This window comes from Pseudomonas sp. Wu6 (genome assembly GCF_019891515.1).
Taxonomy (GTDB): Bacteria; Pseudomonadota; Gammaproteobacteria; order Pseudomonadales; family Pseudomonadaceae; genus Aquipseudomonas; species Aquipseudomonas orientalis_A.
Genome location: NZ_JAFLXH010000023.1, coordinates 55661 through 102234, shown reverse-complemented (window position 1 = coordinate 102234; position 46574 = coordinate 55661). Strand labels below are relative to the sequence as shown.

Annotated in this window: 39 protein-coding genes and 1 pseudogene (1 of these 40 cut by a window edge); 17 read left to right on the top strand and 23 right to left on the bottom strand. The window is 61.2% G+C overall.

Annotated elements, in window-relative coordinates; all coding sequences use genetic code 11:
* The first annotated feature begins 159 nt into the window (after positions 1-159).
* Positions 160-1470 (top strand): MFS transporter, encoded by a 1311-nt coding sequence (locus tag J1G34_RS17240; protein WP_065896365.1) that lies wholly within the window; start codon positions 160-162, stop codon positions 1468-1470.
* A gap of 144 nt (positions 1471-1614) precedes the next feature.
* Here J1G34_RS17240 and purT read toward each other — a convergent pair whose 3' ends face one another.
* The 5 genes from purT to J1G34_RS17215 form a co-directional block, all read right to left on the bottom strand.
* On the bottom strand, positions 1615-2796 hold the full coding sequence (gene purT / locus J1G34_RS17235; RefSeq protein WP_054918313.1) for a formate-dependent phosphoribosylglycinamide formyltransferase: 1182 nt from the start codon (positions 2794-2796) through the stop codon (positions 1615-1617).
* A gap of 70 nt (positions 2797-2866) precedes the next feature.
* The gene (locus J1G34_RS17230) at positions 2867-3334 is read right to left on the bottom strand and encodes a VUT family protein (RefSeq protein ID WP_065887519.1); all 468 of its coding nucleotides are present in this window, start codon (positions 3332-3334) and stop codon (positions 2867-2869) included.
* Between the two features lie 125 nt (positions 3335-3459).
* Entirely contained in the window at positions 3460-3675 is a 216-nt protein-coding gene (locus J1G34_RS17225; RefSeq protein WP_083208130.1) for a DUF1289 domain-containing protein, read from the bottom strand.
* Positions 3672-4196: a gamma carbonic anhydrase family protein gene (locus J1G34_RS17220; RefSeq protein ID WP_065891539.1), complete on the bottom strand. Its 525-nt coding sequence runs from the start codon at positions 4194-4196 to the stop codon at positions 3672-3674. The genes J1G34_RS17225 and J1G34_RS17220 overlap by 4 nt, the downstream gene beginning before the upstream one ends.
* A gap of 35 nt (positions 4197-4231) precedes the next feature.
* A complete protein-coding gene (locus tag J1G34_RS17215) occupies positions 4232-4834 on the bottom strand; it encodes a CoA pyrophosphatase (protein ID WP_065887517.1) in 603 nt (200 codons plus the stop codon).
* 147 nt (positions 4835-4981) lie between these two features.
* Here J1G34_RS17215 and J1G34_RS17210 point away from each other — a divergent pair, with 147 nt between their 5' ends.
* The 7 genes from J1G34_RS17210 to nagE all read left to right on the top strand — a co-directional run bounded on the left by J1G34_RS17210 (position 4982) and on the right by nagE (position 13476).
* Positions 4982-5530, top strand: coding sequence for an NUDIX hydrolase (locus tag J1G34_RS17210; protein ID WP_065891537.1), 549 nt, complete (start codon positions 4982-4984; stop codon positions 5528-5530).
* Between the two features lie 37 nt (positions 5531-5567).
* Positions 5568-6071 carry a L,D-transpeptidase family protein gene (locus J1G34_RS17205; RefSeq protein ID WP_065887515.1) on the top strand — a complete coding sequence of 168 codons (504 nt, stop codon included), beginning with the start codon at positions 5568-5570 and terminating at the stop codon, positions 6069-6071.
* Between the two features lie 261 nt (positions 6072-6332).
* A complete protein-coding gene (locus tag J1G34_RS17200) occupies positions 6333-7091 on the top strand; it encodes a GntR family transcriptional regulator (RefSeq protein WP_065891536.1) in 759 nt (252 codons plus the stop codon).
* A 10-nt stretch (positions 7092-7101) separates the two neighbouring features.
* On the top strand, positions 7102-8208 hold the full coding sequence (gene nagA / locus J1G34_RS17195) for an N-acetylglucosamine-6-phosphate deacetylase (RefSeq protein WP_122461269.1): 1107 nt from the start codon (positions 7102-7104) through the stop codon (positions 8206-8208).
* Positions 8201-9211 (top strand): SIS domain-containing protein, encoded by a 1011-nt coding sequence (locus J1G34_RS17190; protein WP_459077115.1) that lies wholly within the window; start codon positions 8201-8203, stop codon positions 9209-9211. Before nagA ends, J1G34_RS17190 begins: the two co-directional genes overlap by 8 nt.
* Positions 9212-9241: 30 nt before the next feature.
* On the top strand, positions 9242-11752 hold the full coding sequence (gene ptsP / locus J1G34_RS17185) for a phosphoenolpyruvate--protein phosphotransferase (RefSeq protein WP_222994390.1): 2511 nt from the start codon (positions 9242-9244) through the stop codon (positions 11750-11752).
* 26 nt (positions 11753-11778) lie between these two features.
* Positions 11779-13476 carry an N-acetylglucosamine-specific PTS transporter subunit IIBC gene (gene nagE / locus J1G34_RS17180; protein WP_222994389.1) on the top strand — a complete coding sequence of 566 codons (1698 nt, stop codon included), beginning with the start codon at positions 11779-11781 and terminating at the stop codon, positions 13474-13476.
* Between the two features lie 103 nt (positions 13477-13579).
* Here the strand turns inward: nagE and J1G34_RS17175 are convergent, their stop codons facing one another.
* The 3 genes from J1G34_RS17175 to purL all read right to left on the bottom strand — a co-directional run bounded on the left by J1G34_RS17175 (position 13580) and on the right by purL (position 18529).
* Complete coding sequence (locus tag J1G34_RS17175) at positions 13580-13849, bottom strand: DUF6124 family protein (RefSeq protein WP_222994388.1); 270 nt, start codon at positions 13847-13849, stop codon at positions 13580-13582.
* Between the two features lie 467 nt (positions 13850-14316).
* Positions 14317-14628 (bottom strand): YqfO family protein, encoded by a 312-nt coding sequence (locus tag J1G34_RS17170; RefSeq protein ID WP_222994387.1) that lies wholly within the window; start codon positions 14626-14628, stop codon positions 14317-14319.
* 4 nt (positions 14629-14632) lie between these two features.
* A complete protein-coding gene (gene purL / locus J1G34_RS17165; RefSeq protein ID WP_222994394.1) occupies positions 14633-18529 on the bottom strand; it encodes a phosphoribosylformylglycinamidine synthase in 3897 nt (1298 codons plus the stop codon).
* A gap of 287 nt (positions 18530-18816) precedes the next feature.
* Between purL and mltF the strand changes: the two genes are divergently transcribed.
* The gene (mltF, locus tag J1G34_RS17160; protein WP_065891527.1) at positions 18817-20277 is read left to right on the top strand and encodes a membrane-bound lytic murein transglycosylase MltF; all 1461 of its coding nucleotides are present in this window, start codon (positions 18817-18819) and stop codon (positions 20275-20277) included.
* Between the two features lie 127 nt (positions 20278-20404).
* Here the strand turns inward: mltF and J1G34_RS17155 are convergent, their stop codons facing one another.
* From J1G34_RS17155 to treP, 5 genes are all read right to left on the bottom strand, one after another.
* The gene (locus tag J1G34_RS17155; RefSeq protein WP_065891526.1) at positions 20405-20695 is read right to left on the bottom strand and encodes a PTS transporter subunit EIIB; all 291 of its coding nucleotides are present in this window, start codon (positions 20693-20695) and stop codon (positions 20405-20407) included.
* A gap of 2 nt (positions 20696-20697) precedes the next feature.
* Entirely contained in the window at positions 20698-23229 is a 2532-nt protein-coding gene (ptsP, locus tag J1G34_RS17150) for a phosphoenolpyruvate--protein phosphotransferase (protein WP_222994386.1), read from the bottom strand.
* A gap of 171 nt (positions 23230-23400) precedes the next feature.
* Positions 23401-24621, bottom strand: coding sequence for a maltoporin (locus tag J1G34_RS17145; RefSeq protein WP_065887501.1), 1221 nt, complete (start codon positions 24619-24621; stop codon positions 23401-23403).
* Between the two features lie 164 nt (positions 24622-24785).
* On the bottom strand, positions 24786-26432 hold the full coding sequence (gene treC / locus J1G34_RS17140) for an alpha,alpha-phosphotrehalase (protein ID WP_065891523.1): 1647 nt from the start codon (positions 26430-26432) through the stop codon (positions 24786-24788).
* Between the two features lie 118 nt (positions 26433-26550).
* Positions 26551-27993, bottom strand: a complete 1443-nt coding sequence (treP, locus tag J1G34_RS17135) for a PTS system trehalose-specific EIIBC component (RefSeq protein WP_065891522.1) — start codon at positions 27991-27993, stop codon at positions 26551-26553.
* Positions 27994-28248: 255 nt separating this feature from the next.
* Between treP and treR the strand changes: the two genes are divergently transcribed.
* The 3 genes from treR to J1G34_RS17120 all read left to right on the top strand — a co-directional run bounded on the left by treR (position 28249) and on the right by J1G34_RS17120 (position 30434).
* Positions 28249-28953 (top strand): trehalose operon repressor, encoded by a 705-nt coding sequence (gene treR, locus J1G34_RS17130; protein WP_065887498.1) that lies wholly within the window; start codon positions 28249-28251, stop codon positions 28951-28953.
* Positions 28954-29129: 176 nt separating this feature from the next.
* Positions 29130-29681 carry a helix-turn-helix domain-containing protein gene (locus J1G34_RS17125; RefSeq protein ID WP_122560894.1) on the top strand — a complete coding sequence of 184 codons (552 nt, stop codon included), beginning with the start codon at positions 29130-29132 and terminating at the stop codon, positions 29679-29681.
* Positions 29682-29708: 27 nt separating this feature from the next.
* Positions 29709-30434 carry a hypothetical protein gene (locus tag J1G34_RS17120; RefSeq protein ID WP_122560895.1) on the top strand — a complete coding sequence of 242 codons (726 nt, stop codon included), beginning with the start codon at positions 29709-29711 and terminating at the stop codon, positions 30432-30434.
* Positions 30435-30574: 140 nt separating this feature from the next.
* Here J1G34_RS17120 and J1G34_RS17115 read toward each other — a convergent pair whose 3' ends face one another.
* From J1G34_RS17115 to J1G34_RS27685, 4 genes and pseudogenes are all read right to left on the bottom strand, one after another.
* On the bottom strand, positions 30575-31207 hold the full coding sequence (locus J1G34_RS17115; RefSeq protein WP_065895827.1) for an NAD(P)H-dependent oxidoreductase: 633 nt from the start codon (positions 31205-31207) through the stop codon (positions 30575-30577).
* An 80-nt stretch (positions 31208-31287) separates the two neighbouring features.
* Complete coding sequence (locus J1G34_RS17110; protein WP_122461284.1) at positions 31288-32268, bottom strand: sterol desaturase family protein; 981 nt, start codon at positions 32266-32268, stop codon at positions 31288-31290.
* A 463-nt stretch (positions 32269-32731) separates the two neighbouring features.
* Positions 32732-33499: a methyl-accepting chemotaxis protein gene (locus J1G34_RS27690; protein ID WP_431602867.1), complete on the bottom strand. Its 768-nt coding sequence runs from the start codon at positions 33497-33499 to the stop codon at positions 32732-32734.
* Between the two features lie 87 nt (positions 33500-33586).
* Positions 33587-34474 (bottom strand): annotated as a pseudogene (locus J1G34_RS27685) (cache domain-containing protein); the annotation flags it as partial.
* Here J1G34_RS27685 and J1G34_RS27260 point away from each other — a divergent pair.
* Together J1G34_RS27260 and J1G34_RS17100 are read left to right on the top strand one after the other, a co-directional pair.
* A complete protein-coding gene (locus tag J1G34_RS27260) occupies positions 34475-34696 on the top strand; it encodes a hypothetical protein (protein ID WP_237140444.1) in 222 nt (73 codons plus the stop codon). It abuts the pseudogene before it with no gap.
* A 298-nt stretch (positions 34697-34994) separates the two neighbouring features.
* Complete coding sequence (locus J1G34_RS17100) at positions 34995-35306, top strand: hypothetical protein (RefSeq protein ID WP_065891518.1); 312 nt, start codon at positions 34995-34997, stop codon at positions 35304-35306.
* Positions 35307-35448: 142 nt separating this feature from the next.
* Here J1G34_RS17100 and guaA read toward each other — a convergent pair whose 3' ends face one another.
* From guaA to J1G34_RS17080, 4 genes are all read right to left on the bottom strand, one after another.
* The gene (gene guaA / locus J1G34_RS17095; protein ID WP_065887494.1) at positions 35449-37026 is read right to left on the bottom strand and encodes a glutamine-hydrolyzing GMP synthase; all 1578 of its coding nucleotides are present in this window, start codon (positions 37024-37026) and stop codon (positions 35449-35451) included.
* An 81-nt stretch (positions 37027-37107) separates the two neighbouring features.
* On the bottom strand, positions 37108-38577 hold the full coding sequence (gene guaB / locus J1G34_RS17090) for an IMP dehydrogenase (protein WP_015885726.1): 1470 nt from the start codon (positions 38575-38577) through the stop codon (positions 37108-37110).
* 242 nt (positions 38578-38819) lie between these two features.
* Positions 38820-39368: a sugar ABC transporter ATPase gene (locus J1G34_RS17085; protein ID WP_065891516.1), complete on the bottom strand. Its 549-nt coding sequence runs from the start codon at positions 39366-39368 to the stop codon at positions 38820-38822.
* A 143-nt stretch (positions 39369-39511) separates the two neighbouring features.
* Entirely contained in the window at positions 39512-40279 is a 768-nt protein-coding gene (locus tag J1G34_RS17080; protein ID WP_065936628.1) for a sulfite exporter TauE/SafE family protein, read from the bottom strand.
* A gap of 123 nt (positions 40280-40402) precedes the next feature.
* On the opposite strand from J1G34_RS17080, the gene xseA reads away from it, so the two are divergent.
* From xseA to leuA, 3 genes are all read left to right on the top strand, one after another.
* Positions 40403-41782: an exodeoxyribonuclease VII large subunit gene (gene xseA, locus J1G34_RS17075; protein WP_065891542.1), complete on the top strand. Its 1380-nt coding sequence runs from the start codon at positions 40403-40405 to the stop codon at positions 41780-41782.
* 3 nt (positions 41783-41785) lie between these two features.
* The gene (locus J1G34_RS17070) at positions 41786-42607 is read left to right on the top strand and encodes a M23 family metallopeptidase (protein ID WP_065895830.1); all 822 of its coding nucleotides are present in this window, start codon (positions 41786-41788) and stop codon (positions 42605-42607) included.
* Positions 42608-42927: 320 nt separating this feature from the next.
* A complete protein-coding gene (gene leuA, locus J1G34_RS17065) occupies positions 42928-44607 on the top strand; it encodes a 2-isopropylmalate synthase (protein ID WP_065891513.1) in 1680 nt (559 codons plus the stop codon).
* Between the two features lie 167 nt (positions 44608-44774).
* On the opposite strand, the gene J1G34_RS17060 is transcribed toward leuA, so the two are convergent.
* Entirely contained in the window at positions 44775-45566 is a 792-nt protein-coding gene (locus tag J1G34_RS17060; protein ID WP_065891512.1) for an amidohydrolase, read from the bottom strand.
* Positions 45554-46574: the 3' portion of a pyridoxal phosphate-dependent aminotransferase gene (locus tag J1G34_RS17055; protein WP_122461311.1), read on the bottom strand. It continues 128 nt past the right edge of the window; only the last 1021 of its 1149 coding nucleotides appear in the window; its start codon lies off the right edge, out of view — the gene reads right to left on this strand; it ends in the stop codon at positions 45554-45556. The genes J1G34_RS17060 and J1G34_RS17055 overlap by 13 nt, the downstream gene beginning before the upstream one ends.

Below are 46574 nucleotides of genomic sequence, written 5' to 3'. Positions count from 1 at the left end.
TTTCGATTTGCGGCGCGCCTGTCACTTGTTGTAACTCCAAACCCCTTCCTATAATCCCTGCGGCTTACCCAAGCCGCTGCGCGCACAACCCTGATCCATGGGTGTACGACCAATAATAATCCGCGTCCAAACGCGCAATGACCGTCAGGGATTACCGCCATGAGCACCCCCTATAACGAGGCCACCACCGCTGCCCCGACCAACTCGACGGCTCGCGTGGCGACCGCGAGCATCGTCGGCACCGCCATCGAGTTCTACGACTTCTATATCTACGCCACGGCTGCCGCGCTGGTGATCGGCCCGGTGTTCTTCCCGCAGACGTCCGGCACCGCGCAGATGCTGGCGTCGTTCCTGACCTTCGGCATCGCGTTTATCGCCCGCCCGCTGGGCTCGGCGCTGTTCGGCCATTTTGGCGACCGCATCGGTCGCAAGTCGACGCTGGTGGCCTCCCTGCTGCTGATGGGCGTGTGTACCACCCTGATCGGCTTGCTGCCCGGCTACGACAGCATTGGCGCCTGGGCACCGATCCTGTTGTGTGTCTTGCGCTTCGGCCAAGGCTTGGGCCTGGGCGGGGAATGGGGCGGCGCGGCCTTGCTGGCGACCGAGAACGCGCCCAAAGGCAAACGCGCCTGGTTCGGCATGTTCCCGCAACTGGGCCCGTCGATTGGCTTTTTGGCGGCCAATGGTTTGTTCCTGATTTTGGCCATGAGCCTGAACGATGAGCAGTTCCGCAGCTGGGGCTGGCGCATTCCGTTCATCCTCAGCGCGGCGCTGGTGATGGTGGGCCTGTACGCACGGCTCAAGCTGCACGAGACGCCCGTGTTCGCCAACGCCGTGGCCCATGAAAAACCGGTGAAGGTGCCATTGGTGGAGCTGTTCAGCCAACACTGGTTGCCGGTGCTGCTGGGCGCCGCGTCGATGGTGGTGTGCTATGCGCTGTTCTATATCACCACGGCGTTTTCCCTGAGTTACGGGGTGTCGACCCTCGGCTACAGCCGTGAAACCTTCCTCGGCCTGTTGTGCTTCGCGGTGCTGTTCATGGGCCTGGCGACGCCGTTGGCGGCGCTGGCCAGCGACCGCTACGGGCGCAAACCGGTGCTGATCGTCGGCGCGATCCTGGCGATACTGTCGGGTTTTACCATGGAGCCGCTGCTGACCCACGGTTCGACCTGGGCCGTGGCGTTGTTCCTGGCGCTGGAACTGTTCCTGATGGGCATAACCTTCGCGCCGATGGGTGCGCTGCTGCCGGAACTGTTCCCGACCCGCGTGCGTTATACCGGCGCTTCGGCGGCGTATAACCTGGGTGGGATCGTGGGCGCGTCGGCGGCACCGTTCTTCGCAACCAAGCTGGTGGCGATGGGCGGGCTGAGTTATGTGGGTGGGTATGTGTCGGCGGCAGCGTTGCTGAGCTTGATTGCGGTGCTGTGCCTGAAAGAGACGCGGGATAATGATTTGAACAAGGTCGCCTGAAGCCTGATCGCGATGATCGTTCCCACGCTCTGCGTGGGGAATGCTGCCCTGGACGCTCTGCGTCCGCTTTTAAAGTCGTGACGCGGAGCGTCACAGGATGCATTCCCACGCGGAGCGTGGGAACGATCGGCGTCAGGGGCGGTTTTAGAGTTCTACAACCACAGCCTGGGAAGCCCGGGTCGCCTTGGCCCGAGCAGCCTCAATCGACTCATCTCGCGCCAGCGCCACGCCCATGCGGCGCTGGCCATTGACCTCCGGCTTGCCAAACAGACGCAACGCCGTATCCGGCTCGCTCAACGCGGCGCCCAGGTTGGCGAATGCGGTCTGGGTCGACTGCCCTTCCACCAGGATCACCGCCGAAGCCGAAGGCCCGAACTGGCGGATCAACGGGATCGGCAGGCCGAGGATGGCGCGGGCGTGCAGGGCAAATTGCGACAGGTCCTGGGAAATCAGGGTCACAAGGCCCGTGTCATGGGGGCGCGGCGAAACTTCGCTGAACCACACCTGATCACCCTTGATAAACAGTTCCACGCCAAACAGACCCCGGCCGCCCAAGGCCTCGGTCACGGCTTTGGCGACGCGCTCGGACTCGGCCAGCGCAATCGGGCTCATGGCCTGGGGCTGCCAGGATTCCTGGTAGTCGCCCTTCTCCTGACGATGGCCGACCGGCGCGCAGAAGGTGGTGCCGCCGATATGGCGCACGGTCAGCAGGGTGATTTCGTAGTCGAAGTCGATAAAGCCTTCGATGATCACACGACCTTTACCGGCGCGGCCGCCTTCCTGGGCGTAGTCCCAGGCTTTCTGCACATCGTCCGCGCTGCGCAGCAGGCTCTGGCCCTTGCCCGACGAACTCATCACCGGCTTGACCACACACGGGAAACCCAGGTCCTGCACGGCCTTGCTGTAGTCTTCGAAGGTGTCGGCGAAGTGGTATGGGGAGGTCGGCAAGTCCAGCTCTTCGGCGGCCAGGCGACGGATGCCTTCACGGTTCATGGTCAGCGAGGTGGCGCGCGCGGTCGGGATCACGGTGAAGCCTTCGGCTTCCAGCTCGACCAGGGTAGCGGTGGCGATGGCTTCGATTTCCGGCACGATGAAGTGCGGCTTCTCCGCCTCGATGACGGCACGCAAGGCGGCGCCGTCGAGCATGTTGATCACGTGGCTGCGGTGCGCCACCTGCATGGCGGGCGCGTTGGCGTAGCGATCCACGGCAATCACTTCAACGCCCAGGCGTTGCAGCTCGATTACCACTTCCTTGCCCAGCTCACCGCAGCCACACAGCAAAACGCGGGTCGCGGTTGGCGACAATGGAGTTCCGATTCGGGTCATCTCAGGTCCTCAGGGGAGCGGATCATGGGGGAGAAAGGCCGGCATTTTACATGAACTGTAAAAATTGGCCTCAGTTAGCAACGGCGCGCCGGCGGATGCGCCAGGCCATGACCAGCCACACCACGGTTACCCCGGCGAATTTCGACACCAGCGCCGTGCCCGCCACCGCCGGTGTGAGCGCGCCGATCAGGCCGAAGAAAATAAAGGTATCCAGGGGAATGCTCAGCGCCGAACTGATCCACAGACGATCGTGCAACGGGCGCCGGGTGATGCTGAACACCAGCCAGTCGATGCATTCGGACACCGCGAACGCCGTGGCGCTGGCCAGGGCGATGGACGGGTCCGACGTGATATACGACAACACCAGCGCCGCCAGCATGGCGATGATCGCACCGTGGCCGAAGCGGGTTTGCACCATGTCGCGCAGAATGAAGACCAGGCCACCCCAGGCGGACCAGATCACGTCCAGGTGCGGGGCGGTGGAAAAGGCGAAGTTGATCAGCACGACGCTGCTGATGTAGGCGATCAGGAAGAGCATGGGGCGAAAACCTGTAGGAGCGAGCTTGCTCGCGAAAAACGTTAACGATGACGCGGGGAATCTGACTATACGCGGTGTTCTTGGGTTTTTCGCGAGCAAGCTCGCTCCTACAGGGGGGGCAGCAGTCAGGCGCCGGATTTACCAGAAACCATAAACACTAACCCACTCGCCACCGCCCGCTCATGGCACAACCCCAACACCAGCCGGCGTTCGGCATTGTCCATGCGGCTCCAACGCGTAATCTCGTCCACGGTACGCTGGCAACCAGTACAGATATCGTCATCATCCAGTGCGCAAATACTCACACAAGGCGAAGCGACAGGTCGTTCAACCGCACTCATTGTTCCTGCTCGACCAGATCACGCGCATACCGCTGCGCGTTATGCACATAGTGCGCGGCACTGGCTTCGAGCATGCGTTTCTGCGCCTCGGTCAGCTCACGCACCACCTTGCCGGGCGACCCCATCACCAGCGAGCCATCGGGAATTTCCTTGCCTTCGCCGATCAGCGAATTGGCGCCGATGATGCAGTGCTTGCCAATCTTCGCGCCATTGAGGATCACTGCGTTGATGCCGATCAGGCTGTAATCATCGACGGTGCAGCCGTGCAGCATGGCGTTGTGGCCGATGGTCACGCCGGTGCCGAGGGTCAGCGGGTAGCCCATGTCGGTGTGCATCACGCTGCCGTCCTGCACGTTGCTGTTCCTGCCGATCAGGATCAGTTCGTTGTCGCCACGCAATACCGCGTTGAACCAGACGTTGGCGCCCTCCTCCAGCTTGACCTTGCCCACCAGCGTGGCATTGGGTGCTACCCAACTGTTGGGATGCGTCTCGACGCGGGCATCGCCCAGGCGGTATTTCATGGTTGTTCCTCACGGCTCGCCATTCAAACGATGGCTCAGATATTGATGAAGCTCTTGGGTGGCTGATGCAGGCTGATCTTGGCGTCGTCGTAGAGCAGGTTGATCAGCTCGACGATCATGATTGCCGTCAGGCCCCAGATCTTGTATTCGCCGAATCTGTAGCTTGGCACATACCAACTGCGACCCTGATAGTCGATGCGGTGGGTGTGCTCGCGTGGGTCCTGGCGGAAAAAATCCAGGGGCACGCTGAAGACAGCGGCAATTTCGGCGTCGTTGGCCAGGTACTCGACGTAATCAGGGACCACGCCCACATAGGGCGTGACACGGATACCGTGCAGGGAGATCAACGGGCTCAATGGGCCAATGACCTCGACCAGACCCGGCGGCAGGCCGATTTCTTCTTCGGCTTCGCGCAGGGCGGTAAAGATCAGGTCCGGGTCTTCGGGGTCACGGCGCCCGCCGGGAAAGGCCACTTCGCCGCCATGGGTCGACAGGCCACTGGCGCGCAGGGTCAGGATCAGCTCGGGTTCGTCACTGCGGGTAATCGGCACCAGCACCGCGGCCTCGGGGAAACGCCCGTCGGTCTCCAGGGTGTGGGGGGTGTGGTTGCTTACCCGGCGAAGTAGCTCGTCCAGCATGAGTCATCTCGGTCTGTTGGCTACCTTGCATCATGCACCAAAGCGCGCAGGCGCCCAAGCCCAAAACCACCGGGGTGTCGCGAAACGACAACTTGCAGGAACGCCTGGCACCAAGCCAAGATGTGCCCACTCTCCAGGAACCCCAGCATGAATTTCTGCAGCCAGTGCGGCAAACCGGTCACCCAACGCATTCCCGAAGGCGACGCGCGCCTGCGCTATGTGTGCGATCACTGCTCGACCATTCATTACCAGAATCCCAATATCGTCGCCGGCACCGTTCCGGTATGGGGCGACAAAGTGCTGCTGTGCCGCCGCGCCATCGAGCCGCGCCTGGGTTACTGGACCCTGCCCGCAGGCTTCATGGAAAACGGCGAAACCGTGGAACAGGCCGCCATGCGCGAGACCCTGGAAGAAGCCTGCGCCCGCGTGCGCAACCTGAGCCTCTATACCTTGATCAACGTGCCGCACATCAATCAGGTGCATATTTTCTATCGCGCCGAGCTGGCCGACCTGGACTTTGCCGCAGGCATCGAAAGCCTGGAAGTGAAGCTGTTCGCCGAGGCCGACATCCCTTGGTCCGAGCTGGCTTTCCGCACGGTCGGGCGTACCTTAGAATGCTTCTTCGCTGACCGTGCGCAACAGCTGTTCCCGGTGCGCAGCGAGTCCGTGCCGCCCCAGTCCAAGCCAGCCCAATAACAAGCCGGCCACTCGTCGCCAAAGGGAAATCGTTTCAATGCGTTGGTTGCTTGCTCTGATCTGCCTGTCGTTCGCGGCCCTGTCCTCGGCCTCCACGGTGCAAACCCTCGGCGGCAAACCGGTCGAAAAGGTCCTGGTGCTCAAATCCGCCCACCAGTTGCAGCTGATCAACGACGGCAAGCCGCTCAAGACCTATCGCATATCCCTGGGTAAAAACCCGAAAGGTCACAAACTGATCGAGGGCGACCGTCGCACGCCTGAGGGCTTCTACTGGATCGACTGGCGCAAGACCAGCGAACGCTTCAACCTGGCCATGCACATCTCCTACCCCAATATCAGCGACGCCGCCCGCGCGCGCCGCGAAGGGGTGAAACCGGGCAGCATGATCATGATCCACGGCACGCCCGACACCGAAGACTACCCGGAACAGTGGTTCCACACCCTGGACTGGACCGACGGCTGCATCGGCATGCGCAATGTGGACATGCGCGAAGTCTGGAGCCTGGTCAAGGACGGCACCCTGATCGAGATTCGGCCCTGATCTGCGACCGCTCGTAAAATAATTCGAAAATATTTCCTGCCCCGGGCAGCGCCTGACGGTGAATACCAGTTCACCGCGCGCGCTGTGCGTTTGTGCGCGCAACAAAGACCTCTCTAATACCACTTGATACGATGCACCATTAGCACGCCCTGAAACCGGGGTTCGCACCGTTTTGGCAGCATTGACATGGTATTTAAGTGGTATTAATTTCCGGCCATTACCGGGCGACAACATTCCAATAACGCATCGGAAACCTGACAGATGAATCCCATCCTGGCCCTGCGCCCCGACGACAAGCAATCCACGCCGCTGTACCTGCAACTGGCCCGCAGCCTTGAAGCGGCGATCCATGCCGGCCAGTGGAAATCCGAGCAGGCCCTGCCCTCGGAGCGTGCGCTCAGCGAGCAGTTGGGCATCTCGCGGGTCACTGCCCGTAAAGCGCTGGAAGTGTTGCTTGCCCAGGGCCTGATTCGCCGCAGCCAGGGCTCCGGCACCTTTATCACGCCGCGCCTGGAACAACCGTTGTCGCGCCTGTCGGGGTTCAGTGAAATGTTGCGGCTCAAGGGCTTTGTGCCCACCTCCCAATGGCTGGAGCGCGACATCACCCCGCCAACCCACGAAGAGCTGATCCGCCTGTGCCTGTCGCCCACCGACAAAGTGGCGCGCCTCAAGCGTCTGCGCAAAGCCGATGACACGGTGATGGCGATTGAAATGACCACCCTGCCCGCCTCGGTGCTGCCCCAGCCGCAAGCCATCGGCAATTCGCTGTACGAATACCTGGAAGGCATCGGCAAGCCCATCGTGCGCGCCCTGCAGCATATCCAGGCGATCAACGCCTCGGACGAGTTCGCCAGGCTGGTGGGCATCGCCCCCGGCACCGCCATGCTGCTGATGACCCGCGTGGGCTACACCGCCGACAACACGCCGATTGAAATCACCGACACCTACTGCCGCAACGACTACTACGACTTTGTCGCAGAGCTGCGCCGTCATGACTACTCCGCCGAATTGCGAATTTAGAGAACTGCCCATGTCAGAAGACAATATCCTCACGCCCAGCGGCTGGATGCGCGGCCGCCTGGTGCACGAGCACGGCAAGGTGGTCGCCGTTGAAGGCACCCCGTGCGACCCGGCCGACAACGAGCTGCCCTACTTGCTGCCAGGCTTTATCGACCTGCATGTGCATGGCGGCGGCGGTGCGGACATCATGGAAGGGGCGCACGCCTTCCAGACCATCACCCGTACCCACGTGCGGTTCGGCACCACCTCGCTACTGGCCACCACCATGACGGCGCCGGTGGAAGAAATCACCAAAGTGCTCGGTGAGCTCGGCAAGTTCTGTGAACAACGTCCGACGGGCAGCGCCCGGGTCCTGGGCGTGCACCTGGAGGGCCCCTACATCAATCCAGGCAAACTCGGCGCCCAACCCAACTTCGCCCACACCGCCTTGATGGCCGAAGTCGAAGCCTACCTGCGCCTGGCGCCGATCCGGGTGATCACCATCGCCCCGGAAATCGCCGGCCACGACGCACTGATCCGCGCCCTCAGCGAACGCGGCGTGCGCATGCAGATCGGCCATACCCTGGGCAGCTATGAAGAAGGCGTCGCCGCCCTCGCCGCCGGCGCCACCAGCTTCACGCATTTGTACAACGCCATGAGCCCGCTGCATCACCGCGAGCCGGGCATCGTCGGCGCCGCGCTGGCCCACGCCCAATACGCCGAATTGATCCCGGATTTGCTTCACGTGCATCCCGGCGCGATGCGCGTGGCCTTGCGCTCGATCCCGTGCCTGTATTGCGTCACCGACTCCACCGCCGCCGCCGGCATGCCCGATGGCGAATACAAGCTGGGCAGCCACACCGTGACCAAATGCCTGGGCGGCGTACGCCTGGCCGACGGCACCCTGGCCGGCAGCACCCTGACCATGGACCAGGCGCTGCGCAACCTGGTGAAAATCGGCCTGCCCATCAGCGAAGCCTCACAACGCCTGTCGCAATTTCCTGCGGACTACCTGGGCCTGGAAGAACGCGGCCGCCTGCAACCCGGCAGCTTCGCCGACTGCGTGCGCCTGGACCGCTCCCTGACACTCACCGACGTAATGGTCGAAGGAGAAGCCATTGACTTCAAAAATGCTTGAAGAGGCCCTGGCCTCCTGCGACGCCGTCGCCGCACAACTGCAACGCCTGGAGCCGCTGCTGGCGGAAGTCGCCGGTCGCCTGCGTCGCCAGCCGCCGCAAGTGGCGATGACCATTGCCCGTGGCAGCTCGGACCATGCCGCCAGCTACTTCGCTTACCTGGCCATGCAGCACGTGGGCATTCCGGTGGCGTCGTTGCCGATGTCGGTGGTGACCCTGTTGCAGGCGCCAATGAAAGTCAGCGGCCAAGTGGCGTTCGGGTTCTCCCAGTCGGGGCAGAGCCCGGATTTGGTCAACAGCCTGCGCCTGTTGCGCAAACGCGGGGCCTTGAGCATTTCGCTGGTGAATGCCGAAGATTCGCCGCTGGAAGCCGCGTGTGAATTCCATGTGCCGCTGTGCGCCGGGCCGGAACTCAGCGTGGCCGCGACCAAGAGCTTTATCGCCACCCTCAGCGCCAGCGCGCAGTTGATCGGCCACTGGAATCAGGAAGCCGATCTGCTGCAAGCCTGCCAGGCGCTGCCCGAAGGCCTGCGCGACGCCGCCAGGCAGGATTGGCGCCTGGCCGTCGACGCCCTCAAAAGCAGCCAGCGCTTGATGGTAATTGGCCGTGGCGCCGGTTTCGCCATCGCCCAGGAAGCTGCGCTCAAACTCAAGGAGACCTCGGCGATCCAGGCCGAGGCCTTCAGCAGCGCCGAAGTGCGCCACGGGCCGATGGCCTTGATCGACGAACACTACCCGCTGCTGGTGTTCGCCCCACGCGGCGCTGAACAGGCCGGCCTGCTGAGCCTGGCCGCCGACATGCGTCAACGCGGTGCCCGCGTGCTGTTGGCCGCGCCCGACGATATCGCCGAACGCGACCTGACTCTGAGCCGTGCCGAACACCCGAGCCTGGACCCGATCCTGGCGATCCAGAGTTTCTATGTGATGGCCGCCAGCCTGGCTGAGGCACGGGGCATGGACCCGGACCAGCCGCGCCACCTGAGCAAAGTCACCCGCACCCACTGAAGCGGCGTTTTCCTGATGAGTACCGTGCCCATGTCCAACAACAATCATGTACTGACCCTCAGCGCCCCCTTGAGTGGGCCGGTGCTGGCCCTGAACGGCGTCCCCGACGAAGTGTTCGCCAGCGGCGCCATGGGCGACGGTATCGCTATCGACCCGTTGAACGACTGTCTGCAGGCACCCTGTGACGGCGTGATCATCCATGTCGCCCGCACTGGGCACGCCCTGACCATCCGTGCCGATAACGGTGCCGAGGTATTGATGCATGTGGGCATCGACACCGTGGAACTCAATGGCGAAGGCTTTGCCTTGCTGGTCAAGGAAGGCGCACGGGTGAGCCAGGGCCAGGCACTGGTGCGGTTTGACCTGGACCGTATTGCGCGTCAGTGCAAGAGCCTGGTGAGCCTGATCATCCTGACCAACAGTGAGCGCTTCGAGCTGCAACCGATTGCGAGCAAGACAGTGAAGGTCGGTGAAGCGCTGGTGCGCATTGCCCTGCGTACATCCGCACCGGTTCAAACCGCTGTGGATAACTCGGTCGCGCAAGTGAGCGCCACGGTGCGCATCACCCACCGTGGCGGCTTGCATGCGCGCCCTGCCGCGCTGATCCGTAAGACTGCCCAGGGCTTCAGCAGCCAATCGCAGCTGCACTTCGGTGATAAGACCGCGGCTTGCGACAGCCTGATCGGCCTGATGGGGCTGGGTATTGGCGAAGGTGACGAGGTACGGGTGACCTGCCGTGGCAAGGATGGCGAGGCGGCGTTACAGGCATTGGTCGCCGCGCTGTCCGTGGCGATCCACGAGGAGCATCACGCGCCGGTCGTTGCCACACCACGCCGGGCGAATACCGAAGCCAATGTGCTGCAAGGCGTATGCGCGGCACCCGGTCTGGTATGTGGGCCATTGTTCCGCCTCACGGGCATCGAACTGCCGCAAGACAGCGGCAATCATAGCGTCGACGAACAACTGCAACGCCTGGATGCCGCCCTTGAGCAAGTGCGCGGCGAAATCCGCAATACGCTGGACCAGGCGCGCCAACGCAAGAACGTCGAAGAAGAAGAGATCTTTGCCGCCCACCTCGCCCTGCTGGAAGACCCGGCATTACTCGACGCAGCCACCGCTGCCATCGAACAAGGGAGCGCCGCCACCCATGCCTGGCGCGATGCGATCCAGGCCCAGTGCGCCGTGCTGCTGGCGTTGGGCAAACCACTGTTTGCCGAGCGCGCCAATGACCTGCGAGACCTTCAACAACGGGTGCTGCGTGCGTTGCTGGGTGAAGCCTGGCATTTCGAATTGCCGGCGGGGGCGATTGTCAGTGCCCATGAGCTGACGCCTTCGGACTTGCTGCAACTGAGCGCGCAACAGGCCGCGGGCATCTGCATGGCCGAAGGCGGTGCGACCTCCCATGTGGCGATTTTGGCCCGGGGCAAAGGCCTGCCGTGTCTCGTCGCCCTGGGCAATGAAGTGCTCGACGTACCCCAAGGCCAACGGGTGGTGCTCGATGCCGCCAACGGCCGCCTGGAACTGGCCCCCAGCGAAGCGCGCCACGCCGAAGTTCACCAGATTCGCGAAACACAGAAATTGCGACGCCAGCAGCAACAGGCCCAAGCCCGACAACCGGCACTCACCACCGACGGCGTGACGGTTGAAGTCGCGGCGAATGTCGCCTCCAGCGCCGAAGCCCAAGTGGCGTTTGACAACGGCGCCGATGGCGTCGGCCTGCTGCGCACTGAATTCCTCTTCGTCGACCGCCGCACCGCGCCGGATGAACAGGAACAGCGCCAGGCCTATCAGGCCGTGCTGGATGCCATGGGCGACAAATCCGTGATCATTCGCACCATCGACGTGGGCGGCGACAAGCAGCTCGACTACCTGCCGCTGCCTGTCGAAGCCAACCCGGTGTTGGGCCTGCGCGGCATTCGCCTGGCCCAGGTGCGCCCGGAACTGCTCGACCAGCAACTGCGCGCCCTGTTGCAAGTCTCGCCGCTGGCGCGTTGCCGCATCCTGTTGCCGATGGTCAGCGAGGTGGACGAACTGCTGCAGATCCGCCAGCGCCTGGATGAGTTGTGCGTGGAGCTGAAACTGACGCAGCGCCCCGAACTGGGGGTGATGATCGAAGTGCCCGCCGCCGCGCTGATGGCCGAGCAATTGGCCGAACACGCAGACTTTTTGTCCATCGGCACCAATGACCTGTCCCAGTACACCCTGGCCATGGATCGCGACCACGCAGGCTTGGCCGCCCGCGTCGATGCGCTGCACCCGGCCTTGCTGCGGCTGATCGCCCAGACCTGTGCCGGTGCGGCCAAGCATGGGCGTTGGGTCGGTGTGTGCGGCGCCCTGGCCTCCGACCCGCTGGCCACGCCGGTGCTGGTCGGCCTGGGCGTCAGCGAGCTGTCGGTAAGCCCGCCGCAGATCGGAGAAATCAAGGACCGCGTCCGCCACCTGGACGCGGCGCAATGCCGGCAACTGAGCCTTGAGCTGCTCGACCTGAGCAGTGCCAAGGCCGTTCGCCACGCCTGTCAACACCACTGGCCGCTGAGCTGAAAACAACAAGAATAGGGAGACACGCCATGTACCAACACTTTATCGAAGGCCTGCAACGCCTGGGCCGCGCCCTGATGCTGCCGATTGCGATCCTGCCAATCGCCGGCCTGCTGCTGCGCCTGGGCGACACGGACTTGCTCAACATCGCGGTGATGCACGATGCCGGGCAAGCAATCTTCGCCAACCTGGCGCTGATCTTCGCCATCGGCATCGCCGTGGGCTTTGCCCGCGACAACAATGGCACCGCCGGCCTGGCCGGGGCGATTGGCTACCTGGTGATGATCTCGACCCTCAAGGTGATGGATACCACCATTAACATGGGCATGCTCGCCGGTATCGCCAGTGGCCTGATGGCGGGCGGGCTGTATAACCGCTTCAAGGACATCAAGCTGCCGGAGTACCTGGCGTTCTTTGGTGGGCGACGGTTTGTGCCGATTGTCACCGGTTTTTCGGCGGTGGGCCTGGGCGTGATCTTCGGCTTGATCTGGCCGCCGATCCAGCACGGCATCAACAGCTTCGGCGTGTTGCTGATGGAGAGCGGCAGCCTGGGCGCCTTCGTGTTTGGCGTGTTCAACCGCCTGCTGATCGTCACCGGCCTGCACCACATCCTCAACAATATGGCGTGGTTCGTGTTCGGCACCTTCACCGACCCGGCAACCGGCGCGGTAGTGACCGGCGACCTGACCCGCTACTTCGCCGGCGACCCCAAAGGCGGCCAGTTCATGACCGGCATGTTCCCGGTGATGCTGTTCGGCCTGCCCGCCGCGTGCCTGGCGATGTACCGCAACGCGCTGCCGGAGCGCCGCAAAGTGATGGGCGGGATTTTCCTGTCGATGGCGCTGACCTCGTTCCTGACCGGGGTGACCGAGCCGATTGAATTTGCCTTCATGTTCCTGGCGCCGTTCCTCTACTTGCTGCATGCACTGCTCACCGGCCTGTCGATGGCCGTGACCAACCTACTCAATATCCACCTCGGCTTTACCTTCTCCGGTGGCTTTATCGACATGGTGCTGGGCTGGGGCAAGTCCACCAACGGCTGGCTGGTGGTACCGGTAGGCCTGGCCTACTCGGTGATCTACTACACGGTGTTCAGCTACTGCATCCGCCGCTTCAACCTGAAGACGCCGGGTAGGGAAGATATACAGGTGGTGCAGGCCGAAGCGATGAGTGATAACCAGCGTGCCACGGCTTATATCCAGGCGTTGGGTGGTGCTGAGAATCTGCTGAGTGTGGGTGCTTGCACCACGCGGCTGCGGCTGGACATGGTGGATCGCAACAAGGCGGTGGATGCGCAGTTGAAAGCGCTGGGCGCCATGGCGGTTGTGCGGCCGGGGAATGGGGGCAGTTTGCAGGTGGTGGTTGGGCCGATGGCCGATAGCATTGCTGATGAAATTCGCTTGGCGATGCCGGGGTTTGTTGCCGCAGCGCCTGTAGCGGTTGCGCCTGTGGATAAGCCGGTTGCAGTGAATGTGCAAGAAGCCGAGCAATGGCTGAATGCGCTGGGTGGCCGGGGGAATGTGCGCCAGCTGGAAGCGGTAGCGATGACCCGGCTGCGGGTGGAACTGAGGGATGATTCGGGCTTGTCTGAAGCAGATCTCACTGCACTGGGTTGCCAGGGTATGAGCCAGTTGGAAAGCGGTGTCTGGCATCTGCTGATGGGTGACAAGGCCACCGGGTTGGGTGAGGCGCTGGAGCGGTTGGTTGCCCGCCCAATCAACGCCTGATCGATCGTTCCCACGCTCCGCGTGGGAATGCCGCCCCGGACGCTCCGCGCAAGGGTGACGCAGAGCTTCACAGGATGCATTCCCACGCGGAGCGTGGGAACGATCAGTTGGCGGTGGCTGCTGACACTTCGTGAAGATCCAGCACCCGATCCATCATCAGCTGGATCCCTTCCACCATACGATGAATCCCCAGCACTGCATCACGCTGGGGGCCGTCGACATCAAAAGCCAGATTACCCGCCAGTGCCTGCACGGATGCCAGGTCTTGAGAGGCGTTGGCGAGCAGGGTTTCGCTGTTCAGGTGGGTCAGGACGGTGAAGATTTGGTCGGTGGGCGGAGAATCAGATGGGGGGTTTGGGCTGTCTTTGATCATGGTAAACCTCCTGAAAAATAGGAGCTGCCAGCATCACTTGCAGATGATGGGTGGCAGCTGTGCGCGGGCCTGCAAGACCGAGTCAGAAGCACCTCGGCAGACCCAAAGGTCTCCCGCGCACAGCCACCAGAAAACGATGACCATGAAAAGCGCCACGATTATAGCGGCGCTTCCGAGCTTCTAATATTATTTCGGCGGGCTTGCAGTCCCGGTCACTGAATTGGCAGCGACTCGAGAAGGTTAGTTGTGCGAGTTCCGACAGACAACCTGAAAGGCTTGTCGGAAAGGTCTGAGGCGCCTGGGCAGACGCCATCGGGGGCAAGCCCACTCCCACAGTTGACCGAGTTTCATCGTTGGAATGCAGTTGAATGTGGGAGGGGGCTTGCCCCCGATGAGGCCTTGAAAGGCAACAAAAAACCCGCTGACCAAACTGGCCCAGCGGGTTTCTTGTTTATGCAGCGTGCGAATCAAAAATCCGCCAACTGCCACACCTCATACGCCGGTGTCTCATACGGATGGCTCAGTTTCAACGCAGCCACAACCGCCACGATCAACGCATCCGCCATCACCAGCTCAACCTTCCACTCCTCAACCACTTCAACCTGGCCCACTTGCCCGATGAACGGCTGACTGCCGTCCAACGCGCGGAATTGGCCCTGGCCCAGCACTTGCCAGGCGCAGCTGTCGTAGTCGCCGATGCGCCCGCCGCCGGCTGCGAAGACGGCGGCTTTCACCGTCTCCACGTGGCTGTCGGGTACGAAGAAGGCGAGCTTGTACACGGCCTTAGTTCACCCACACACGGGCGTTGCGGAACATGCGCATCCAGGCGCCGTCTTCGTTCCACTCTTCCGGGCGCCACGAGTTTTGCACGGCGCGGAATACGCGCTCCGGGTGCGGCATCATGATGGTGACGCGACCGTCGCGGCTGGTGAGGCCGGTGATGCCGCGCGGCGAGCCGTTCGGGTTGGCCGGGTAGCTTTCGGTGACCTTGCCGTGGTTGTCGACGAAACGCAGGGCCACGGTGCCGGACAGGTCGGCTTCGAGCAGGGCTTCTTCGCTGGCGAACTCGGCATGGCCTTCACCGTGGGCGATGGCGATCGGCATACGCGAACCGGCCATGCCCTGCAGGAAGATCGAGTTGGATTCCTGCACCTGCACCATGGCGACACGGGCTTCGAACTGCTCGGAACGGTTACGCACAAAGTGCGGCCAGAACTCGCTGCCCGGGATCAGTTCGCTGAGGTTGGACATCATCTGGCAACCGTTGCACACACCCAGGGTGAAGCTGTCGTTACGCTCGAAGAAACCCTGGAACGCATCGCGGGCGCGGCTGTTGAACAGGGCTGACTTGGCCCAGCCTTCACCGGCACCCAACACGTCGCCGTAGGAGAAACCGCCGCAGGCTACAAGACCTTTGAACTCATTGAGGTCAACGCGACCGGCGAGGATGTCGCTCATGTGCACGTCGATCGCATTGAACCCGGCACGGTCGAACGCCGCCGCCATTTCCACCTGGCCGTTGACGCCCTGCTCACGCAGCACGGCAACCTGTGGGCGAATACCCTTCTTGATGTAGGGCGCGGCGATGTCCTGGTTGACGTCGAAGCTGAGCATGGTGCTCAGGCCCGGGTTGTCTTCTTCCAGGATCGCGTCGAACTCCTGCTCGGCGCAGTCGACGTTGTCGCGCAGGCGCTGGACCTGGTAGCTGGTCTCGGCCCACTGGCGCTGCAGCAAGCGGCGCTGACCGGTAAAGACCGTGTCGCCGTTGAACGAGATAGTGACTTCGCCGTTGTTGATCGGCTGGCCAATCACCGCCACGCACTCGGCAAGACCGGCAGCGCTGAACTGTGCGAGCACGTCCGGGGTAGCGTCCTGGCGCACTTGAATCACCGCACCCAACTCTTCGTTGAACAGGATGCCGTTGATCTCGGCGGCATCCTCGGCAACGCTGTCGAGCACGATGTTCAGGCCGCAGTGACCGGCGAAGGCCATTTCTACGACGCTGGTCAGCAAGCCACCGTCGGAACGGTCGTGGTAAGCCAGCAGGTGACCGTCGGCATTCAGGCCCTGGATCACGGCGAAGAAGGCCTTGAGGTCTTCGGCGTCGTCGACATCCGGCGCGTGTTTGCCGAGCTTGCCGTGAGTCTGCGCCAGGATCGAGGCGCCCATGCGGTTCTGGCCACGGCCCAGGTCGATCAGGATCAGATCGGTGGTGCCCTTGTCCATGCGCAGTTGCGGGGTCAGGGTCTGGCGGATGTCGGTGACCGGCGCGAAACCGGTCACGATCAACGACAGTGGCGAGGTGACGCTCTTGTCGGTGCCGTCTTCGTTCCAGCGGGTGGCCATGGACATGGAGTCCTTGCCCACCGGAATGGTAATACCCAGTTCAGGGCACAGCTCCATGCCGACGGCTTTAACCGTGTCGTACAGGCGCGCATCTTCACCCGGGTGACCGGCAGCGGACATCCAGTTGGCCGACAGTTTGATGTCGGACAGCTTGCCGATACGCGAGGCCGCGATGTTGGTGAGGGTTTCACCAATGGCCATGCGGCCCGACGCCGGAGCGTCCAGCAGGGCCAGCGGCGTGCGCTCGCCCATGGCCATGGCTTCACCGGTGTACACGTCGAAGCTGGTGGCGGTGACGGCAACGTCAGCCACCGGAACCTGCCACGGGCCAACCATTTGGTCACGGGCAACCAGACCAGTGATGGTGCGGTCGCCGATGGTGATCAAAAAGCTTTTGCTCGCCACGGCGGGGTGGTGCAGCACGCGCTCGATACTGTCGGCCAGTTCCAGCGTGCTTGGGTCGAAGTCATCGCCCAGCTCGGCTTCACGCACGGCGGAGCGGTGCATACGCGGGGCTTTGCCCAGCAGTACTTCCAGCGGCATGTCCACCGGGCTGTTGCCGAAGTGGCTATCTGTAACAGTAAGCTGCGGCTCGGCCGTGGCTTCGCCGACCACGGCAAACGGGCAGCGCTCACGTTCGCAGATGGCCTGGAAGCGCGCAAAATCTTCAGGGCCGACGGCCAGCACGTAGCGTTCCTGGGATTCATTGCTCCAGATTTCGTGCGGGGCCATGCCCGGCTCGTCGTTTGGAATATTGCGCAGTTCGAAACGGCCACCACGCTCGCCATCGTTGACCAGTTCCGGGAAGGCGTTGGACAAACCGCCAGCACCGACGTCGTGGATGAAGCTGATCGGGTTCTTGTCGCCCAACTGCCAGCAACGGTCGATGACTTCCTGGCAGCGGCGTTCCATCTCGGGGTTTTCGCGCTGGACGGAAGCGAAGTCGAGGTCCGCCGAGCTGGTACCAGTGGCCATGGAGGACGCTGCGCCGCCGCCCAGGCCGATCAGCATGGCCGGGCCGCCGAGTACGATCAGCTTGGAACCGACAAGAATCTCGCCCTTCTTGACGTGTTCTTCACGGATGTTGCCCATGCCGCCGGCCAACATGATCGGCTTGTGGTAGCCGCGCACTTCATCGCCACGGGGGGTGGTGATGGATTGTTCGAAGGTACGGAAGTAACCGGTCAGCGCCGGACGCCCGAATTCGTTGTTGAACGCGGCGCCGCCCAGCGGGCCTTCGATCATGATGTCCAACGCGGTGACGATGCGCTCAGGCTTGCCGTACGGCACTTCCCACGGCTGTTCGAAGCCCGGGATCTGCAGGTTCGATACGGTGAAACCGGTGAGGCCCGCCTTGGGCTTGGCGCCACGGCCGGTGGCGCCTTCATCGCGAATTTCGCCGCCCGAACCGGTGGCCGCGCCAGGGAACGGGGCAATCGCGGTCGGGTGGTTGTGGGTTTCAACCTTCATCAGGATGTGCACCGGCTCCTGCACCGCGCCGTATTGGCGGGTTTCCGGGTCCGGGAAGAAGCGGCCGGCGACGGAGCCGACGATCACCGAGGCGTTGTCCTTATAAGCCGACAGAACACCTTCGCTGTGCATCACGTAGGTGTTCTTGATCATGCCGAACAGGCTTTTTTCCTGGCTCTGGCCGTCGATGTCCCAACTGGCGTTGAAGATCTTGTGACGGCAGTGCTCGGAGTTGGCCTGGGCGAACATCATCAGTTCGATGTCGTGGGGGTTGCGCTTCAAGCCGTTGAAGGCGTTGACCAGGTAGTCGATCTCGTCTTCGGCCAGGGCCAGGCCCAGTTCGGTGTTGGCCTTCTCGAGGGCGGCGCGGCCACCGCCAAGCACGTCAATCGCAGTGAGCGGCTTGGGCTCGGCGTGGCTGAACAGGCCGGCAGCCTGTTCCAGCTGGCTGACGATGATCTGGGTCATGCGGTCGTGCAGGCTGCTGGCGATCAGCTCGGCGTCGGCGTCGCTGAACTGGCCGGCCACGTAGAACGCGATACCACGCTCCAGGCGCTGGATTTTATCCAGGCCGCAGTTGCGGGCGATGTCGCTGGCCTTGCTCGACCACGGCGAGATGGTGCCGAACCGCGGCAGAACCAGGAACAGGCGACCGGTCGGCTCTTGAACGGGAACGCTTGGGCCGTACTTCAGAAGGCGTGCGAGCACTTGCTGTTCGTCGGCGGTCAAGACGCCGGTTACGTCGGCGAAGTGAGCAAATTCAGCATACAGGCCTGTAACAGCTGGAACCTTCTGGCTCAGTTGCTCAAGGAGTTTGCTGTGGCGAAAGGCAGAAAGGGCAGGAGCGCCGCGCAGGATCAACATCTTCGGGACAGCCTCGGGAAGGGGGTGTGCTTTGAGGCCGTGCATTCTAGCGTAAACCTTCGCCCACGGCACCCGAAACGCTACCGCTGGCCGCTGCCGAACGTCAGTTGGCACGGTTTGCGCGGCGCCGGGGGATAATCCATGGCCTCGGGCGCAGATATTTTAACCGTCACAATCACGCGCCAGGCCGCGTTTCTGCGGGATACAGCACAGTTTTGCAGCGACTAGCAGACAAGTGTGCCGCTGTCGAGATATGGCGCCGTGGGCCGTTTGCGTATACTGCGCAGATGTTCTCCCCAACTGCTTTGCGCCCGCGATGCGCCAAATGGCTCATCGCAACCGGACTCTTCCTGATGCTCAGCGCCTGTGTTGATAAACCCAGCACGCTCGAGCGAATCAAGGAGGATGGCGTATTGCGGGTGGTTACCCGGAACAGTCCTGCCACGTATTTCCAGGATCGCAACGGTGAAACCGGTTTCGAATACGAACTGGTCAAGCGCTTTGCCGATGACCTGGGCGTCAAGCTGGAAATCGAAACCGCCGATAACCTCGATGACCTGTTCGGCCAGTTGGGCAAGCCCAACGGCCCGGTGCTCGCCGCTGCCGGCCTGGTCAGCAGCGAACAGCGCCAGCAGCAGGTGCGTTTTTCCCACCCGTACCTCGAAGTGACGCCGCAGATCATCTACCGCAACGGTCAGTCACGGCCGACCAATGCGGCGGACCTGGTCGGCAAGAAGATCATGGTGCTCAAGGGCAGCACCCACGCCGAGCAGTTGGCGGCGCTTAAAAAGCAGAATCCTGCCATCGAATACGAAGAGTCCGACGCCGTTGAAGTAGTCGACTTGCTACGCATGGTGGACGAAGGACAAATCGACCTGACCCTGGTGGACTCCAATGAAGTCGCCATGAACCAGGTGTACTTCCCCAACGTGCGGGTCGCATTCGACCTCGGCAATGCCAGCAACCAGAGCTGGGCCGTGGCCGCCGGCGTTGACAACAGCCTGCTCAACGAGATCAACAGTTACCTGGACAAGGTCGAGAAGAACGGCACCCTCCAGCGTCTGAAAGATCGCTATTACGGGCACGTCGATGTACTGGGTTATGTCGGCGCTTATACCTTCGCCCAGCATTTGCAACAGCGCCTGCCCAAGTACGAAAAGCACTTTCGCGCCTACGCCAAGGAAGAAAAGGTCGACTGGCGACTGTTGGCGGCCATCGGCTATCAGGAATCGCTGTGGCAGCCGGCGGTGACGTCCAAGACCGGCGTGCGCGGCCTGATGATGCTGACCCAGAACACCGCCCAGGCGATGGGCGTGTCCAATCGCCTGGACGCCAAACAAAGCATCATGGGCGGCGCCAAGTACCTGGCCAAGATCAAGGACGAGCTGGACGACAAGATCGCCGAGCCCGACCGCACCTGGTTTGCCCTCGCCGCCTACAACGTCGGCACCGGGCACCTGGATGACGCGCGCCTTCTGGCCAAGAAGGAAGGCCTGAACCCGAATAAATGGCTGGATGTGAAGAAAATGCTGCCGCGCCTGTCGCAGAAGCAGTGGTACAGCAAGACGCGCTACGGTTATGCCCGGGGCGGCGAGCCGGTGCATTTTGTGGCGAACATCCGGCGCTACTACGACATTCTGACCTGGGTGACCCAGCCGCAGCTGGAAGGTAACCAGGTGGTGGAAGGCAACCTGCATGTGCCGGGTGTGGACAAGACCAAGCCGCCGGAAGAGACCCCGCAGTTATAAACCCGATGCTCCAGACACCATAGAGCAATGTGGGAGGGGGCTTGCCCCCGATGGCGGTGGATCAGTCACCTTATGTAGTGACTGACACTCTGCTATCGGGGGCAAGCCCCCTCCCACATTTTGATCTCTACTTGGCTTGGAGGCCGGTGAGCAGATGGACGACGCCTCCCGTCAACACCATGACGCCCGGTACGCCCGCTGCCTTCAGCGCAGCCTCATCCAACCGCCCCGCCTCTTTCAACTGCACCCGCACCCGCGTCAACGCCACGCGTTGTTGCGACGTGAGGTTGGCCTCGCCGCCCAATGCACTCAACACATCGACCGGTAACAGGTTCTCCCCCGCCGGCGCCGCGACCGTTTCCGCAATCAGATCCGGCGTCAGGGCTTTCCAGAACGCCTGCTGCAATTTCTCGAACATGCTCAATGCTCCACGACAGATGAGGTTTCAACGGTGGCGGCGTGGTACAGGCGCAAGGCCTCACGCACCTGGCCGGCTTCTTCCAGGCCCAGCACCTGACGGGCGATGATCTGGCAGTCGGCCAGGTCCAGTTCACGCACGGTGGCCTTGATGCTCGGGATCAACGGCACGCTGACCGACAGTTCATCCACACCCAGCCCGATCAGCACCGGCACCGCCAGGGTTTCGGAGGCCAGTGCACCGCAGACGCCCACCCACTTGCCATGGGCATGGGCGGCCTTGACCGTGGCCGCGATCAGGCGCAGCACCGCCGGGTGAAAACTGTCGGCCTGGCTCGCCAGGCGGGGGTGGTCGCGGTCCATGGCCAGGGTGTATTGGGTCAGGTCATTGGTACCGATGGAAAAGAAATCCACATGGGGCGCGAACACATCCGCCATCAACGCGGCGGACGGCACTTCAATCATGATGCCCAGCTTTGGCAACTCGCTGAGCCCGAGTGCCCGCGCTTCCTCCTCGAGCACCTTGCGCGCCAGGTGCAGTTCCGAGAGCAGGCTGACCATCGGCAACATGATGTGCAGCCGCGCCAGCCCGGCGCAGGCAAGGATTGCGCGAAACTGTTCGCGCAACAGTTCCGGCCGCTCCAGGCACAGGCGAATGCCGCGCAAGCCCAGGAACGGGTTGGTTTCGGCTTCCATCGGTACATAGGCCAGCGGTTTGTCGCCGCCGACATCCAGGGTGCGCACCACCAGATTGCGCTCGGTGCCCAGGGCACGGGCAATCGCACGATAGGTGCCGGCCTGCTCGGCGGGGCTGGGCGCGCGGTTGCGGTCCAGGTAGAGGAATTCCGAACGCAGCAGACCGACGCCCTCGCCGCCCAGGGCCAGGGACTGCTCCACTTCCTGCAACGAGGCGACGTTGGCCGTGACGTCGACGTGACGGCCGTCGCGGGTGACGGCAGCCTGGGCGGCCTCGGCCACTTCGCGCTGACGTCGCAACCCCTGCCGCGCACGGGCCGCCTGCAAGTGGTCAATGTCGACCTGATCCGGCGCCAGGTGCAGTTCGCCCTTGTCGGCGTCAAGCAGCACGTGCGTACCCTCGGCCAACGTCAATATGTCAGCAGGCGCACCGCAGAGGGCGGGTATGCCCAGCGCACGGGCGAGGATTGCGACGTGACTGGTAGCCCCGCCGCCCACCGTGACAAATCCCATCACCTTGCGGGTATCGAGATTCGCCGTTTGCGAGGGGGTCAGTTGCTCGGCGATCAGGATCGCCTGCTCCGGCAGCGCCCAGGCACGATCCTCGACACCCAGGATCAGTTTAAGCACGCGCCGGCCGACGTCGGACAGGTCTGCCGCTCGCTCGGCGAGCAACGTATTGCCCAGGCCCTGGAACAATTTAGCCGTGGCGGCGGTGGCGCTGTTCCAGGCGAATGCTGCGCTCTTGCCCTTGGCCAGCAACAGGTGGGCCTGCTCAAGCAGCGTCGGGTCTTCAAGCAGCTCCTGATGGGCGCGGAAGATATCCGCCTGGGCACTGCCGGCGGCGCCGGCCTGCAAGCGTTGCAACGCCTCATTGGCCGCCAGCAGGCCACGCGTCAATGCATCGCGCTCGGTGGCTTCGCCTGCGCCGACTTCATTGACTACCAACTCAGGTTCAGCCACTTGGACCACCTGGCCGAACGCCGAGCCCGGTGATGCACATACGCCGCGCAGCAGCGTGGCCGACGACACCGGCGCGACAGGCTCGACCGGCTCGGTCGTAGCCACCACCGTTTCGCCACACCCCTCGGCCAACAACGCCGTCAACGCCCGGATCGCGGCCTGCGCGTCCTCCCCCGCCGCGCTCACCTGCAAGGTGTCGCCCTGCACGGTTTGCAGCGCCATGATCGCCACCAACGACTTGGCGTTGGCGCTCTGGGTCTGCTTGTGCAGGTAGAGGCTCGAACTGAAGCCTTTGGCCGCCTGGGCCAGCACCGCCGCAGGGCGAGCGTGCAAGCCGTGGGCATTGAGCAAGGTCAGCGGTTTGGAGAACAGCGCCGAGCCCTGCTGCTCATTCGCGTCTGCCGCTGCCTCGCCGGGCGACAGTCGCAGCACCGGTCGGCCCTCTTCAACCATGTCGGCCTGCGCCGCCAGCACCACAAACGGCTCGCCACTGACCACCAGCATCAAGGTCAACAGACTGCGCGCATTGAGCGCCACATAGTCGGCGTCGAACTCGATCAACGGCTGGCCGGCCGTCACCCGCTGGCCCTCTTCGACCAGGCGGGTAAAGCCCTTGCCTGCCAGGCTCACGGTGTCCAAGCCGATATGCATCAGCACCTGTACGCCGTTGTCGTCGGTGACGCTGACCGCATGGCCGCTGTCCTGGATATTGCTGATCACTCCGGCGAGCGGTGCACAGAGGGTCTGCGAGGTGGGATCGATGCACACACCATCACCGATCATGCGGCTGGAAAATACCGGGTCCGGCACCTGATCCAGCGCCAGCAGCATTCCGGACAGGGGTGCCAGCAGTTCTACGGGTTGAGAGGGGTTCATGGCTTCACCTGTAGTGTTGTCTTTAACATTCATTGAGTGGATACGAATCCTGGGATTGCGCAGATCAAATGTGGGAGGGGGCTTGCCCCCGATGACGGCGGACCAGTCAATGCATGCGTTGACGGTGACACCGCATCACGGGCAAGCCTGCTTCCACATTAAAGTCGCGGGTCATTTCCACCAGTATTCAACTTGCACCCCCATGTTCGACCCATGCCGCGCCGTGCCGTAGGCACCGGTGTCGGACAACGCCGAACCTGCCGCCAGCTCATTCGCCGCGCGCTTGGCCGCCTGGTTCCAAGTGGCATAGGTGTAGTACAAGCGCACTTCCGGCCGTGCCCAGAATTCCGGGCCCTTGGGCGACCAGGTCGGCGCGAAGGTGAATTTGCTCAGCTTGCGCGTACCGCCCGTGGCCTCGACCTGATCGTGCCCCAGCTCGGTGACCAGTTTGAATTGCTCGCTGATGGCATACGCCGGGCGCACGCCGAGCGACAGCCAGTTCAGGTCCTGACGCCCGGGCCGCACATCCTTCTGGTACACCGCCTGCACCTGCCCGCCAAAACGCGGGGTCAGTTGCCAGTCGAAAAACTCCACGGCACGGTAGCTTTTGCTGCTGTTGTCCAACCGCGTATTGCCGGTGTAGCCCAGGCCGGTGCCAGGACCTTCGCCATACTGCAACGCGAATTTGTTCTTGCCGCCCAGGAACGCGCTTTGCACATGCTGCGCGGTCAACGCCCAGCCGCTGTTGGTGTCACGCCCGCCAGCCTTTTGGATGTAGCTCAAGCCAAGCTCCAGTTCGCCGCCAGGGTTGGTGTTGAAGCCGGCCACGTTGAAGTCATGCCGGGTGGCGTATTCCTTCTGGTAGAGGTTGTCTTTGCGTGACAGCGCGTAGCTGTATTTCAAGCCGCCGATCAACACATCCTCGATCCCGCCACCGGTGGCGCTCTGGTTCCAGTAGTAGAAGTCGGAGATATGGATGTCGTTACGCTTGTAGTAACGCCGCCCGGCCCACAGCGAACCGCCATTGAGGCTGGGCAGGTTGGACCATTGCGCATACATCTGCGGCATACGCGCAGAGCCGTTGTCCTCGCCCTGGAATTTGAGGGCGCGGTCGTACTTGTTATAGAGCGACGCCATGGCATCGACGCTGAGCACCGAGCCATCGTCGAAGGTCAGCAGGTCCTGGCGCAACTCAAGTTCGCCGTACTGCTCGCATTCGTTGCCCAGGCGGTATTTGGTTTGCGCGCCCGGCAATTGGAAGCACTGCTGCTTGCCGCTGCCGGTAGAGGTGCCGGCGCCGCTGCGCAGGTAACCGCCAAACTCCAGGGCTTGAGCACCAAAGGGCAGGCTCAGGCAGGATGCAACGAGGCCCAGCTTTATTGTTGTTTTCATAAAGCACTCCGATATTTTTATTGTTTTTCTTACTGTCTTGCGTGACGCGATCGCCTGTAGGAGCGGGCTTGCTTGCGAAGCACTTCCAGGCTCCGCGCTGCACCTGGAAGGGCGCGTTATCGTTGACGATCTTCGCGAGCAAGCTCGCTCCTACAGGCGGCATTTCAACCAGTCAGGTGCAGCACAAACGATTCGTACGGGCGCAGCGCCACCGCGCCGGTACGCACCGGGCAGTCGGGGTAATTGCTGATCAGCAAGCGTTGCTCGCTCGCTGCGTTGACGAGCTGATCGGGCAACTGGATTTCACATGGCGTGCCGTAGAAGTTGTTGACCACCAGCAAGCGTTCGCCCCGGCCTTCGCGCAGATACGCCCAGACCTGGGGATGGCCTTGCAGCAGTTCGCGGTAAATGCCTTCCTGGATCAGGGGTTCACGGCGACGCAAGGCGATCAGCGCGCGGTAGTGATGCAGCACCGAGTCAGGATCATCCCGTTGGCGCTCGACGTTGATCTGCGCCGCATTGGCCGGGATGCCGATCCACGGCTCGCCGCTGCTGAAACCGGCGCCGGGCTGACTGTTCCACTGCATCGGCGTGCGACCGTTGTCGCGAGACTTCTGCATGATCGCGGCCATGCTCGACGCCTCGGATTCACCGGCATTGCGCTTGAGGCGAAAGATATTCAGGGTCTCCACATCACGGTATTGGTCGATCCTGTCGAAGCCCGGATTGGTCATGCCCAGTTCCTCACCCTGGTAGACATAAGGCGTGCCCTGGAGCAAGTGCAGTGCGGTGGCGAGCATCTTGGCCGACACCACGCGATGCTCGCCGTCATCGCCAAACCGCGAGACCACCCGGGGCTGGTCGTGGTTACACCAGAACAGCGCGTTCCAGCCGCCACCGGCCTGCATGCCCGACTGCCAGTCGGAGAAGATCTGCTTGAGTTGCAGGAAATCGAACTCGGCCTCCACCCACTTCTGCAGGTTCGGGTAATCGACTTTCAGGTGATGAAAGTTGAAGGTCATCGACAGTTCTTTCGACGCCGGATTGGAGTAGCGAATGCAGTGCTCCAGGCTGGTGGAGGACATTTCGCCGACATTGATCAGGTCATGGCCCTCAAAGACTTCGCGGTGCATTTGCTGCAGGTAGTCATGCACGTTGGGGCCGTCGGTGTAGAAGCGCCGGCCATCGGTGTGGTCGTCGGGGAAATCCGCGGGCTTGGAGATCAGGTTGATCACATCCAGGCGAAAGCCGCCCACGCCCTTGTCACGCCAGAAGCGCATCATCTTGAAGACTTCGGCGCGCACCTTGGGGTTGTCCCAGTTGAGGTCGGCCTGGGTGTGGTCGAACAGGTGCAGGTAGTACTGGCCGGTTTGCGCCTCGTATTCCCAGGCCGAGCCGCCGAACTTGGATTCCCAGCTGTTGGGCTGGTCGCGCCAGATGTAGAAGTCGCGGTAGGGATTGTCGAGGCTGCTGCGCGCCTGCCGAAACCACTCATGCTCGACGGAGGTGTGGTTGACCACGATATCGAGCATCAACCTGATACCGCGCTTGGCCGCTTCGCTGATCAACAGGTCGCAATCGGCCATGGTCCCGTAGCTGGGATCGATGGCGTAGTAGTCGCTGATGTCGTAGCCGTTGTCGCGCTGCGGTGAGCGCAGGAACGGGGTGACCCACAGGCAATCGATGCCCAGCCATTGCAGGTAGTCGAGCTTGTCGACGATGCCCAGCAGGTCACCGGTGGCGTTACCCGCGTGGCTGTGGAAGCTTTTGGGGTAGATCTGGTAGATCACCGAGTGTTGCCAGGTTTGCATGGTGGGTTCCTTCAGTAGAATTGGGTGCTGGCCGTGCGGGCCTCATCGGGGGCAAGCCCCCTCCCACAGTGGAATGTATTTCAAATGTGGGAGGGGGCTTGCCCCCGATGGCGGTTGATCAGGCGACCCGATAACCAGGCCGAACAATCTTCATGCTCAACACACAGGTCACAACAAAGGGCACGACAATCGCCACCGCCATGCCGATCACAAACATCGCAATGGCGCTCGGCACGATCGAGATAAATCCAGGCAGGCCACCGACGCCGATGGCCGACGCCTGCACCTTGTTCAGCGACAGGAAAATGCTGCCCAGCGCCGAGCCCAGCAGCGCGGCATAGAATGGAAACTTGAAACGCAGGTTCACGCCGAACATCGCCGGCTCAGTGATACCGAAGTAGGCGGAAATCGCCGACGTCGACGCCATGCTCTTGTCCCGCGCATTGCGGCTCATGTAGAACACAGCCAGTGCGGCGCTGCCCTGGGCCAGGTTGGACATGACGATCATCGGCCAGATAAAGGTGCCGCCCTGGGTCGAGATCAACTGCAGGTCCACGGCGAGGAACATGTGGTGCATGCCGGTGATGACCAGTGGGGCATAGAGCAGGCCGAAAATCGCGCCGCCGACCATCGGTGCCAGGTCGAACAATGTCACCACACCCTCGGTAATCAGGATGCCCAGGTGCCGGGTGACCGGGCCAATAATGGCCAAGGCCAGCACGCCGGTCACAACGATGGTGGTGATAGGCACCACGAGCAGCTGGATGGCGTTGGGCACCCGTGCCCGCAGCCATTTTTCGATCACGCTCATGACGTAGGCCGCCATCAGAATTGGCAGGATCTGCCCCTGGTAGCCCACTTTCTCGATCTGGAACCAGCCAAGAATATCGAAGTACGGCAGGCTCTGGCCGTCGAGGCCGGCGACTGCCTTGCCGTAGTTCCAGGCGTTGAGCAGGTCCGGGTGAACCAGCATCAGGCCCAGCACGATGCCGAGGATTTCACTGCCGCCAAAACGCTTGGCCGCCGACCAACCCACCAGTGCCGGCAGGAACACAAACGAGGTGTTGGCCATCAGGTTGATCAGGCTCCACAGGCCATCCAGGTTCGGATACGCCTCCAGCAGCGTCTGGCCCTCGATGAACATGCCCTTGGCGCCCATCAGGTTGTTGATGCCCATGAGCAGGCCGGCAATGATCAGCGCCGGCAGGATCGGCATGAACACATCGGAGAACACCCGCACCAGGCGCTGCATCGGGTTGGTCTTGTCGGCGCCCTTGCGCTTCACATCGGCGATGGTCGATGCCGCCAGCCCCGTGACGTCGCGCAAGGCGGCGTAGACCTTTTCCACTTCGCCGGGGCCGATCACCACCTGGAACAAACCGCCGGTGAAGAACGATCCCTTGACCAGGTCGACCTGGTTCAACGCACTGCTGTTGACCAGGCTGGGGTCCTTGAGCGCCAGGCGCAGGCGCGTCACGCAGTGGGCAGCTTGCTCAAGGTTGTCGCGCCCCCCGAGGTTCTCGAGAATCTCGCGGGCAATCATCGAATAGTCGTGGCTCATGCTCGTTTTCCACTGTGATTGTTTTTATGGGTGGCAGTCATTGGCAGCACGCCGAGAGGGCAAATTACTCGTCTGTACGAGTGAAATCAACAACTCGTCTATACGAGTTACAATTTTGTTTAACTTTTGCAAATGGTCCGTCAGACATTTCCACCCCCTGCGCCAGTGGCGAATGGACAAACCCCACAGGTGCCACTAAGGTTCCTGCCTTGAAAGCGCCGTTCACCTTCATAGAGCCGGGCATCGAGCCATCCCATGAGCAAATACAACCAGATCTATACCGATCTGCTTGCCAGCATCACCACCGAACGCCTGCAGCGCGGCACGCGCCTTCCCTCCGAAACCGAACTGATGGACAGCTACCAGGCCAGCCGAGGCACGGTGCGTCGAGCGATCGAGCAGTTGCAGGAGCGCGGTTTCGCGCAGAAGATCCACGGCAAAGGCACCTTTGTGTTGTCGCCGAACCCGATCGAGTTTCAACTGGGCGGCATCGTGAGCTTCCATGAAACCCACGCCGACCTGGGCGATGACATACGCACCGAAGTGGTCGAGTTCACCCAAGTGCCGCTGGAAGGCTCATTGCAACAGCACATCGAGGCTGAACCCGGCACACTGATCACCCGGATCAAGCGGGTACGGCGCATTGGCGGCAAACGGGTGATCCTGGACATCAACCACTTCGTCGCCGACCTGATCCCCGGCCTGGACCGCTCGATTGCCGAGCAGTCGATCTACGCGTTTATCGAGCAGACGCTGCAGCTGCAGATCAGCTATGCCCAACGCACCATCGAAGCCCTGCCGCGCAGCAAGGACGACCAGGCGCACCTGGACCTTGACGGGCAAAGCCATGTGATCGTGGTGAGTAACCAGACGTTTTTGCAGGACGGGCGGCAGTTCGAGTACACCGAGTCGCGGCATACGCTGGACAAGTTCTACTTTTCGGATATTGCGCGGCGGTAAGCGCAAGCCGGGAAACCCGCTGACCCAGTGTGCGCCGACCTCTTTTTCGCAACGCCAATGGTTGTGCGCTTGGCTAAGTGCCAATTTGGGATACGGATGCGGACGACCTGCCGCCTATGCTTAGGTCGAGCTCATCGCCTTATCCTCAATGGCGACGAGCGCAGTCAGGGTGTGAAATGGACAAGTCGCAGGAAGTTGACCAGGTAGATCGGCTCACAGCGCACGCGCACAGACTCTTGAAGAGTGGTGCGCTCGGTAAATCGCAACAGATCATTCGTCTTTTCGAGTTTCTCCTCGAACGATCGCTGACGGCGACCGCAACCAAAGAAATCGAGATTGCACTCGTCGTGTTTGGTCGATCCGCCAGCGTGGATCTCGCGGCTGATGCAACGGTTCGCGTGCATATTCATCGGTTGCGAAAAAAACTCGATGCGGCGCCCGTCGATGAGCGTGGCGAGCGGCTTATCCTTCCACGTGGTGAATATCGTCTGGTCGTCGTTGTGCCCGAAGAGCAAGACAACTACGCCGACCCTGTGCGCCGACGTTTCCTTGATTGGCGGTATTTAGCCGTCGCGGCGCTTTTCCTCACGCTCAACGCGCTGTGCTGGCTCTGGTTGGTAGGCAAATCACCCAGTGATTCGCGGATCGACAGCACGCTCTGGAGTGGTATCGCGAAGAATCTGGCACCGCTACTCATCGTTTCCGGTGATTTTTATGTATTCGGTTAACAAGGCACTGACGGTTCCATTCTGCGTATGGTCGCTGATTCCACCATCGCTTCCAGCGAGGACCTCAATAAGTACAAACAGCGGATGCCTGTGCCCGGCCAAAAGTATGTCGACATGAATGCCTATCACTTGCCGAGTGGGCTCGCATCAGCGCTGGTTTCGGTGATGCCCGTCATGGTCGCAATCAGGTCGGGAAATTCGAGCCTGATCAAGCATGTGACAACCTCACGTTTCACCAATGAGATGCTGAGTGATCACGATATTGTCTATGTGGGTTTACTCGACACGCTCGGTGATCTGCAGGAGCCGTTTTTTGATCTCTCCGGATTTTCGCTGTCGGCCAGCGGCGATACCCTTGTGGATCTAGCGACCGGGGATAAATTTCAATCTGATTGGGCCGAACCCTCCACTGACAGAATCATGCGTCGTGATTATGCGTACCTTGCTCGCTTTCCGGGACCCGCAGGCAATCACATCGTCGTCGTTGCCGGCATTATGGATCCGGCACTGATTGAGGCCGCGAAAATTGCATCGGACAGTGCCGAGCTGAGTCGCTTGAAGACCGTGCTAGGCAATAGCGACGCCTTCGAAGCGATGTATGAAGTGCGCACATTTGGTCCGTCGAGTGTATCGGCAGAGCTGCTGATCGCACGCCCGCTGGACGTCGGTCAGATGTGGCGTACGAGACGGGCGTCGCCTGCCAGTGACAAGGCCATACCAAGCCCCGGCAAGGCAGACGAGGCCGTTCAATAGAAGCTGAGTGTGGGAATGCCTTGCGCAACGTGCATGGCCTGCATGGGGTCTCGGCAACGGCGCCTGAACCGGCATGCAGGCACATTTTATCTGCCCTGCTGATTACACCCTGTGTTGTTTGAAATTATCCGGAGTAGACCCTACGCAATCTCGACGAACATATGCGCCTTGTCGCGCCGGACCTTTTCGAGCTTTACCAGCCAATCGCTTTCAGTATCCCGGTAGCCCAGGGCCAAGAGAACGGAACTGTTCAACCCCTGCTCGGGAAGCTTCAGCAGCGCGTTCACTGCCTGGTTGTCGAACCCTTCCATGGGTGTTGCATCCACGCCCAGTTCGGCTGCCGCTACCAACGCGAATCCCAAGCCGATGTAGCACTGTTTGGACGCATGAACATACTGCTGCTCCTTGCTCATGCTGCCAAAAGAATCGAGCAGCGATAACCGGTAATCATCGGTGACACTGGCAGGCAAGTTACGTATCCCGTTGCTGTATTCAAAAAATGCATTGATCCGCTCAGGTGTGTACTCATCCCAGGCTGCAAAAATCAACAAGTGTGACGATGTGGAGATTTGCTGTTGATTGGCGCAAATCGGCTGCAATTGCGCCTTCAACTCAGGGTTAGTGATGATTAACACCTTGAAAGGCTGCAGGCCCGAACTGCTGGGGGCCAGGCGTATGGCCTCCAGGATCGAATCAATTTTTTCTTGCGCGACCTTGTCGTCGTTGTAGCTTTTAGTTGCATAGCGCCAATGAAGCGTGTCTTTCAATGCCATGATGATTCCCTTAACGCAATTGAGCCTGCGATTGCCTGGTGTGCTTAAACCCTGGGTGCTTCCCGAGTGCTCCGAAACCATCACGGATTCGGGCTTTGTCCGTCCTTCACGTGACGCCAGAGGGTTTTGAAAGGATCGATATAGAAGCCCTTCAGGGTATTGTGCGGATTGTTGGCACCGTACTCTTCGTCGTTACACCCCCAACGCCAGCTTTCGCCCTTCTTGGGTAAGTAGAGTGTTCCGAACATCCAGTCCCAGAGTGTCAGTACGACTGCATTGTTCTTGTCCCAGTGATGGGGTTCCATGCTGTGGTGGAGGTTGTGCATGACAGGCGCCAAAACGATCCGGTTCATCCATCCGTAGGAGATCGGCAGATGGACGTGAGAAAACACATCGATAACAAAGAAGCAGATGTAGGCCATTGTGGTAACGGCAACCACCATGCCTGGGTGGATTTGGCTGCCCGTCGCATAAAGCACCAGACCGGTGAAGGCCCCGCCGACCACCGCCGGGATGATATTGAGGCCAAAGAACTCGATGGGGTGCTGGCGAAATAACGTCCAGGGCGTCAGTGTCTCGGCGGTATGGTGAGGTTTGTGAAGATGCCACATCAGTGCGTTGGTATGGCACCAGCGATGTATCCAGTACCCGACGAAGTCGACACTGAGGAAATAGGTCAGAAACTGAACGGAGATGATCAGCCAGGTTGACGTCATCAACGGGGCTCGGACGCCGAACTCAGCGGTGATATAAGCGCCGACATTGTCAGCAATAGCGATCCCATTGACGGCGAAGACGCCTACCAGGGGAAAACCGAGCATCAACAGGATGATACCGTTCCACATATCCACGCGAGATGAGGGGTTGTCGTATTGCTCCTTGGGAAAGGCTGCATTGGCCAGAGAGCGGAGGGTCAGGGGGCTCTGCCACTTTTGCGAGATGATGAACATCACCGCAAGCACTGAGACGAACAGAGGAAGGCCCCAGGCCCACAAGCTCATTATTTCCAGAGTCGGTTCATAGAACGCGACAATTGATTCCCAAATGTCATGCATCGTCATCGTAAGTACCTCGCCATTTATTCTTTTGTTATTGTTTTGAGGCCATGGATAGCCTCGCTTTGTCTTTACTCTCCGTGCAGACCCGGTCGGATTTTCTGTTGCACCGGGCTATATGGATACTGCCCATGACTTAATGCCCAAGATAAGTTGGTTAACGGTTAATTAACGGTACGTAACAGGTTATTTTCAGCGCAGGTTTCGCTAAAAACTTAGTTGAATCAGTCAGATAGTCTTAGGGCATGCGGGTGGACTGATTTCCCCGTGGTCAGGCGTGTCAGCCGCACGGGCTACGTTCGGGCACTGATTGGAACGTCGTTTATTGAAAACAACGGCTCTTACTTCGCAGATTTCTATCCAAAAAAATGCCAGTCAGTGATAACTGACTGGCATTGGTTAAACGACTTCCGGCGCAACTGCGAATCTAGAGCTGCACGCTAGTCAGTGCCTCCCGGCCCTCACGTACTTACGACTTGAAGCGCCCTACCAGCCCGTTCAGCTCATTGGACAGATGCGAAAGCCGACCCGAGTCTTCCTGCGCAGAACTGGCGAGGCTCTCGACCAGTTGCGCCTCGTCGTAGATCTGCTGGATATGCTTGTTGATGTCTTCGGCCACACTATGTTGCTCTTCGGCGGCGGCGGATATCTGCAGGTTCTGATCCCGGATCTCATTCACCGACAGCTGGATGCCTTCAAAGCTTTCACGTGCGTTTCCAATGGAGGAAACGCTGGCGCGTGACAGCTCCAGGCAACTTTCCATCTTCTGCGACACTTCTTGAGTCTTGCTACCGAGCGCGCTGAGCAACTGATCGATTTCCCCAGTGGAATCCGAGGTACGCTTGGCCAGCGCTCGAACTTCATCTGCGACCACCGCAAACCCTCGCCCCTGGTCACCGGCCCGTGCCGCTTCGATTGCCGCGTTCAGTGCCAGCAAGTTGGTCTGCTCCGCGATGGCGCGGATGGTGCCCAGAATCTGGTTGATACTGCGACTACCCTCCTCCAGCTCCACCATGGACTGTGAAGATTCGGTCAGGCGACGCCCCAGGCGATTGACGTTGTCGGTGGTCAACTCAATCTGCTCTTTACCTTCGGCGACACGATGATGACCACTCTCGGCGGAATTGGCCGCAGCGCTGCACGAGCGCGCCACTTCATTAGCAGTGGCGACCATTTCATTGAACGCCGTGGACACCAACTCCACCGCCTCACGCTGGCGTCCAGCCGCCTGGTTCATGTTAGTGGCCACTTCGCTGTTCACACGCGAAGCATCCTGCAGGTTGGTCGATGCCGCGCCGATGCTCTGGATCAACTGGCGTATTGCGGCGAGAAACTTGTTGAACCAGCCTGCCAGCTCGGCGGTTTCGTCTTTGCCCTGCACATCAAGATCACGGCGCAGGTCGCCCTCACCTTCAGCAATTGACTGAAGCCCGGTGCTGACCTGGCCGATGGGCTTGACGATAACCTTGGCGAAAGCCGCCGCCAGCAGTGCAAAAAGCAGCACCAGCACCACCACGATCGCAACCGTCACGTAGGTCATGCGTGTGGCCTCGGCCATGACTTCGCTGTACTCAATCAACCCCACGTAACGCCAGCCCAGACCCGGCGATGTCCACACGTTTGCCATGTACCGGACGCCGTTGATTTCCACTTCGGTTGAACCTTGCGCAGTGGCGGCCAGTTTGGCGTAAGGCTCACCCAGATCCTTGAGCTGCTTGAAGCTGTGCCCGGCATCACGCGGATCGACCAGTACAGTGCCGTCTTCGATGAGCATCACATAGCCGCTTTCGCCGAGCTTGATGCTTTTGACCAGTTCGGTGAGGTTGGTCAGCGATACGCTTACCACAAACACGCCCTTGGCCTTGCCTGCTTCATCGAGCATGGCCCTGGCGCTACCAACCAGCGCTACCGCATCCTTTTCGTAGTAATACGCCGCGGTCCTTACCGCTTTACCGGGGCTGGCCATGGCGGCCTTGTACCACGGGCGCGTACGCGGGTCGTATTTCGACAACTGAGGGTCATCCGGCCATTTCGCGTAACTGCCGTCTTCCAGGCCAATGGACAGGATTGCCGCAGCCGGATGCGTCGCGCCATACCGGGCAAACGCATCGATGACTTGCCGGGCTGCCGCAGGCAGCGGCTGACTGGCTGCATCAGCAGCCTCGTAGTGCTTTAGGCTGGCGACCGATGTGTAGAAAGGGTCTGTAGCCATTTGATCGACGTTTTGCTGCGTACCATCAAAAAACTGCCGGATATTACCGTCGATCTGGCGTATTTCTCGGGTGCTGCCATCCATGAACTGGCTGACCGCTTCGGACCGGGTATTGAGTACAGAGATCACGGCCACCAGACTTACGGGGATGAATGCGACGAGTACAAAAGCCAGGACGAGCTTGTTTTTTATTTTCATTTTGCAGATCACTACCTGAAATAAGTGAGATAACGCACCCGGAGCAAACCTGCTGGACGCGAGTCGCCGCAAAAGCGATATCGGCCTGCGTCGCGCAATCTTTACAGTCATCTACGCGAATGCCGTTTGGAACGTAGCGCCTGATAAAAGTGGCTGTGAGCCCTGCAGATGTCGCTGCCCTCAAATAATTACGAGGACAAACGACTGCATTCCGGCGGCGATAAACAGTGAATAACGACCAGGGCGTGTGCAGGCCTTTCTAGAAAGAGTCAGACGACGGCGTATCATATGCTTTGCGAGTCATACCATCAGGGAAGACGACATGGTTACCAGGAATCTGCTGTTGAGTTTTTGCGCGTTATTATTGATCGGCTGCACGGGTAGAGGCTTTCAACCGCCGCCGCCGGAATTTACCAATTGGAAAAAAAGCGGGGTCTCGCAAGAGGGTGTCAAGCACGCCATGACCGCATGCGGCTATACCAACCTTACAGGGACGGGAGACACGACGCCTATTGACGAGGTACTCACGCAGTTTTATTGCATGAAAGACTCCGGTTTCAAGCGCACAGATAACATTGACCTGTGCAAGGAAGGCCGCATCGGCGAATCACCGGTGTGCGAAGGCCGCCGGTAATCCATCGGCAACAGGACACAAGGGATTTGGCGATGCGCAGAGCTGCCAGAATTTTTCCAGTCCCAAAAAGCCAAAAGCCCGCAATTAAGCGGGCTCCAGGGCATTTCTTGCTAGATAGTGCCGGACAATGCCGGACGTCCAATCATTCCCACTCAATCGTCGCCGGCGGCTTGCTCGACACGTCGTAAGTAACGCGCGAAATACCTTCGATTTCATTGATGATACGGCCGCTGACCGTTTCCAGCAGTTCGTACGGCAGGTGTGCCCAACGCGCCGTCATGAAGTCGATAGTCTCCACCGCACGCAACGCCACAACCCACGCGTAACGACGGCCATCGCCTACGACGCCTACAGACTTGACCGGCTGGAATACCACGAATGCCTGGCTGACCTTGTGGTACCAGTCGGCCTTGCGCAGTTCTTCGATGAAGATGTGGTCGGCGCGGCGCAGCAGGTCGGCGTATTCCTTTTTCACTTCGCCGAGGATGCGCACGCCCAGGCCCGGGCCCGGGAAGGGGTGGCGGTAGACCATGTCGTACGGCAGGCCGAGTTCCAGGCCCAGACGGCGGACTTCGTCCTTGAACAGTTCGCGCAGCGGCTCGACCAGCTTGAGGTTCATTTCCTCAGGCAGGCCACCCACGTTGTGGTGGGACTTGATCACGTGGGCCTTGCCGCTCTTGGCGCCGGCCGACTCGATCACGTCGGGGTAGATGGTGCCCTGGGCGAGGTATTTGATGTTGTCCAGTTTGTTGGACTGGGCATCGAAGACATCGATGAAGGTGCGGCCGATGATCTTGCGCTTCTTCTCCGGGTCGGACTCGCCGGCCAGGTTGTTGAGGAACTGGTCCTCGGCGTTGGCGCGGATCACCTTGACGCCCATGTTCTCGGCGAACATGGCCATCACTTGCTCACCTTCGTGCAGGCGCAGCAGGCCGTTGTCGACGAAGACGCAGGTCAACTGGTCGCCGATGGCTTTGTGCAGCAGCGCGGCGACTACGGAGGAGTCGACGCCGCCGGACAGACCGAGCAACACGTTGTCTGTGCCAACCTGGGCGCGGACGTTGGCGATGGCGTCTTCAGCGATTTTCGACGGGGTCCACAGGGCTTCACACTCGCAGATGTCGAGGATGAAGCGCGACAGGATGCGCCCGCCTTGCTTGGTGTGGGTCACTTCCGGGTGGAACTGCACGCCGTAGTAACGACGCTCGTCGCTGAACATGCCGGCGATCGGGCAGCTCGGGGTGCTGGCCAGGATGTGGAAGTCCTGCGGCATTTTGGTGACCTTGTCACCGTGGCTCATCCACACGTCGAGGCCGAACAGGCCGTCGGCGTCGATGTGGTCTTCGATACCGTCCAGCAGGCGGCTCTTGCCGACCACGTCGACGCGCGCATAACCGAATTCACGCAGCTCGGAACCTTCAACCTTGCCGCCCAGTTGCTCGGCCATGGTCTGCATGCCGTAGCAGATGCCGAACACCGGTACGCCCAGGTCGAAGACCGCTTGCGGGCAGCGCGGGCTGTTGGCTTCGTGCACGGACTCGGGGCCACCGGCGAGGATGACGCCTTTCGGTGCGAATTCGCGGATCGCTTCGTCATCCATGTCGAACGGGTGCAGTTCGCAGTACACGCCGATTTCACGCACGCGGCGGGCGATCAGTTGGGTGTATTGGGAACCGAAGTCGAGGATCAGGATGCGGTGGGCGTGAATGTCGAGGGCCATGAAGTCAGTCTCGTCTAATGAATCAGAAACAACTCGGGGCTGAAAGAACAGCCCCGGTTACTTAACGTTTTGCTGGAAGCCTCAACCTACGCGGTAGTTTGGCGCTTCCTTGGTGATCTGCACGTCGTGGACATGGGATTCAGCCATGCCGGCGCCGGTGATCCGTACGAACTCTGGCTTGGTGCGCATTTCTTCGATGTCGGCGCTGCCGGTGTAGCCCATCGAGGAACGCAGGCCGCCCATCAGTTGATGGATGATCGCGCTCAGGGTGCCCTTGTATGGCACACGGCCTTCGATGCCTTCCGGGACGAGCTTCTCGGCGCCTGCCGAGGAGTCCTGGAAGTAACGGTCGGAAGAACCTTGCGCCTGGGACATGGCGCCCAGCGAACCCATGCCGCGGTAAGCCTTGTAGGAGCGGCCCTGGAACAGTTCGATCTCGCCTGGTGCTTCTTCAGTACCGGCGAACATCGAGCCCATCATCACGCAGGAAGCACCGGCCACGATGGCCTTGGACAGGTCACCGGAGAACCGGATGCCGCCGTCGGCGATCAACGGTACGCCGGTGCCTTCAAGGGCAGCGGCGACATTGGCGATGGCGCTGATTTGCGGCACGCCCACACCGGCAACGATACGCGTGGTGCAGATCGAGCCAGGGCCGATACCGACCTTGACCGCGTCAGCGCCCGCTTCGGCCAGGGCCTTGGCGGCAGCGCCGGTGGCGATGTTGCCGCCGATCACCTGGACGTCAGGGAAGTTCTGCTTGACCCAGCGCACGCGGTCGATCACGCCTTTGGAGTGACCGTGAGCGGTGTCGACCACCACCACGTCAACACCGGCGGCGACCAGCGCCGAAACGCGGTCACCGGTGTCTTTACCGGTGCCGACCGCAGCGCCGACGCGCAGACGACCCTGGTCATCCTTGCTGGCCAGCGGGTAAGCCTTGGCTTTTTCGATGTCGTTGACGGTCATCATGCCTTTGAGGGCGAATTTGTCGTCGACGATCAGCACGCGCTCGATGCGGTGCTTGTGCAGCAGTTCGCGCACATCGTTCTTGTCGGCGCCTTCCTTGACCGTGACCAGGCGCTCTTTAGGCGTCATCACTTCGCGGACGGTGACTTCAAGACGGTTCTCGAAACGCACGTCACGGGAAGTGACGATGCCGACCAGGTCGCCATCGTGCAGCACCGGAACGCCGGAGATGTTGTGCAGGCGGGTCAGCTCGAACAGATCACGTACGGTGGCGTCGGCTTCGATGGTGATGGGATCTTTCACCACACCCGCTTCGTAACGCTTGACCTTGCGCACTTCGGCAGCTTGCTGCTCGATGGTCATGTTCTTGTGGATGATGCCGATGCCGCCTTCCTGAGCCATGGCGATGGCCAGACGGGCTTCGGTGACGGTGTCCATGGCAGCGGAAACCAGGGGAATATTCAGCTCGATGCCACGGGTTAGGCGGGTCTTGAGACTGACTTCGTTAGGGAGCACCTCGGAATAACCGGGCACTAGGAGAATGTCGTCGAATGTCAGAGCTTCTTGGCTGATACGCAGCATCGCGGGGGCTCCCGAGCGGGAAAATGGAAGCGCGCCATTATACTCAGACACCCCTCAGGTCTCAATGTAAAACTCTGACATATTTGGGAATAGTGATAGATGGAAAAATTTCGCCACCCTGATCGTTCCCACGCTCTGCGTGGGAATGCCGCCCCTGGACGCTCTGCGTCCCGTCTTTAATAGTGACGCGGAGCGTCACAGGATGCATTCCCACGCGGAGCGTGGGAACGATCAGGTCGGGGTTAAAGCTCGACCTTGACCCACGCGATCTTCTGATCCAGCCAATCGGCAAACTCATCGATAAAGCTTTGCTTGAACCCCGCCTCCGCCCAATTGTTGAAAATAAATCCCAGGTTGGAAAACCCGCATTCCTGCAGAAACAGAAAGCCATTGATGTCGTCTTCATGCCCACACAGCGGGCAGGTGAAGTTATCGGTGTGGCCGGGCATCCAGTCTTCCAGGCTTTCGAACAGCGCTTCGCCGACTTCCTTCAGGCACTCCGGGCAGCCGGCTTCTTCGAGAAAACCCTTGGCCGGCGTGTAGATGCAGCGCTTGTAGATGATTTCCAGGCCATTGACCGGCTCGTTGAACGGCAGCGCTTGCGGGTGCAGCACCACCGCGCGGGCGCCGTCGGCCAGGGCGTAGGCCATGCGGTTGCCGGTGCGCCCGCAGGTGGTCAGTTCCTCCTTGATGATGTTCTTGCGCACCAGCCAGCGCACGATTGCCCGGGCGCGGGGTTCGTGGACGGGCAAGGTGGAGATTTTCGGGACAAGGATGCTTTGGGAATTCATGGGAGTCCTGCGGTGTGGCTGCTGACGCCATCGGGGGCAATTCCCCTCCCACATTTTGAATTGTGAACACAGTCAACTGTGGGAGGGGGCTTGCCCCCGATGGCGCTCTAAAGGCTGGCAGCTTAATCCCTGCCCCACACAGGTCAAGTACTCAAATACCGCCCAATCAACGCAATCCCACTGGCCAGCACCAACCACGTCACCAACCGCACAAACGCCTCGCGAGACATGCGCATCGTCAGCCTGCGCCCGCACCACAAGCCCAGCGCCATCGCCGGCAACAGGCACAGTGCCAACAGCAGCAGCGGCAAATCGGCATACACCCCGGCAATCAGAAACAGGCTCAGGCGCACCACGGTGCTGCAACTGATCAACGCACTTTGCGTGGCCCGCGCCGCCTCCTTGGACAGGCGGCTGTTCAGGTAGATCGCATATAAAAAGCCGCCACTGCCGAACAGCGCGCCAAACAAGCCGCCGACCGTGCCCATGGGAATCGACCAACCCGCCGCCAACTGCGTGGGCCGCGCCTTCACTGCCAGGCTGTAGACCGCATAGGCACTGATAAACAGCCCCATCAACAACAGCAAAAGATCCGAATGCAGATTGAGCAAAAACACCACACCCAAGGTGCAACCGATGGCCATGCACGGCAGCAGCCGCAGCAATTCCGGCTTGCTGACATCCCGACGTGTCTGCAGCAGGCCACCAAAGGCGGCGACAAAATCCAGCAACACCAACAGCGGAATGATCTTCGACAGCGGCATGAACAGAATAAGCACAGGCCCTGCCACCAGCGCCGTCCCAAAGCCGGCAATACCGAAAACGATATAGGCCACAACGATACCGAGACCGATCACCAGCCACTCAACTGCGCCGAACGACCACTGGCTCATCAGCTCAACCGCACTCATGGGTAATTCCTTGAAAGAGAATGCCGACACTTTAGTCATCCGTGAGCATTGCGCCAGCACGAAGACGCACGCGGGTGGAGCAGTTCTGTCAAACCTGGCACGAATGCCTATAAACTGCCGCCCATGATTAAAGATCCTTTTGCCCGACTGGGCCTGGACCGCGAAGTCCTGACTGTCAGCCAGCTCAACGGCCGCGCGCGGGTGTTGCTGGAAGACGTGTTCACCAATATCTGGGTGGAAGGCGAAATCTCCAACCTCGCCCGCCCGGCTTCGGGCCACGTGTATTTCACCCTCAAGGACAGCGGCGCCCAGGTGCGTTGCGCGCTGTTTCGCAACAACGCCGCGCGGGTACGCCAGGCGTTGAAGGACGGCCTGGCGGTGAAGGTGCGCGGCAAGGTCTCGCTGTTCGAGGGCCGTGGCGACTACCAGTTGATCCTCGACACCGTGGAGCCTGCCGGTGATGGCGCGTTGCGCCTGGCCTTCGATGCCTTGAAGGAAAAGCTCAGCGCCGAAGGCCTGTTCAGTGCCGAGCGCAAGGTACCCTTGCCGGCGCATCCTCGGCGCATCGGCATCATCAGTTCGCCAACCGGCGCGGTGATTCGCGACATCATCAGCGTTTTCCGCCGCCGCGCGCCGAACATTGAATTGACCTTGATCCCGACCGCCGTACAGGGCCGCGAAGCCATCGCACAGATTGTGCGTGCGCTGAAGCTGGCCGACGCACGCGGCTTCGACGCGCTGATCCTGGCCCGTGGCGGCGGCTCGCTGGAAGACCTCTGGTGCTTCAACGAAGAAGCCGTGGCCCGGGCGGTGGACGCCTGCGTCACGCCCATCGTCAGCGCGGTCGGCCATGAAACCGATGTATCGATCAGCGACTTCGTGGCGGACGTGCGCGCCCCTACCCCCTCCGCTGCCGCTGAACTGCTGGCACCGGACGCCAGTCACCTGGTGCGCCAGGTCGAAAACCTGCAGCGCCGCCTGGTGCTGTTGATGCACAACCGCCTGCGCCATGATCGCCTGCGCCTGGAGGGCATGGCCCGACGCCTGCGACACCCTGGCGAACGCCTGCGCCAGCAGGCCCAGCGCCTGGATGACCTGGACATGCGCCTGCGCCGCGCGTTCGAGCGCAGCCTCAATACCCGTCGCGAACGCCTGATTCGCCTGGAAACCCGCCTCGCCGGCCAACATCCGGGGCGTCAACTGGCCTTGCTGCGCCAGCGCCTGGACAGCCTCGCCGAGCGCCTGCCCCGCGCCATGCGCGAAGGCCTCAAGGCGCGGCGCCTGCAACTGCAAAGCCAGGTGCAGACGCTGCACGTGGTCAGCCCGCTGGCCACCCTGGGCCGTGGCTACAGCATCCTGCTCGACGAGCGCGGCCAAGCGATTCGCAATGCCGCGCAAACCCACACCGGCCAGCGCCTGACCGCACGCCTCGGTGAAGGCCAACTGCAGGTGCGGGTGGAAGACAACCACCTGACCCCCGTTACCCTTTCTCTCCTGGATTGACCGATGCCACGCTTTCTCAGCTTGTTGATGCTTGTTTGCCTGACCTTCAATGCCCACGCCGACAGCTACATCACCCGCCTGCTGAACAAGCCGGTGCCCGGTGGCGTCGCTGTCGTGGACCTGGGCACGGCGGCGACCGCACCCAAGGCCACCTACCTGAACAGACCGGTGCTGGTGGTGAAGGAACAAAACACCTGGCTGGCGATTGTGGGTATCCCGTTGACGGTCAAGCCGGGCACCGAACGCATCACCAGTGGCGGGCGCCAGCTGCCGTTCGTGGTGGGCTTCAAGAAATACCCCGAGCAACGCATCACCTTGAAGAACAAAAGCCAGGTCAACCCGGAACCGGCGCAACTCAAGCGCATCGAGGGCGAACTGGCCGTGCAGCTCAAGGCCTACCGCAGTTTCAGCCCGAACACACCGAGCAATCTGCTGCTGGACAAGCCGGTCAACGGGCCGCTGTCGAGCAAGTTTGGGGTAAGACGTTTCTTCAATGGCGAGGAGCGCAATCCCCATTCGGGCCTGGACTTTGCCGTGGGTGCGGGCACACCGATCAAGACGCCGGCGGCTGGCAAGGTGATCCTGACCGGTAACTACTTCTTCAACGGCAACACCGTGTTCGTCGACCATGGCCAGGGCTTTATCAGCATGTTCTGCCATATGTCGAAGATTGACGTGAAAGTCGGTGACCAACTGGCGCGCGGCGCGGTCGTGGGCAAGGTTGGCTCGACCGGCCGGGCAACCGGGCCGCATATGCACTGGAACGTCAGCCTGAACGACGCGCGGGTCGACCCGGCGATCTTCATCGGTGCTTTCCAACCCTGATCATTCGATTGCGCACCCGATAAAGGTCGCGCAATTAAATTTAGATATAGTTGTTTATCCAGCCATAAAATCGCTATTCACACGCAAATAGCAGAACTTATCTCAATTTTTTTCGACTGCTTGCCATCTTTCACCCCGGCGGTTAGGGTTGAGCTTATGAAAACCTCTCACACCCTCATTCAGCGCCGCCAGCACCGCAGTCTGTGCCTCGTCAGCGCACGACTGCCAGGCTGAATCGATCTGTCTCGCCCAAGCGTCGTCCCCAATAATAGTGATTCGGCAGGCCGCCTCTTCTCGGCCCTACAACAAAGGATTTTGCGATGAGCATGCTCAAAGACCCGTCTTCGAAGTACCGCGCGTTCCCGACCATCGATATCCCGGACCGCACCTGGCCGTCGAAAACCATCACCAGCGCGCCGATCTGGTGCAGCTCCGACCTGCGTGATGGCAACCAGTCGCTGATCGAACCGATGGACGCGGCGAAAAAGCTGCGCTTCTGGAAGACTCTGGTTGCCGTTGGTGTGAAGGAAATCGAAGCCTCCTTCCCGGCCGCATCGCAAACCGATTTTGATTTCGTGCGCACCCTGATCGAAGACAACCACATCCCCGAGGACACCACCATCCAGGTGCTGACCCAGGGCCGTGAAGACTTGATCGCGCGCACCTTCGAATCCCTGCGCGGCGCCAAAAAGGCCATCGTGCATTTGTACAATGCCACGTCGCCGTCGTTCCGCCGCATTGTGTTCAACCAGGACAAGGACGGCATCAAGGCCATCGCGGTCAACGCCGCCAAGCTGTTCGTCAAATACGCCGCGCAGCAGCCCGAGACCCAGTGGACCTTCGAATATTCGCCGGAAACCTTCAGCGCTACGGAGCTGGAGTTCGCCAAGGAAGTCTGTGACGCAGTGATCGAGGTGTGGAACCCGACGCCCGAGCACAAGATGATCCTCAACCTGCCGGCCACCGTGGAATGTGCCACGCCGAATATCTACGCCGACCAGATCGAGTGGTTCGGTCGCCATATCAACCGCCGTGACAGCGTGATCATCAGCCTGCACACCCACAACGACCGTGGCACCGGCGTGGCCGCCACCGAACTGGGCCTGATGGCCGGCGCCGACCGTGTCGAAGGCTGCCTGTTCGGCAACGGCGAGCGCACCGGTAACGTCGACCTGGTCACCGTGGCACTGAACATGTACACCCAGGGCCTCGACCCGCAGCTGGACTTCTCCGACATCGACGGCGTGCGCAAAGTCGTCGAGGAGTGCAACCAGATCCAGGTGCACCCGCGTCATCCGTATGTCGGCGACCTGGTGCACACCGCGTTCTCCGGCTCGCACCAGGACGCGATCCGCAAGGGCTTCTCCCAGCAGAAAGACGATGCACTGTGGGAAGTACCGTACTTGCCGATCGACCCGGCCGACATCGGTCGCAGCTACGAAGCGGTGATCCGGGTGAACAGCCAGTCGGGCAAGGGCGGCATCGCCTACCTGCTGGAACAGGAATACGACATCAGCTTGCCGCGCCGCATGCAGATCGAATTCAGCCAGGTGGTACAGGCCGAAACCGACCGCGTGGGCCTGGAAATGACTGCACCGCAGATCTACGCATTGCTGCAGCGTGAATACCTGCAAGCCAACACTCCGTATGCGCTGGTCAGCCACCGCCTGCAGGAAGAAAACGGCAACAGCTATGTGGAAGTGGAAGTCTCCGGCAAGGGCCAGGGCGAAACCAACCTGCACTGGAAAGGCAAAGGCAACGGCGCGCTGGAAGCGCTGGTGGCCGGCTTGCCGATCGGTGTGGAGATCATGGATTACAACGAACACGCGATTGGCGCGGGCACCAACGCCAAGGCGGCGGCCTACATCGAACTGCGCGTGAACGGCGAGCGTCCGGTGCATGGCGTGGGGATTGATGAAAACATCACCACGGCAAGCTTCAAGGCGCTGTTCAGTGCGCTGAACCGCTCGTTGAGCCAGCAGGAAGCGAAGGCGGCGTAAGCGTTATCGGCGCCATGCAAAAGGCCCCTGGGTAAGAATCCAGGGGCCTTTTTGCTTTGGGTTAGGGTGGTGCTGGTGATGGCCTCATCGGGGGCAAGCCCCCTCCCACTTTTTGACTTGTGAATACCTTCAAATGTGGGAGGGGGCTTGCCCCCGATAGCGGCCTGTCAGACAAACTGAAAACTATCGGCATCCAGATTCGCCGGGAATTTGGTGCGATACGCCGCCAACTCCGCTGCATCCAGAATCACCTGGAATACCCCATCCGCCTCCCCCGCGCTCAGCAATGTCTCACCCTGGAAATCCAGCACCTGGCTATCGCCGGTGTAGGCAAAGCCCTTGCCGTCCGTGCCGACTCGATTAACCGCCGCCACATAACACAAATTCTCGATGGCCCGGGCCGGCAACAAGCGGTTCCAGTGCTGGCGCCGCGCGCCCGGCCAGTTGGCGGTGTACAGCAGCAAGTCGGTGTCCTGGGCATCGCGACTCCACACCGGGAAGCGCAGGTCGTAGCAAATCAGCGGACGGATACGCCAGCCCTTCAACTCGAACTGCACCTGGCGCTCGCCGGGCGTGTAGTGGTCGTGTTCGCCGGCCATGCGGAACAGGTGGCGTTTATCGTAATGCAACACTTCACCGTCGGGGCGCGCCCAGAGCAGGCGGTTACGGTGGCTGCCGTCGGCCGCCTGGATAATCACGCTGCCGGTGATCACGGCGTTGTATTTCGCCGCCTGGGTTTGAAGCCAGCGCTGAGTCGGGCCGTTTTCCCGCTCGGCCAGGGCGGCCGATTCCATGGAGAAACCCGTGGTGAACATCTCCGGCAATACCATCAGGTCGGCGCCGTTGGCCTGCTCCAGCAGCAGCTCGAAATGCTCAAGATTGGCCTGGCGGTCGTGCCAGGCCAGGGTGGTCTGGATCAGGGCAATGTTCAGATTCGGCAAGGCACTCAAATCACGCATAGTTTTTCCGCCGCTTGTTGCAGCGTCTCCTCGCGTTTAGCAAAGCACAGGCGCACCAGGCGCTGGCCTTGGGGTGGGTCGCGGTAAAACACCGAGATCGGAATCGACGCCACGCCGTGTTCGCGCGTCATCCATTCGGACATGGCGACATCATCCAGGTCCGGGCGGATCCGGGAATAATCCACCAATTGAAAGTAAGTCCCCGCCGATGGGCTGAAGCTGAACCGCGACGGCGCCAGCAACTGGCAGAACAGATCGCGCTTGGCTTGATAGAACGCCGGCAGCGCATCCACGTGCTCCGGGTGCTCAGCCATGAAATCGGCCAGCGCGTACTGCAACGGCGTCACACCACAGAAGCTGACGTATTGATGCACTTTGCGCAGCTCGGCAGTGAGGGCCGGCGGTGCCACCACATAGCCGGTCTTCCAGCCCGTGACGTGATACGTCTTGCCGAACGAGCTGACCACAAACGCACGCGAGTACAGCTCCTCATGGGCCAGCACGCTGACGTGGGGCACATCGTCGAACACCAGGTGTTCGTACACTTCATCGCTGAGCAGATAGATATCGCGGCCGCGAATCAGCTCGGCCAACTGGTCCAGTTCCTCACGGCTGACCAGCGCGCCACTGGGGTTGTGCGGGGTATTGAGCACAATCATGCGCGTGCGCGGCGACAGCGCGGCCTTGATACGCTCCAGATCCAGGCTGAAATCCTGCAAGCCCAACTGCAGATGCACGCAGCGCCCGCCGGCCAGCTCTACCGAGGGTGCGTAGCTGTCGTAGCAAGGGTCGAAGATGATCACTTCGTCGCCGTTGCGGATGACCGCCTGGATCGCGCAGAAAATGCCTTGGGTGGCGCCGGGCGTGATGGTGACTTCACGGTCGGCATCGACGCTGACAGCGTAGCTGCGGGCGATTTTTGCCGCCACCTGCTGACGCAGCACGGGCAAGCCGGTCATCGGTGCGTATTGGTTATGGCCGCTGGCGACGTGCCGACCCACGGCGTCG

Coding starts and splice junctions, on each gene's coding strand:
- J1G34_RS17200 (WP_065891536.1), top strand. CDS start 6,333: ATGAATCCCATCCTGGCCCTGCGCCCCGACGACAAGCAATCCACGCCG.
- J1G34_RS17225 (WP_083208130.1), bottom strand. CDS start 3,675: ATGAGTGCGGTTGAACGACCTGTCGCTTCGCCTTGTGTGAGTATTTGC.
- leuA (WP_065891513.1), top strand. CDS start 42,928: ATGAGCATGCTCAAAGACCCGTCTTCGAAGTACCGCGCGTTCCCGACC.
- J1G34_RS17215 (WP_065887517.1), bottom strand. CDS start 4,834: ATGCTGGACGAGCTACTTCGCCGGGTAAGCAACCACACCCCCCACACC.
- guaB (WP_015885726.1), bottom strand. CDS start 38,577: ATGCTGCGTATCAGCCAAGAAGCTCTGACATTCGACGACATTCTCCTA.
- mltF (WP_065891527.1), top strand. CDS start 18,817: ATGTTCTCCCCAACTGCTTTGCGCCCGCGATGCGCCAAATGGCTCATC.
- treP (WP_065891522.1), bottom strand. CDS start 27,993: ATGAGCCACGACTATTCGATGATTGCCCGCGAGATTCTCGAGAACCTC.
- J1G34_RS17145 (WP_065887501.1), bottom strand. CDS start 24,621: ATGAAAACAACAATAAAGCTGGGCCTCGTTGCATCCTGCCTGAGCCTG.
- J1G34_RS17070 (WP_065895830.1), top strand. CDS start 41,786: ATGCCACGCTTTCTCAGCTTGTTGATGCTTGTTTGCCTGACCTTCAAT.
- ptsP (WP_222994390.1), top strand. CDS start 9,242: ATGTCCAACAACAATCATGTACTGACCCTCAGCGCCCCCTTGAGTGGG.
- nagA (WP_122461269.1), top strand. CDS start 7,102: ATGTCAGAAGACAATATCCTCACGCCCAGCGGCTGGATGCGCGGCCGC.
- J1G34_RS17120 (WP_122560895.1), top strand. CDS start 29,709: ATGGTCGCTGATTCCACCATCGCTTCCAGCGAGGACCTCAATAAGTAC.
- J1G34_RS17125 (WP_122560894.1), top strand. CDS start 29,130: ATGGACAAGTCGCAGGAAGTTGACCAGGTAGATCGGCTCACAGCGCAC.
- J1G34_RS17230 (WP_065887519.1), bottom strand. CDS start 3,334: ATGCTCTTCCTGATCGCCTACATCAGCAGCGTCGTGCTGATCAACTTC.
- J1G34_RS17220 (WP_065891539.1), bottom strand. CDS start 4,196: ATGAAATACCGCCTGGGCGATGCCCGCGTCGAGACGCATCCCAACAGT.
- guaA (WP_065887494.1), bottom strand. CDS start 37,026: ATGGCCCTCGACATTCACGCCCACCGCATCCTGATCCTCGACTTCGGT.
- J1G34_RS17080 (WP_065936628.1), bottom strand. CDS start 40,279: ATGAGTGCGGTTGAGCTGATGAGCCAGTGGTCGTTCGGCGCAGTTGAG.
- J1G34_RS27690 (WP_431602867.1), bottom strand. CDS start 33,499: ATGAACCAGGCGGCTGGACGCCAGCGTGAGGCGGTGGAGTTGGTGTCC.
- ptsP (WP_222994386.1), bottom strand. CDS start 23,229: ATGAACCCCTCTCAACCCGTAGAACTGCTGGCACCCCTGTCCGGAATG.
- J1G34_RS17190 (WP_459077115.1), top strand. CDS start 8,201: ATGCTTGAAGAGGCCCTGGCCTCCTGCGACGCCGTCGCCGCACAACTG.
- J1G34_RS17240 (WP_065896365.1), top strand. CDS start 160: ATGAGCACCCCCTATAACGAGGCCACCACCGCTGCCCCGACCAACTCG.
- J1G34_RS17060 (WP_065891512.1), bottom strand. CDS start 45,566: ATGCGTGATTTGAGTGCCTTGCCGAATCTGAACATTGCCCTGATCCAG.
- treC (WP_065891523.1), bottom strand. CDS start 26,432: ATGCAAACCTGGCAACACTCGGTGATCTACCAGATCTACCCCAAAAGC.
- J1G34_RS17085 (WP_065891516.1), bottom strand. CDS start 39,368: ATGAATTCCCAAAGCATCCTTGTCCCGAAAATCTCCACCTTGCCCGTC.
- nagE (WP_222994389.1), top strand. CDS start 11,779: ATGTACCAACACTTTATCGAAGGCCTGCAACGCCTGGGCCGCGCCCTG.
- J1G34_RS17110 (WP_122461284.1), bottom strand. CDS start 32,268: ATGACGATGCATGACATTTGGGAATCAATTGTCGCGTTCTATGAACCG.
- J1G34_RS17155 (WP_065891526.1), bottom strand. CDS start 20,695: ATGTTCGAGAAATTGCAGCAGGCGTTCTGGAAAGCCCTGACGCCGGAT.
- purT (WP_054918313.1), bottom strand. CDS start 2,796: ATGACCCGAATCGGAACTCCATTGTCGCCAACCGCGACCCGCGTTTTG.
- xseA (WP_065891542.1), top strand. CDS start 40,403: ATGATTAAAGATCCTTTTGCCCGACTGGGCCTGGACCGCGAAGTCCTG.
- J1G34_RS17175 (WP_222994388.1), bottom strand. CDS start 13,849: ATGATCAAAGACAGCCCAAACCCCCCATCTGATTCTCCGCCCACCGAC.
- treR (WP_065887498.1), top strand. CDS start 28,249: ATGAGCAAATACAACCAGATCTATACCGATCTGCTTGCCAGCATCACC.
- J1G34_RS17210 (WP_065891537.1), top strand. CDS start 4,982: ATGAATTTCTGCAGCCAGTGCGGCAAACCGGTCACCCAACGCATTCCC.
- purL (WP_222994394.1), bottom strand. CDS start 18,529: ATGTTGATCCTGCGCGGCGCTCCTGCCCTTTCTGCCTTTCGCCACAGC.
- J1G34_RS17115 (WP_065895827.1), bottom strand. CDS start 31,207: ATGGCATTGAAAGACACGCTTCATTGGCGCTATGCAACTAAAAGCTAC.
- J1G34_RS17205 (WP_065887515.1), top strand. CDS start 5,568: ATGCGTTGGTTGCTTGCTCTGATCTGCCTGTCGTTCGCGGCCCTGTCC.
- J1G34_RS17100 (WP_065891518.1), top strand. CDS start 34,995: ATGGTTACCAGGAATCTGCTGTTGAGTTTTTGCGCGTTATTATTGATC.